Genomic DNA, 57671 nt, shown 5'->3' on the forward strand with positions numbered 1-57671 from the left:
TTTGTAAGGCTTTTAAATAGTAAGAAATTTTACATTTTCTCGTCAATAGTTCAGGATTTGGCTAGTCAAAATAAAGCCATGGTTTTTAACGTTTAAGCTTTAAATAAGTATTGATGAAGTTAGGTTTGTCCCCTTTGTGTGGGAGTTTGATGCATTGTTGAGTAAATTTATTTTTACAAATTGTCCGAAATTTATGAGACGAAATCGAATGCGAGCCATCTGCTTTTTGGACTTTAAGCTTTAAATAAGTATTGATGAAGTTAGGTTTAGCCCCATTGTATCGGCGTTTGTAAGGCTTTTAAATAGTAAGAAATTTTACATTTTCTCGTCAATAGTTCAGGATTTGGCTAGTCAAAATAAAGCCATGGTTTTTAACGTTTAAGCTTTAAATAAGTATTGATGAAGTTAGGTTTGTCCCCTTTGTGTGGGAGTTTGATGCATTGTTGAGTAAATTTATTTTTACAAATTGTCCGAAATTTATGGCAGGCGACCTGCACTAGAGTGCTGGAACGCCAGAGCCGAGCCTAGGTCTCGGCTCTTTATGGTATTAAGCGGGGATACCCCGCAACGCCCCGCAATATAGTAGCATCGCTAAAAGCGATGTGTAAATTTAAAAAGGGGGAAGAAAAAAGCATAATGTAACTTAAAAAATACTTAAATATTATGCTTGTATTTTGATTATTTTATTTTATAAGTTATTTTTTTACTACTGAATATTTTAATTATATAATATTTTATTATTTATAGTTTTATTATTTATTAAGTTTATTTTGGATATAATCTTATTATAAAAAGAAAGGATAAGAGATGAAAGCAAACAGCATAATTAACCTACTTAGTCAATACGGAAAGATAAATGGCGATGAAAAGCATATATCGATGCAAAGAAATGGTGTGGTATACGAAGCCATGTTAAACGACACGAACACAACGAACGTAGTTTATGTGACCTACAATAAAGGTGAAAAGACCGAGTTTACATCATTTTATGAGTCACTAAGAGCCATAAAAGATGTTATAGAGCAAAATATAAGAGAAAATAGATAAGGAGTAGAAGATGAGAGAGATATTTATGAGCTATTGCAGGCATGAAATGACGCTAAAGGCGTTAAAAGAATGCAAGTGGTTAGGGGATTTGGATGATGAAAGCGAAGAAGTCATAGCCGAATGTGCTAGGCTTCAAAAGTACATAATTGAGCTAGCAGACGAGTTTGGTTGCGAAATTACAAATAAAGAAGATGTAATTAAGAGCATAGAAGACGAAAAGTCAAATTTACTAGCAAACTTAAATAATTAAGGAGTCTAAAATGCAAAAATTTAAATCAAATGACAGAATAGTCCTAAAAAAGGACATGGATAGACCACTTGATAAAACCGAGTCTATCTATAGAGTAGTAAATTTTTATAAATCAAGAGATGGTGAATATTACTATGAGATGGAATTAGCCGAACCAGCAAGCGATTATCTCAATAACATGGCACTTAACCATGAGTATGTGGAAAAAAACTACATCAATATGGATGAAGTGTATTGGTATTTTGAGAAAAAAGATATTGAAGGTGGCTGGATCAAATATGATGATCGCAGACATACTTTCAAGGAAATAAGAGAAACCTTGGCTAAAAGTGGGTTTCTAGAAAATGTGTATCCGATTTATGCAATAGGTTTTAAATTACCATAAAAGGGACAAGCATGAATAGAGATTATAATAAATTTGAGAGAGCAAATGAAATAATGAATGAGTTAATTAAAGCTCCGCTCCCACTAGAGTCAAGAGAGCTTGCAAATATAAGTGATAGAGAGCTCTCATTTTTAAAAAGCAGTGTTAGGTTGATGGTTGAGTACTTAGACTCCCTTGGGTGCATGATATGGCACGACGACGAAGTAGTGTGTCAGATCGACGAAGAAGAGCAAAGAAGAGCCAGAGTATGATAAAGCTGGTCGAGAAACCAAATAGCCTTATAACGTAAAATTTTATACAATATGTTATAATTTTTCTTAAAAAAGGATTTACAATGAAAGTAAATAAGGTTTTGATAATTGCAGCAATAGCTGGGTTGTTTTTAAGCGGATGTGCAGAGTTTCAACTGCCAAAGGTACAAAAACAAAAGCACGAGTTGAGTGACGAAGAATGTGAAATCATTTTAAAGAAATACAGAAATACCGAACCAAGCACATCAGACGCATATAATAAATTGAAGTATGACGCATATGAATGTAATACTAGGTATAAATCACCTATAGTTATTCCAGACTTTGAAAAATAGAGAGCAAACACATGAAAACTATAACTATTACAGGCGAAAATTTAAACCAACAAATTATCCAAGCCATAAAAAACGCTGTCGCCAAAGCCAGCAATCCAACATATACGATAAAGTATATCAACACATCGAAAGATAAGATCGACAGCGAAGCCTTGCAAGACATTGAAGATGCAAAGCTTGGAGCAAAGCTTTATTCTGAATATTTGGCTAGCGGAAGCAAATCAACCTCATGGGCTGATATAAAGAAAGAAAATGGCTTATAAGATACGATTTAGCGATTATGCTAAAGAGAAGTTTAATGAACTTGACGGCTCGATCAAAAAACCAATTCAAAAGTTTCTTGATCGACTCGAGGAGAGTGATGATCCACGCAGTAGTGGAAAAGGATTAACTGAGAATTTGAGTGGATTATGGAGATATAGAGTAAAAAACTATCGTTTAATATGTTTTATACAAGACGAAGAGCTTATAGTGCTTTTTCTCGATATAAGTAAAAGAGACGAAGTTTATTCTGATAGGAATGTAAAAAGCATTCTAAAGAACGTGCCAACAAAATAACACATTTTTTTAATATTTACTATCTTAATTTTTATAAAAAATTACTTTATTTACTATTTTTAATTTTTATTAATTTTAATTATACGTAGTTTTATTATTGTATATTTTATTATTTTTTTAGCAAACTATCAAACAACAATCAAAGAAATTTTAAAATAGTAGATAATAGCATTTATCTACTACGATCGTTATTTTTTTCATTTTGAGTTTTATCGTACGAAGAGTAAGAATTTAAGCCCATAGCCTCACGCTCAGCTAAAACATCCTTATAAAGCCTACGCTCATTTTTAATCCTAACAAGTCGTTCGTTAGCAGTAGCCTCAAGCATGGATACGCCTTTAAAATACTCTTTTAAAAGAAAATCGTCCTTACTAATTTTTTCAGATTTTAATAGCTTATTTTCAATATATGCAAAGCGTTTTTTACATATATCGGATATAAAATCCTTATTATCATCTAGTCGCTTTTTAAATTCATTTTTCTCAGTATCGCCAAGCTCGGAGTGATGTAAAATATAAAGGCTTTGATCTAAAATTTCAAGTTTTTTATTAAGTTTAAAAAGACTTTCATTGCGACCCAAAAGACGTGTAGCAACTAAGCTATCATCAAAGTATTTTTTAGCATTATCATCACGCCCACGAAGCACAGCAATAGATCGTTTTACCTTTTTAGAAAATAACCAGTCGGCTTTACTAGAGCCTTTGCCGTGCGGATAAATTTTGTTAAAGTTATAACTAAAATTTTCAAGTAATTTAAGGGTATCAGATTGATCCTTGTAGTGAGCCAAATGCATATCATTAATCTGAGTAGCCTTATATGAAAGACTATCAAGCTTCTTAATCTCTTTTATTAAATCCTTGCGTTTTTGAAGTAATATTTTATTATTCTCCTTTAGCTCTTTACCCAGCCTAAAACGTTTTTTGCCCTTTTTCTGAACGTAGAGTAAAAATTGCCTAGTCAGCTCATCATTGGCTTTTTTTAGTAAATCAATCTCATCATTCATAGCCTTAATACGGCTGGAAGTTGCATTATATTCTATCTTATTTTTTTCTTGCATTTGCTCGTAAAATTCTAGTGTTTTATCCTTTGCCGTATAGCTATCCTGCTCAAGGTTGATACTAGATTTTATTTTAGAAAATTCTTTTTTTAAATCCTTATGCATAGCGTTTTTATTTTCGTATTTTAACCCTCTTGCACCAAGCGAATAGGCAAAATCAGTGCGAACTTCGTCGAAAAAATCTTTAATCTCGTCACGAGTATCAAAATGAATTTTGCGCCTAGTCATATCATTACGCTTGTTAAGAACTACATGCACATGTGGGTTGTTTTGATGTGTGTGAAGCACCAAAGCATACTTATGCCCCATAAAATTTCTACTTAAAATTTCACTAACACTATCAACTAAAGCGTTTAGTGTTTTTTCGTCATTGCATGGCTCATTGATTGAGAAAATAAGATGCCAAGCGTCTTTTGAATTTTTATTTGTGCCAAAATCCTTACTCCAATTTTTAATAATTTCGTCACTGCTTACTCTCTCCCCTTTTTCATTGATGGCAGAGCCATCAATTGAGTTATTGAGAGTGTAGTCAATACATCTTTTAATACTTTCACGTGGTAAATTTGAAATCATCTTCACAACAGATTGTTTTGTATTTTTTGAGAAAGAATTTTTAATCGATGAAATATGGCTCGAGCTAAAAGATATATTTTTGTGCTCATTTATTGAATTTTTTGTTCGCCCAGCTCTGATAGTTTTTAAAAATTCATCCCATTGTGCTTCTGTCCTAGCCAAAATAAAAACTCCAACTATTTAAAAGATTTGTAATGATGTTAGTGTAAGTAAAGTTAAAAAAATATAATGCGAGAAGATAGGCAGGATAACCCCTTTTGTATGTCGTTTTCTACACTAAATGCCGATATAATCGGCTTTATAGTGTGATTTTTATTCTTTTTTACAAAAGAATAAAAATAAAAAATAAAATTTCATTTTATTTTTTTAAATAAGAATAGTAATTAAAAAAAGTATTTGTAGAAAATATAAAATATGTAAAATAAAGATGATAAGAAAAATTATATTTATAAGAAAATAAATTAACATAAAATATATAAAATTAAAAATATATAGTCAAAGATACAAAAGATAATTAAAAATAAAAAAATATGGATTTTTTATAAAGCGAGATTTTGTAAAAGAAAAAAATTACAAAAAAAATAAATGAAGTGCCAAAAAAACGTTACTTTAGAAAAATTAAAAAGTAAATAAAAAATTAAAAAAATCTTATATCATATTTCAGAACTCCCATAAAAACATACATCTTAAAAATATTTATACAAAAAGTCCGTTTTTAAAAAATAATATAGTAACGGAAACAAAATAAAATACAAAGGAGTATGGAATGAAAAAAATTCTATCAAAAGCGAAAAAGCTTTTTTATCTGGCAATGTGCTCACCATTGTTTCTTTTTGGATCAGGTGGTGGACAAAATGTACTGAAAACACTTGAGCAAAATGTTAATACTCAAGTAACTGAAGCAGGAAGTAGTCTTGCAAGTGTTCTCAATACGATTATACTCGTTATTGGAATTCTCTGGATAATTGTCCTCATGCTTACAGCACTTTTTAACGTTGAACAAATTAAACAGCACATAAGGTTTGTAATTATCGCATCAATAATCCTAGGAGTTTGCTACGGACTAACTGCCGCAGCAATGTAGATTAAAGCGAGTATAAAATGGTTGTAACTGACTGCTATATGGATTTAACACGAAAAACAAAAATAATGGGGCTAACTACAACAAGCTTACTAATTATCTTTGTAATTGGATTTATCTCATGGTTTATCTTGATTTTGTATTCGTTGGCAGTCGTTGCAGTTTTATATTGCCTTTTTTTTATTTTGGAATTTTTCGATGAAGATATCTATGAGATCATCGGCTCAAATTTTAAAATTTCACAAAGAAAATTTTTTGCATAGGACTAAATAATGGCTCGTGGACTTATAGATGTTTTTAGAGATTGGAAACAAAACAAACAAGACAAGCAAGAGCTTGGAACTGAAACAAAAAAAGAAAAAAATAGCGATATCCGCTCAAAAATAAGTCAATTAAATAGAAAAGCTGACAAAATAATAATGCTTGGCGAACCTGAAATATACACAATGGCAAAAGAGAACAATATCGCATGCAAATACGGCGAAAATGCTATTGTAACAAAAGATGGCAACATAACAATTGCAGTGGAGCTAAAGGGGACAAGCTACGCAGGAATTAGTCTTGACGCTGAAATGGACTATCTTTTAAATCGAATTATGTTTTTTACAACGCTTAAAGATAGCGTAGAAACTAATTTAATTATCAAGAAAACTAAAATCAAGGCTAAAGACTACATCGAAAAAAATATAAATCAATATGCAAATGAAATAATTGAAAAATGGGAAAAAAATCAAGATATTTATTCAATCAAATATTTTTTATTCATATCAACTACAACTAAAAATATAACTGGATTTCTTGAAAGTTTTAAGACAAAAGTAACTAGCGAACAAGACGAAAGAAAAGAAAGCTCAAACTATAAGCAAAAAATGGAGTTGTTAAATAACACACTCTTAAATATTAAAAACCATTTGGCAACGTATCAGCCACGCCAGATGAGTAGTGATGAGATAATTAATTTTTATGCCACATACTCAAACGCACAGGAAACAAATTTAAAATACACAAACGAATTAATTACAGATAGCTATATTAGCTCTTATGTCGAATTTAAAAAAGATTATATCGAATTTTATCGAAATGATGGCACAACAAAATATGCGAGATTTATTAGCGTTAAGGCATACGAAACAGAGCAAATAAAGTCAATCATTACGTCAAATTTAATTAAGAGTGATCATGAGTTTATGACGATGATTTACTTTAAGGCGTATGAAAAACGCAAAGCGATCAAAAAAATAAAAGATACTAGAGTTTTCTCAGTTGAACTAGTCCAACAAGAACTGGATCATTTGATGGAGTTAATCCAAGCAGATAGAGAAAACCTAGTTGAAACGAGCTTTTCTATATATTGCCTAGCCGACAATCTAGCGGAACTGGATAATCGCACAAACGAACTAAAAAATATCCTTGAAAATCAAGGTTTAAATGTTGTTAGAGAAACCATAAACCAAAAGGCACTATATTTTAGCCTCTTCCCAAGTCGTGGAAATTTGAACGCAAGAAAGAAAACCCTAAACATAAGTAACCTAGCTACGATCGCAAATTTTGAAAACGAAGTAACTGGTTTCAACCAAAACGATTGGGGCGACGAAGCAGTTACGACCTTTAAACACTTAAATGGCACACCATTTTTGTTTAACTTTCACTGCCAGCCTGATGGAGATAGACCAGCAGGTCATACAATGATCATAGGCGGAACAGGAACTGGTAAAACAACAACAATTCAGTTCTTAATGACAAACCTCTTTAAATATCCTGTAAGTATTTTTGCAATGGACAAGCTAAGAGGTATGTATTGCTTTACGAACTACATGGACGGCGAATATCATGATAGCGAAAGCGATGGGTTTAAGCTCAATCCATTCAGCCTAGCCGATACAGCAGAGAATAGAGAATTTTTAGCGTCATGGCTAAGCTCAATGGCAGAGCTAAAGCCTGAAGAGCATGATGCAACAAAAGATATTAGAGAAACAATAAATAGGCTTTTTGATAATAAGCAAGCGGATCAAATATTGTCGTTAAGCGATTTTATAGACTCACTGCCAGCTGATAATGAAGCAAGATTAAAAACTAGATTTGGAAATTATAAGGGCTCAATTTTTGATAACAAGGAAGATGCCCTAAATTTCACAAAACAGCTATCAGTTCTAAATATGGATGGAATATTGCCAAACAAAAAGGTATCAGCTCTCACCGCAATGTATGTATTTCACAGACTGAAAAATCAGGCAAAAAATAGCGAAAATATACGTGGCTTTTTTTGTTTTATAGACGAGTTAAAGGACTATCTAAGAGACGAAGTAATGTCAGAGAAAATCCTTGAAGGTATTTTGGAGTGGAGAAAGATAGGCGGTGTTGGATGCTTTGGCTTTCAAAACATAAGCCTATTTAACGGAAATGAGCGTGGCTCATCATTTCTTGACAATATCGCAAATTTTCTTATCTTCCCAACAAACAATGAAGATACGCTAAATCAGCTAAGCGAGATAATAGGACTAACGCCTACGGAAGCTAAATTCTTAAAAGACACTCAATCAAATGCTAGGCAGGTGCTTTTAAACATGAAGCTACGAAACGAGAGCGCAAAACTAAATGTCAATTTGTCAAGCCTAGGAAATTATTTAAGAGTATTCTCGTCAAGCTCAGATAGCGTAAATTTGATAAAAAAATTAAAGACTGAAAGCCCAATACATTGGCGTAAATACTATATAGAACACAAAGAACAAAGGAGCTAAAAATGAAACTAGCAGTAATTGTAACAACGGCTTTAATGATATTTTTAAGCGGATGTGCTGATAAGCCAAGCAAAATAGAAAAAGTAAGCCCTTGCGCTTGCTACGACATCATACAAGTAGGTTAATATGGCATACGAAGACAAAAAAGTAGACCCAAATTTTATTTTTAAGGCGGAGCGAAACATAAAAGCGTATATGTTTTATGTGATCATTGCTTTAACAATAGTTAGCATAAGTTTATCCGTTGCGATAGCACTACTAACGCCTCTTAAAGAGACAAAGCCTGTATTGTTAAAATTTTCAGATGGCGACTCAAGGTTTGTGACAATAGACGATACCAGTCTAAACGTTAGAAACAATGAAGAGCTTTTAAAAAGCATACTTGCAGGATATGTGAAAAATAGAGAGCTAATTAATCGCATAGATGATGCCGAGCGTTACAACGAAATACGTACGCAAAGTAGTAGACAGGTATGGGAAGCGTTCGAAAATTTAGTTAGCGATCCTAATTCAATTTACACTACCAAAAACTACTATAGAGATATAAAAATTCTAAACGTAGCGATTTTAAGCCAAAATGTAGCTACGATAGATTTTCAAGCAGAAATTACAAATCCAACTCGCACTGAAGTTAGCTATAAAAAATATAGAAGTGCAATAGAGTATGACTTCCGTAACCAAACTAGTAATTATGCGGACACAATGAAAAACCCAACAGGCTTTATAGTGAACAAATATCAAGTAACGCAGATAATAGATGAAAAGGATAAGAAATGAAAAATTTAACTAGATTATCTTTAATAGCATTATTTGTTTTAAATTTAAATGCAGCACAAGACCAAGGCGGATTAAGCGAAGAACAAATGAATGAAGTCCGTGCAATTATGCGACAGACACAAGAGCTAGTTAATGAACAGCAAAAAAACGGCTCAATGGGCGAAGATATTTTTAATGACAAAAACAAGGATGTTAATAGCCAAGTTCAATCAAATTTTAAGGTAAAACCATTTGGTATGGGGCAGAACAATCATCCGCAACTAGCAAAATTTAATAATTCTCAACCACAAATGGCGCAAATGCCAGAGCAAGATGGAATGGGTGTGGAGCAATCACAAGATATAAGCAAAGAAGAGCTTGAGCTTATGCAAAATGCCATAAGAAATCAGGACTTAAAAGCACTACAAAACAAATTCCACACTAAAAATTATAGCGGATATGAAAATACACAAACAATAAAATACGTACCAAATAAGACGCATAAAATACGTACTCGCCAAGCAATGGCAACAACGCTTATATTTGATAATGATATAGATAATTTTGTATTGGGTGACCAAACAGGATTTAAAGTAGAGCAAATACCAAGCAAAGCAAATGCGATAGCAATAATCCCACAGCTTATAGGAATTGATACAAGTCTAACTATTTTTACAAGCGATGGAAAAATCCACACATTTTATTTATATTCGACAGATTACAAGAATACGAATGATCCAAGCTTTGTAATTCGCATACAAGACGATGAAGTACAAAAAGCAAAGCAAGCCAAAGCAAAAGATGAAAGCGATAAATATAAAATCATAAAAGATGGCATAGCAGAGCTAAAAGTGCTAAAGAGCGATATATATACTGGCTATACGCAAAAGGCGAAAAAAGAAAATGAATGGCTTTTGTCAGCAGAAATTTTTAGCGACAAGAAATTTACATATTTTAAATATGCCAAAGATGAAATGCCACAAATTCCTACAATTTTTGCGGTTATCGACAAGCAGGACAGCCCAGTAGAAACAAGAGTAATAGGAGATTACATTATAGCCGAAACCATAAATCCAAAATTTACTATTAAAAGTGGCGATAGCTATGTGTGCGTAGAGAGAAAAGAAACGCAAGAAGAAAGAGATAGAAAAGAAATAAGAAAAAACCTAAATACTGATAAAGAAGCAATAAGACAGCACCAAAAAGAAAACAGAAAAACAATAAATGAAGCTAAAGGAATTTAAAATGAAAAAGGGGAATAGACTATTTTTAAGCATAGTTACAATTAGCGTTATATCTGCCCCCCTTTTTGCCACCAATACAGCTACGGCTGAAATATTTGATGACGAAAATATAAGCAAAAAAGCAAAAGACGATAAGATCAGGAATCTGCAAAATCAAACAAATTTAAATCATCTATTCGAAAATTCAAAATTCCCAGTAGATGATTATATTTATAAAGCTGGCAAGAGAGAGCCAAATGAAGATCAGAATTTAACTGAGATTTTAAACAGACTCGAGAAGCTAGGCAACAAGCAACAAAATGCTTTAAATGCACAAAGAAATCAAAATTTGCAAGATCAGACGCCTGAGCAAGATATACAAGAGCAGGAGCAAATGGCACAGCGTGCAAGAGAACAACAAGCCAAGCTTCAAGCCAAACAAGAACAATTGCGACAAGAAATGGCAATAGACAACCAAAGAGCGTATAAAAAACGAATGCAGGAGCTAATGCGAGCGCAAATTTTAGCAAATCGCAATAATGAAGTAAAAAGCGTAAATCAAAACAGCTCAAAATATGGCGTTGATAGCTTTTCAAATCAAAAGCCAGTTGATATAAGCACAAATGAGCATAGGCTGTATCGCACAATTAGAGCTGGCAGACTAATCCCAGCCATATTAACTAGTGCAATAAGCTCGGATTTAAGCGGAATAGTTACGGCTCAAATAGAGCAAGATATATATGCCGCAATGGGGCGAGCCGTATTGATACCACGTGGAAGTAAAGCAATAGGATTTTATACCAACGACACCAAAATCGGAAACGAACGATTAGAAATTAGATGGCGAGAGATTATCACGCCACAAGGCATAAACATAATGCTAACAGATGCAATAGTGGCTGATAATATGGGTATGACAGGAGCAGTTGGAGCAGTCAATAACAAATATTGGGAAAGATACGGCATAGCATATTCAATCTCAACAATTACAAATGCTTTGCTTTTAGGCATAGCATCGAAAATTAATAGCGGAAACAATGCAAACAACACCTATGTAAATGAAATTTACTCTAATTCAAGAAGCGATGTAAGTAGTGTAGTTCAAGACATAATCCAACAACAAAGTCAAATTAAACCAACAATTGAAATTAAAAGCGGAAGCCGTATATTTTTAGTACCAACAAATCACATGTGGTTTGCAAAACCTAAAAATGGTGAAGTTTTAATGCAATATTTCAACGATTAAGGAGCAAGTGTGCAACTAGAAGATATTAAAGCGGAAATCAAAAACCAAAACGCTTATAACAAAATTTTGGAGCGTATAGCAAAACAGGTAAAGAAAACCGAGAAAGCTCAAGTGAATGCAGATAAAGAGAAACAAAAGCTTGAGATGTTGCTAGAAGAAAAAAGAAATTTAATGAGCCAAGCACCAGACCAAAAGCAAAACGAGCAAGATGAGTGAAAGTATAATTTTAAAAAACATTCTCAATGTTTTAAAGCCATATCTAAATCTAAACGCAAATGAGCTAATTTTTAACCAGCCTTGCGAAATTAATATAGATTATGGCGACCACTGGGAAGTGGTAAAAGACGAAAAACTAGATGCTAAATTTTTAAATAGTTTTTTAGTCGAGCTGGCAACTAGAAGAAATCAACGTTTTGATGAAAGCCATTGTCACTTGTCTTGTGAATTGCCAAGTCCATTTTTGCGATATCGTGTCCAAGCACAGCACAAATCAAGCCTATTTAATAGCGAAATAGCAATCTGCATAAGGATACCAAGCAAAGAAATTTATCCACTCGAAAGCTTTATCCTAAGTGAAAAATGCATAAATAACGGCTGGAGCTATGAAAAAATAAAAGACTTGATACACGAAAAAAAGAATGTGCTTTTAAGCGGTGGAACTGGAAGCGGAAAGACAAGTTTTTTAAACTCACTAATGGGGGAAATAGACCCAAGCGAGCGAGTAGTAACCATAGAAGATAGCCAAGAACTAAGAGTTGAAAACATAAATAAAACTCAACTTGCCGTCCCGAAAATAGCAACAGAAATTTATAGCTACCAAGTAGCGATCGACAATGCAATGCGTTTGCGACCTGATAGGCTTTTCTTAGGCGAGATAGATATCAGAAATACGTTTTCATTTTTAAGAGTAAATAATACAGGACACGCAGGCAACCTAAGCACACTACATGCGAACAACCCAAAAGATGCCATAAAAGCAATAAAAACAAACATTATATTAGGCGGTGGATTATCAAATGTAGACGAAAGTATGCTTGATAGCCTAATAATGACAGCAATTGACTATATCATTCAAATAGCAAGGGTAAAAAATAAAAGAGTAATTACAGATATCCTCAATTTGAAAGAGATAGATATTGCAAGGATGATCGCATGAAAAAAAATGAACGACATTCCATATATTTTACTTTGCCAGATTTAAAAAAATTAAATGAATTGGCAAATCAAAGACGAGAGAGTAAATCGGCAGTCGTTCGAAAATTAATTCATATTGAAAAATATATGCAAACCCTAAAACAAATTGAAATTAATAATGAAATTTTAGCTGATTTTTTGAAAGAATTTAAGCATCTCGGAAAAAATTTAAACCAAATAGCATATCACCTAAATGCTCACATTATAAAAAAAGAAGAAGCTAAAAGCGACCTAGAAAAGACTATGTATGAGTTTTTTGACGCAATAGAAAGACTAAGTAATAAGATCGGTAAGCTAAAAATAAAAATAGACGTAGAACGAACAAAGCAACCTAATAACAAAGAGATAAAAGGATTGCAAGGTGAATAGCAAAGAATTTACAGCTAAAAAGTGGATATTAATATACATAACATCCATAATAATGGGGATAATTGCATATTTGGTAGTTGTAAAACTTATTTTTAACCCTGACATAGTAAATGTACCAATTGTGGCATTTAAAATTTTACAAAATATTGGCACGCCAACGTTAAAAATGAAAGCCTATGTCGCGGTATTTGCACTAATAGCACCACTCTTGGTCGCTATAATTTGGTGGCTAATGCCATATCTAAGAGATAATGAAGATTATGGATCAGCAAGGTTTGCAACGCCAGCAGATTTTGAAAAGATGAAGATAAACTACAAAACAGGACTTGTGCTAGGATGTTTTGACATTGACAGCACAAGCCCAAAATTTATACGTGCAACGCAACCGCTCTCGACATTAGTAGTAGCACCTCCTGGAAGCGGAAAAACGGCTGGTATGATTATCCCAAATTTATTAAGTGTGCCAAATTCTTGCGTAGTATTGGATATTAAAGGGGAGCTTTACGTAAAAACAGCAGGCTATCGTCAAAAATATTTTAACAATGAAATCCAGCTATTCTCCCCTTTTAGCTGGGATAATACATTATTTTTTAATCCGTTTGATCATAGCCTAGTTAAAGATTTGCAATATCTTCATATAAAAAAATTAGCCGAGCAGATCGCCTCCACAATATTTGTAGGCGAAAAAGGTAGAGAAAACGATCACTGGATAATATCGGCAAAAACAATGTTTGTATTTTTTGCAGAGTATTTTATGCAAAAAGACAAGCACGCAACACTGGCACAATTGGCACAAGCACCAAAGGCTGATTATTTCGACTATCTTGATGAGAAATTTGGCGAAGAAGCCATGAAAGAGCCTGATGAAGACGATCCAACGAAACCAAGAGAACGAGATTATGATGTAGATACTTTCAAAATTTGGCTCAAACAGACTAGTTTTGACGAAACTATAGATGAGAATACAAGAAATCAAGCTAGAGCCTACTCAAAATCTGCCGACAATGAGTTTGCATCGATAAAATCGACATACGATACTTTTATGAAAGTTTTTACAAACCCACAAGTTGCTAGTGCCACCAGCAAAATGAGCTTCACATTTGAAGACCTAAGAGAAAAAAGAATATCGATGTACGTAGTCGTTCAAACCGAAGATATGGACATCCTAGCACCACTTATAAGAATTTTTGTAGAAACGCTATTTAAAAAGCTTATGAGCGGAAAAGAATGTAGTGATTTAAATAAATTTATTTACGCATTTTTAGACGAATTCGTTAGATTTGGAAAAATGCCATTCTTGCTAGAAGCACCAGCACTATGTAGGAGCTATGGCTTATTGCCTGTATTTGTGACCCAAAGCTATGAGCAAATCAAAAAATATTATGGCGAAGATGATATGAATATCGTTAAAAATAACAGCGGTTATCAAGTAATTTTTGGCATGAACAGCGACAAAGACGCTGAAGACACAAGTAAGCTAATAGGCGATTACACCAACATAAAAATAAGTAAATCGCAAGGCAATATGGATCTTTTTAAAAGCAATATCTCAAAAAGCAAAGAAGCAAAGAAGCTGGTCACAGCACAAGACCTAAAAAATCAGGATAGTAGCGATATTTTGATACTTGTTAAAGGATTTTTTAAAATGCCAATCAAGGCGAAAGTGCCGTATTGGTTCAAAATAGAGCAATTTAAAGGGGCAGATAAAGTAGAAGTAGTATCGACCCAAGAAATTATAGAAACAGCAGAAACAACTAAGACAATTACAAATCAAGAACAAACACAAGTAAAAGATGAAAGAAAAGAGCAAAGAGATGAATTATTAAAATCATTAAGAATAAAAATAGATAAAGAGTAGAAATTTTTTAAAAAAATTTATAAATATTACCAATAATTTTAAAGCAATAGTATTTATAAGCTTTAAATATTTTTACTTTTTAATATTTTATTGTTATATATTTTATTATTTATAAAGTTTTTAATCTAAAATTTAATAAAAAACCTAAATTTTAGATTAGAGCCTAAAAACTCTAAAAATCTGTCCTAAGGAGTAGAAAATGACCTATGCAGAAAAGCTAAAGCAAGAAGAAGCATATAAAGAGTATGAGATGTATCTTGCAAAGCAATTCGAAGAGAGCCAAGACGGCGAGTTTGAAATCAACGATGATGAAAGCAAGAAGTGGGATTACCTAAAAAAAGACCACCAAAGCCTCGAAATCATAGAAGAAGAAAATGAGCCTAACTCAAACCTATAGCCCAAAAGTTATAGGTTATTAACAGATGTAAAGGATAAAAAATGGCTGATTTTACAAAGTATATCAAGTCAGAACAACAAGAAAATGCCACTCAACAAGAGAGAAAAAGCTGGAATCAGATGGATAACGCTGAAAAGAAAGAGAGCTTTGATAAGTACATGAAATATAAGCTCTTTGAAGCCCACAAGACAGCAAAAGCAGACTGGCAAAAAGATATGAGTAAAGAAGAAGTCGATAGGACAATTCCATACAACGCAAAGACTGGAGCCACATACTCGAGAGAGACTAGTATGCTATTGAGAGCCGAAATGGCTATAAAAGGTTATGACAAGCCTCAATTTGTGACAATGGAGCAAGGTAACGCAATGGGCGGAATACTAAAGCTAAAACACGATGAGAAAACAGGCGAAATCCTAACCACTAAAAATGGCTTACAAGCTAGAGTCGATGGTGTTAAAATGCTCTATATTGCAGACCACGAGATTAGACCAAAACTAGACAGAGATGGTAAAGAAATCATGGCTGTTGTTAAAGACAAAGACGGCAATATAAAGTATGACAAAGAGACAGGGGAAGCAATGACCTATGTTGTAAAGGAAAAAATCCCAATTAATCCACGCCTAGAAACAAAAACTCTATATCACGTAAGTCAGTTTGATGGACTAGACGAGAGCAAGATCAAAGAAAGAGATCTAACAGCAATCCAGCACTATAGAGAGCAAGCGAAAAATCAAGATTTTGAAGTAAAAATAGATTACAACAAGACCTTGGGAATAAGCGGAAATTTAGAGAAACAGCTAAACAACCTAACGCTAGCTCAAATTAAAGGTGTAGATTATTTTAATCCAGCTAAAAAGATCGACATGACCAAAGAAAAAGCTCAAACCAAAGAGCAAAACAAGGGCATGGAGAGATAAATAGGTCATAAACGAAACTTAGGACAAATAGGGAGCAAAGCTCCCTATTGTTTGTAAAAAGGGAAAAAGATGTTAAGCGATTTTATAAATTTTTTAGGGCTGAGCGACAAAAAGAACAATAGCAAAATTCAAACAAATGTGGGCAACCCTACCACAAAAGAAAATACGGAAAATTTTATCATAGAAATGCAAAGTCCATACTTTGAAGAAGAAATCGCAACAGAAACAATTATAAAAAATAATAAAAAAATAGAAATAAAAAAAATAAAGACTAAAAATCCATTAGGTAATGGGAGAGCACTAATATCAATAAAAACATATATGAAAGAAATAACAAAGGCGTAAAATGGCACAGACAGAAGTAGCAAAAGATATATTAACCGATAGTAATTGGATTAATAAAGTACAAGCCGTTATGCAAGAAAACGTAATGAGCTTATTTGAAAAATTTTATAATGGATCGCATGATTTAGTATATTCAACTGCATCGGAAACTATAATAATTCTTATAGTGGTGTTTTGGCTATTAGGTAGAGTTAAAAATGGCTACCCAACAAGAGATGAGATCTTCGGAGCTATAAAATATTTAATATTGCTATGCTTCATATTTGCAACTCTTAGCTCCTTTAACGCCTATATGGGCGTTTTATACATTCTGACAATCCCAGAGAACGCAATAACCGCAATAGTTAGCTCAATTTTTGAAAATAAAGACTTTGGATCGATTGTGACAGAGTCAGCAAACAGGATCGATAATCTAAGAGAAATGATGTGGAGCTACGGAACAAAAGAGTATTTACAATCGCAAGAGTGGTCATTTTTAGGCATTAGCTTTAACGGCGTAATGGATTATTTATCGGCAGGTGTGATAACAGCAATTCGTATGATACCTTTTTGGATTTTTTATTTAGCATTTTTTATACTTTTGATAGGAATTACAATAGTGATTTTCTTTAGTAAATTTATGGCATTTCTAATACTTAGCACCTTGCCTTTAGTCATACCATTTTTAATAATGCCAAAATTTTTACCATATTTATGGAGCTGGTATAAGCTCTATTTATCATACGCAATTATTGCACCATTAGCGTTTATAGCCCTAAATTTAGCAATGAATCCAATTTTAGAACTAGAGAAATACCAAGATTATATAGGCGAACTATTTACTAAACAATTCGAATACCTAATTACAGGATCGATAACCTGCATAACAGCATTGTTTTTATTAAGGAAAATTCCAAGTTGGATCAACGCAGTGCTTGGTACGCAGATGGAAAATGGAAGTGGCGGTGTAACTGGCGGAATAGTGGCTGGTGCAGTAGCAGGCAAGACCATATTAAGCGGATTAGCTAGAAAAGCTGGTGGCGGAAGTTTTATAGGCGGAGCAGTAAGTGGATTTGGATCAGCTACAGGAGCTGGAGTAGCAGGACAAATAGCTAGTGCAAGTATAGGAGCAGGTGCAAATTTGATAAAAGATATCGGCGCAGGCTCAAAAGCAATAGGACAAGGCGTAGGAAAAGCATATGAAAAGTATAAAACATTTCGTGGCGGATATGTAGCACCATAAAAAGGAGTAAAACATGCAAAATACAATAATCATAATTGAAAGCCCAAACAAGGTCAATAAGATAGAGCAAATAACTGGAGCAAAAGTTTATGCTACAAAAGGGCATTTTAAAGAGCTTACAAATCAAATAGTAGTTGATTTTAAGGACTATGAGCCAATATTTGACTTCAAAGAAGATAGCAAAAGCCGAATAAATGCAATATTTAATGATTGCAAAGGAAAAGATGTCGTAATTGCGACAGACCCTGATAGAGAGGGATACGGAATAGGCTATATGGTTTATCAAACTATTAAAAATATAGCAAAAAGCGTTAAACGTGCAGAATTTCACGAGATCACAGAGAGTGGAATAAAAAAGGGGTTAGATAGTGCTGTGCCTTTCGCAAACTCAAATTTAAAAGAATTTGATAGCTTCAAGGCAAGAGCGGTAGGCGACAAGCTAGTGGGATTTATCATGTCGCCAACATACATCAATAAGCTAAATGATAAAAACAATAGCGTAGGCAGGGTGCAAACCCCAGCTCTTGCTCTAATTGTAAAGCGAGAATTGGAAATAAAAGAATTTCTAGAAAATAAGGCAAACGCAAAGATCGATTATAAAATAAAAGTAAAACTTAAAACAAAGGACGGCATAGAATTTAATGCGGTAAATGACAATATATTTACAGACAAAGATGAAGCAAACGCCAAAATATCTGAATTAGCTGGTAGCCTAGCAAAAGTATATAAAATTGATGTTAAGCAGGCACAACAAAAGCCTAAAGCACCTTTTAGAACATCGCAACTACAAGAGTACGCAAATAAAAGATTGGGCTTTAGCCCTGACAAGACGATGAGCCTTGCTCAAAAATTATTCGAAAAAGGCTTAATTACTTATCATAGAACCGATAGTAACAGCTTATCAAACGAATTTATAGATGAAGTAGGCGTTAAATTTGGCAATGAAGAATGGTATGAGAAAAAAGAATATAAAGCAGGAAGTCAAAGCCAAGCAGAAGCACATGAAGCAATACGTATCTCACACATACATGATTTTAACCAAATAGAAGAAATAGCAAAAAAAGAAAGCCTAACGGATGACGAAAAAAGCCTTTATGAGCTTATCTTTTTAAATTCGGTTCAAAGTCAAGCCAAAAATGCGATTAACGAAAATACTATATATGATATAGATATAAAGACGCTAAGCTTCAAGGCAAAAACGAGCAAATGTATCTATAAAGGATTTAAAAATGCTATCGTAGCCACAACTGAAGATGAAGACGACAAAGATAAAGAAATTCAAGAGATAACATTAAATCTAGCTCAAGGCGACGAGCTCCAAATATTAGAATTTAATCTACAGGAAGTAAAAAAGCAAGCGCCACAGCACTATAAAGAAAGTAATTTTATATCTCTTTTGGAAAAAGAAGGTATCGGACGTCCAAGCACGTATGCAACATTTCTGCCAACACTTATTAAAAGAGAGTACGTAAGCATCGAAACAAAAGGCAAAAATAGCAATATCATAGCAACGCCAAAGGGTATAAATTTTATTGAAACTATAAAAACAAACAACGATGAGTGGATCACACAAAGCGAATTTACGAAACAAATGGAAAGCGTGCTAGATGAAATTAGCAATGGAAAGGTTGACTATTTAGACTTTATAAGACCACTCCATGAGAAAATGGGCTTCAAAGAGCTAAACGATAGCATACAAAAGCCACCAAGCGAGAAACAACTCGAGTGGGCTAAAAATATAGCACATAGTTTAAATATTCAATTGCCAGACGGCATCGAAAAAGATTGGAAGATTTGCTCTAATTTTATTGACAAAAATAAGGACAAAGTCGTAGTGCCACCAAGCGAGAAACAAATAGAGTTGGCTAAAAAGCTATCTAAAGACAAAGGAATGGCACTGCCAAAAGATTACGAAAAAAATCTAAATATTTGTAAAGATTTTATAAACAAAGCAATAAAGAAAAAATAATAAAACAATAAAAAGGAGAAAACATGCACACATATGTATCAGTAATAGGAAATTTAACAAGGGATGTTGAGCTCAGATACACACCATCAGGGCTAGCCATAGGCAACACGGCTATCGCATCAACATACAAGTACACTATTAACAATGAGAAAAAAGAAGAAATCTGCTTTATAGATATCACTTTTATGGGTAAGACCGCAGAGATCGCAAATCAATATCTCAAAAAGGGGTCAAAAGTTTTCGTAGATGGTAGATTGAAATTCGACCAATGGACAGACAATAATGGACAAAATAGGAGCAAACATAGCATTGTCGTTGATAAAATGGTAATGCTTGACGGCAAAAAGCAAGAAAACAACGATAAGGAAACGCCGAACGAGCGAGAAGAACAAGCTGAAAAAACCGAGTATGTGCAAGGGGAATAAGCAGTAAATGCAAAATTTAACCCAAAGCGAAAGAGATCAAAGCTGGTTATCGGATAAAGATAAAAGAGCCAATATCTACTTCATGAGTGCAAAATATGACGTAGATGATGAGTTTTATACGAGTTTCGATGAGATAAGAGCCGAAATACAAGATTACAGAACACATTTTAAAGGCAAAGTGGTAGTATGCCCTTGCAACGATGGCAAGACAAGCAACTTTTATAGATACTTTGCCTTAAATTTTAAATCCCTAGAGCTAAAAAAGCTAATTACAACGACGTACAATATTAAAGACCCAAAATCAAAGGGGATGAAAATAGAGATCAGCGAGAGCGGAATAAATGAGACGATGTTGCAAGGAGACGGTGATTTTAGAAGCGAAGAAGTAAGACATATTATAGCAAGTGGCGATATAATAGTCACAAATCCACCTTTCTCCCTTTTTCGTGACCTAATAGAAATTGTAGAAGAACAAAACAAGAAATTTTTAATAGTTGGCGGAACCTACTCAATTACGTACAAAAAGATATTTGAGCTATACAAAAAGGGTAAAATTTGGCTAGGCAATCATCAAGTAAATATTTTCACACGACCAGACGGCAGTAAGAAGCGTTTTAGCAACATATCATGGTTTACAAATTTAAAAAGCATAAAACACCAAAATGGTATAAGGTTAACCCAAAAGTATAAGGGCAATGAAAATAAATACCCAGAGTACGATAATTATAAGATCATAGAAGTCAAAAATTACAAGGATATACCAATTGACTATGACGGAATAATTGGTATACCACTAACATTTTTTTTAAGGCACAACCCAGCGCAATTTAAAATTTTAGGCTGTGACTTTGAAATTAAAGACAAATACCCTGAACTAGTTAAACATACCTACAAAGAAAACAACACAAAATCAGCGGTTCTAAGAGGGCAAGAACTTTTTACAAGGATCATCATACAAAGAAAAGGCGGATTAAAGCCTAGAGCAAAAATATTAAATCAATTTTAAGGTAGCAAATGAAGAAGAAAAACAAGCTACAGCTTTTCAATACCCCAGCAAAGCGGTTTATGTGGGTTTTTTCATTTATAAATTTATTTGGGATCGGCATAAATGCTATTTTATATCTTCTAAAAAAACCAAATAAAATAGAGACCCTACTTAATGCAGATGCCTTTTTTATAGCTCTCGCTATTATGTGCTATATAATTTTTAACGTAATGCTATATTTTATTATTAAGATAAATTTTATTATTTCAGAAAGAAAAGAGTAATTTTTATAAAATACTATTGTTTTATTTATGAAAAAATATTCAAAACATAATTTTTATTTTTTAGATATTTATTTGAAATACTATTTAATAATTTAATATTTTATTATTTATTAAGTTTAAAAGTATATAATCATTTAAAAATCTAAGGCAAAGGAATAAAAATGATTGTTTCTATATGTAATGAAAAAGGCGGAAGCGGTAAAAGCACCCTAGCTACTAATATAGCGATAAACCAAGGTATTGTAAAAGGCGAACCACTATTATTGGTCGATACAGACCCACAGAAGTCAATAGCCACATTTTTAAATATACGAAACGAAGAAAATCACCCAAAAGCATTTGACTTTGCATATAAATACGGCGAAGAACTAAAAGTATTCCTGCAGGACAACAAAACAAAAAGGGATATAGTAATCGATACAGGCGGACGAGATAGTCGAGAAATGAGAATAGCGATAGCACTAAGCGATATTGTTATAATTCCGACAATACCAAGCCAGTTTGACGTCAGCGTCCTTGATAAAATGGTAAATATAATCAAGATGGCAAAGGAACAAAACACTAATCTGCAAACATATATTGTAATCAATAGAGCGTCCACAAATCCATTTTTAGCTAAAAAAGTAGAAAGTCTCAAAAATTTTATAAAAGAAATTCAAGAAGACTATATAAAACTAGCAGAAACAATTATATTTGAAAGAGAGCGATATAAAATTGCGACCCAACTGGGACTAAGTGTAGTTGAAATGAACGACGGCAACAAAACTGAGCAAGAAATCAAAAATTTATGCAGTGAGATATTTTAAAAAATGAAGATAATAGTAGCATCGCCAAAAGCGATGTGTAAATTTAAAAAGGGGAAAGAAGAAAAGCACTTTTTTATATTTTACTTATAATTTTTACTGAAAAAATATTTTTATATTATTTAAATTTTATATATTTTTTAATTATTTATTAGTTTATTTTTACTTATTTTATTATTTTTTAAGCAAATTTTCACTATAATAAACTAAATTCAATAAGAAAAGGATACAAAATGGAAAAAACAAGAGATGAGCTAATCAAGGTTGGAGCTTACATAGAATCTAAAAATGGTATAGAGTTCTATGTTAAAATCACTAAGGTAGAAGGCTCAAATGTAACCGTTAGTTGGAGAAATGATTACTACGAAGAAAACTCTCAGGTAATTCCTAAGTCTATCATTAAAGTAGATGGCGATGGCGAATTAAGTGTTCCAAATTGGACAATAAGAAGGTAGTCAGCGGATTGTTAAAATATAGCAAGAAGCAGATATGCGAAGAGATATTTTAAAAGGATAGTAAAATGAAAATAAATAAACTACTACTAATAGGAGCAGTTTGCGTGGGGTTACACGCTGAATCTATAACTAAACAGCAAGTATGCCATATGATAGACGCGTTATCTTATCAGCTTAATATAAAAGATTTGGGTAATAATGAGTTTACTATAAATTATAAAGACGGTGCATTATACAAGTACGATAACCTAGACGAATACAAAAAGTGGTTTATTGAGTGCTATGACAGGGACAGGCTTATTGCTAGAATAATAGATAAGGGCAAAATCATAGAGAGAATAGATTCGTCAATAGGCAACTATAAATGGGTAACGTTTGAGCTTGAAAACTGCACCCTGAAAACTCTTGGAAAAGGTAGCGACTATGCGCCGATCGGTGAACCAAAATGTAAAAAAGATAGCGACCGACAGGAGATAAAATGACGATAGAGACGATAAAAGAAATTTTGGGCTGGCTTGATCAACACAGCTGGTATATAATATCCATATTTATACCGATAGGCTTATTTTGTATATTTTATAGCTCCAAGCAAATAGAAAAGGCGAATAAAGAACTTATAGAAAATTTAAAGAAGCTACTTAATGACGAAGAGTTTAATTTTTTGATCGACGATAAAAACAGGACAAAGTACTTACGCAAATTTAACGACATAATCAAAACAGAGATGTCGATAACAGAAGATAAATATATAGCTATTTTGGCAGATTTTCGCGATACGATAAAGGTCGATTTTCAAGAAAAGCTAAGGCTTGACGAGATAAGGAAGCAAATATTATGAAGCCTTTAAGAGAATATAAAAATTTATAATTTTTATCGCTTTTTTGGTATAAATTTAGGAAATTTATTATTTTTAGTTTTATGAAAAATTAAAAATAATGCTATCTTAATTTTTAATATTTTATTTTTTATTAAGATTAAGAGATTAGAATTTTAAAAAAATAAAAGGGAAGAAAATGGACTTTAAAAGAGCAAGCAACTCTACGGACAAATTAGATGAATTTATAGCTGGAGCAGATAGTCAAAAGGAGCAATCTACAAAAAAAGGCAAGGTATCGGTTGGAACTAAATTTTCTAAAGAACTAGGCATAAAAATACGCAAGAAATATCCAACATATACGCTAGCAAAATTTATAGAATTAGCATTAACAACACCTATATCATATATAAAAGATGAAGTGCTTGTAACGATCTATGACCAAGCAAAATGGCACAATACGAGCATGAGCGAATTTGTAAGATTTAAAATGGGATTGATAGAAGCCCCACAGCCAAATGACGCAAAAGAGAAAGAGCATCAGCAAAACTATATAGTATTTGTAAGCGAAGCAAAAAAAGAAAAGATAAGACAAATCGCAGAAAGCCTAGAAATAAGTATTTTAACCTATTCAGACATTAAAATTCTAGCAACATACGAGCTAAAAGATATTTTCACATTTGATGAACTAATGCAATTTAAGGCGGAAGCGAACAACTTTGACCTAGATCTGGAAGAGTACATAGCCATGAGAATAAGAGGTTGATAAGCCAAGAAACAAAAATGATTAAAAAAATTAAAAACAACCTTATAAAAATCCATAAAATTTTAGTAAGAATGTTTAAAAATAAAAATAACGATGAGCATAGTAAAAGGCAAAATTTACATACCCCTAAAGCGGAGCAAATAAATTTTGACGTTCAAAAGCTAGAGCTAGATTATTAGGATAAGTAAGAGTGATCGTAGCTCTAAGCAAAATCAAGCATCCTCATTTAACATAAACCTAAAAGAGTAACCGATAATATTTTTCTTAGAGCCATCGGCTAATTTTTTTTCAAAAGTAAGCTTTTTAAAGTAATTTTTATCAAGCTCTTTGATTGATGGCTTAATTACAAAGCGATCTAAATCTGACGCATTATAAGTTGCAGGAGTGCTCATAAAATTTTCAAAATCAGTCCTGTTTAAATTAACACACTTACAACCATCTTTATCGGATCTTATGTTTTCATATTGAAGCAGGAGTCGGTAAAGGGTCTTGGCAAATTTACTTCGGATTGAAATAAAATCGTGTAAATTTATCCTCATAAATTTTAAAGTACCAAACAGAATATCAAGAGCTCTACTATTTAATCTAAACCTTAGCATTTGTTTATTTCTGTATGTATCAATATCAATAAAAAAAACCCCAACAGACGTGATCTCGTCGTCCCCAGTAGTCTCGACACTCCTATATATCGCCGCACCATTTTGCCCTAAAACTTTTAGTCTAAAATTTTGCATTTCTTCATTAAATCTAGTTTTATTTAAACCACTTGGGAAGAAATCGTAAAAGGCAGAATAGGGCATTTCTATAAAACCCTTATTCTCAGAATAGCCCAATTGCTTTGCATACCAGCAAATAGTAAAAAAGATATCATAATCCCTAGATGTAAAATTTACTGGAAATAATATCGAATTCATTTTGTTGCGAAAAACGAGCGTTCCATTGCTTTCTATACGAGCTACTCTAGTAGTTTTTAGCACGAAATTACCTTTCTCAAAATAGAAAGACATTTCACACATTTTTTTACCTCAAAGTTCAATTTTAGAATTTCGATAGTAAAATACGTTCAATTTATTACAGCTTAAAATTTATAAGGTAGAAATTAATGTATGACAACGAAGCTAAATTCTCTCTTTGGTGTGATTTTATAGAGAGAAATTTTTTACAAAGCGACTTTAACTCTTTATTAGAAAATAATGTTATAAACGGCGCTACAAGCAACCCAGCTATTTTTAAAACAGCATTTGCTTCACCTGCTTATAAAAAAATCATAGAAACTAGCAATAAACGCCACCCAAAAGATCTTTATGAAATTTTGGCTACTCAAGATATAAAAATCGCCGCATGTAAAATGTTAAGGAATTATGCAAACGGCGATGATGGCTTTGTAAGCATTGAGGTTGATCCAAATTTAAGTGACGATACCGCCGCAACGATAGAGGAAGGTATCAGGCTTTATAATCTAATATCAATGCCAAATGTTATGATAAAAATTCCAGCTACAAAAGATGGTTATGAAGCGATGAGCGCGCTTATGGCAAGAGGAATTAGTGTAAATGCTACGCTTATATTCTCACCAGATCAGGCTAAAAACTGCCTTGAAGCTTTTAAAGAAGGCAGTAAAGCTTATGCAAGTCGCTTTATAGATACTACTATGCCAAAAGGTGTGATAAGTGTTTTTGTAAGTAGATTTGATAGAAAGCTTGATGAGGTTATGGCTGCAAAGAGCTTGCCAACGGGACAAATTGGCATAATGAATGCTGCGAATATATACCACCTGATTGAAGATTTTGGACTAGAAAATGTAAGAACACTTTTTGCAAGCACAGGCGTAAAAGGCGGTAGTTTAAGAGAGGATTATTACGTTAGAGAGTTAATGTATAAAAATTCTATAAATACAGCACCAATAGAGACGATAAAAGAATTTATAAAAGAAAGAGCAGAGGCAAAAAATGTACCTAGTAAAGAAAATATCTCAAGCTTTTTCCAGATTATAAAAAATAATGAGATAGATATAAATGTCGTTTATAAAGATTTATTAAGCGATGGCTTAAAGCAGTTTGTATCAGCATTTGATGATATTATGAAATCACTTTAGACAAAGAAGCCCAAGCTAATACATAAACAGCAAAAGTGATTATTTTTAAACAAGCTTTATGTGAAATTTATAAAGCATTGGATAAAATCAGCACCTATTTTTTTATGAAAGGAAAACGATGTTAGAAGGAATCGTTAGAGAGAGTATCGGTAAGAAGTCTGCAAAGGCTTTGAGAAGAGATGGTTATCTAATCGCCAACATTTATGGCAAGGGATTAGAGAATGTTGCAGCTGCTTTTAAAGTAAATGACTTTATTAAAGAAGCACGCAAAAAAGAGAGCCTTGCTTTTGATGTAAAAGTAGGCGGAAAAGTTTATAATGTCGTTATTGTTGATTACCAAAGAGATGTTGTTACAAGCGATCTTAAACACGTAGATCTAAAAGTAGCACTTCCAGGCGTTTTATCAAAATATATGATCCCAGTTAAGCCAGTTGGAACACCTATTGGTCTTAAAAATAAGGGCGTTTTGATCCAATCAAAAAGACGTCTTTGCGTAAAATGTACAGCTGAAAATTTACCAAATTCATTTGACGTTGATGTAAGCAAACTTGACATCGACGATACTATTTTGGTTCGTGATATCACAGCTCCTAAAGGCGTTACTATTGTAGACGCTGACCGTGTTGCGGTACTTGGAGTTATTAAAGCTAAATAAAAAGGGCTTTTGTGACACTAATAGCGGGGCTGGGAAATCCTGGCTCCAAATATGAAAAAACTAGACATAATATAGGCTTTATGCTTATAGATCTCCTAAAAGACTCAAATTACAAAGATGTTAGCTCAGCTAAATTTCAAGGCGAAGTTTTTAAATTCAATGACATTATCTTGCTAAAACCAACAACCTTTATGAACCTCTCGGGACAAAGTGTAAAAGCGGTCAAAGATTTTTATAAACCAGATAGAATAATTGTAATACACGATGACCTTGATCTTAGTTTTGGTGCAGTTAAATTTAAAAAAGGCGGTAGTAGCGGCGGGCATAACGGTATAAAATCGATCGATGGACTAATAGGCAACGACTACGAAAGGGTGCGTGTTGGCATTGGACACCTTGGTGATGCTAAAAATTTTGTTCTTGGAGAGTTTAGTGATGAGGAGAAAAAGGCTTTAGATGAAATTTTGGCCTACACAAAAAATGCAGTTTGCGAGCTACTAAAGAGTGACATCAATGAAATCTCGCAAAAATTTACGATAAAAAAAGGTCTTATCAAATGAAATTATACGCCAGATACGTTGGCTGGGTCTATATAAAATCTTTTCTTATCGTATTTTTAGCGCTTGAACTATTTTATGTTGGTATCGATCTACTTACAAATTTAAAAGATCTGCCACCATCTGCAAACCTTCAGCTCCTTTATGTTGGGCTTACATCGCTTAGCGCTATTGGCTACGTTTTGCCACTTTCGCTTATTTTTGCACTCATTATTTTACATGTAAATATGGTCAGATCAAACGAGCTAATCAGTTTTTATGCGCTTGGCATTAGTAAAAATAGCTTAATTTTTCCACCATTTTTTATTGCACTTTTTGTAACTATTTTTTATGTTGGCTTAAATTTTACTCCATTTGCCTATGCGCACGACTATCAAAAAAGTATCGCTAAAAATACGGCTTTTTCGAAAAACACAAATGATTCGTTTTTAAAATTTGAAGGCAAATTTATCTACATAAAGGAGCTAAATTCTGTTAATCAAATAGCAAATGATGTTAGAATTTTTGAGATAAATGGCACAAATTTACTCTCAACTACATTTGCAAATCATGCTAATTTTAAAGACAATGAGTGGATTTTAAAAGATGTTAATCAAACTATTTTGCCGCAAATTTTAGAGCTTGGTGAAGCTGGTTTTAATAAAATACAAAGCGAGAACTTAGATGCACTAAAGGGCTTTAAGCCAAAGAGTATTGAAAGCGCTGTTAGCGTTGAAAACTCAAAATTTAATATCCCAGATGCGATAAATTTTATAAAGACATTTAAGAATGAAGGCATCGGCCTTGATAGCGCAAAAACAGCTTTTTACAACCTTGCTATCGCACCATTTTTTGCACCATTTTTGTTGCTCATTTTTTACTATCATTTGCCTGTAACTGGTAGATTTTTTAATCTTGCACTTTCGACTTTTATCTTTGTTGTGATAACTCTTGTCGTTTGGGGACTGCTCTTTATTCTTGCAAAATTTGCACAAACTTCTGTAATCTTGCCAGAGATTGGTATAGTTTTGCCAGTCATTTTACTTTTTGCATACGCCATTTATCTCATAAAATCGCATCGTTAAGCCAAATTTTGGCAAGCTTTTTGTAAAATCAAGCCATTTTAATAAAGGCTATTTTATGGATTTTAAAGAGCTTGCAAGTAGATACAAAACCCCACTTTATATTTATGATTTTAACCATATAAAAAATCGCTATGAAGCACTAAAGAATGCATTTTTTGCTAGAAAATCTCTCATTTGTTATGCGGTGAAAGCAAACTCAAATTTAAGTGTTTTGAAATTTCTAGCCGACCTTGGAGCCGGGTTTGACTGCGTGAGTATCGGCGAGGTTAAAAGAGCACTACTGGCGGGAGCTAAGAGATATCAGATCATTTTTAGTGGTGTTGGCAAGAGCGATGATGAGCTAAAAGAGGCTTTAAAAAAAGAAATTTTACTAATAAATGTCGAGAGTTTTGCTGAACTTTTAAGACTTGAAAAGATCGCAAAAGGGCTAAACTTAAAGGCAAGGATCAGCATCAGGGTAAATCCAGGTGTCGATGCAAAAACTCACCCATATATCTCGACAGGACTAAATGAAAATAAATTTGGCGTTGATGCTGAAACAGCCAAAAGAATGTACATCCACGCTAAAGCTTCAGACTCTCTTGAACCAACTGGTATACATTTTCATATCGGCTCTCAGCTAACATCACTTAGCCCGATAATCGATGCTGCAAATATCGTTAGCGAGCTTTTAAGAGAGCTAAGAGCACTTGAGATAGATATCAAATTTTTCGATGTTGGCGGCGGACTTGGCATCATTTATAACGATGAAAAAGAGATAAATTTATATGACTATGCACAAGGAATTTTGGGCGCACTAAAGGGTCAAGACGTAACTATCGTTTGCGAGCCAGGGCGCTTTATCGTAGGTAATGCTGGCTACTTTGTCGCAAGCGTTTTATATGAGAAATTTAACGGCAAAAAGAGATTTGTCATCACTGATGGTGCGATGAATGATCTTATTAGGCCAAGTCTTTATGGTGCTCATCATGAAATTTTTGTTTGTGGCAAGGATAAAAATTTAGGCACTTGTGACGTGGTCGGTCCAGTTTGTGAAAGTGGCGACTTTTTGGCAAAAGATATAGAGTTGCCAGAGTGTGAGAGTGGAGATATTATCGTGGTAAAAGGTGCTGGAGCTTATGGTTTTAGCATGAGCTCAAACTACAACACAAGAAACAGAGCTGCTGAAGTTTGCGTGCTTGATGGCAAAGATAGACTCATAAGAAGACGTGAGAGCTTTGAAGATGTCGTGGCACTTGAGAGAGAATTTTTGGAGAGCGCTGATGCAAGAGCTAAATGAGCTTAGAAAAGAGATCGATGCGATTGATGATCTCATCTTAAATAAACTAAATGAAAGGATGATTTTAGTTGAACAAATCGGCAAGCTAAAACAAACTAGCGGAACGCCTATATATCGTCCTGAGCGTGAGCGAGCTATCATAAACCGACTAACTAGTCTTAGCAAAGATAAAGCTTTAAATAAAGCTGCGATCGAGGCCATTTATCTTGAAATTTTTGCTGTTAGTAGAAATTTAGAAATGCCTCAAAAGATCGTCTATCTAGGACCTGAAGGCACTTACACGCATCAGGCAGCCCAGAGTAGATTTGGTGCGATGAGTTCATATTTGCCACTTGCGACCATCGAGGCGGTTTTTACAAAACTAGCTCAAAAAGAGGCAAAATACGGCGTTGTGCCTATTGAAAATAATACCGAAGGCGCTGTTGGCGCTACGCTTGATTGTTTGAGTAAATTTAGCGATATAAAAATAGTTGCTGAGCTTTATGTGGATATCCATCACAGCTTTGTTAGCATAAATGAAAATTTAAAAGAGATAAAGCGAATTTATTCACATCCGCAAGGATATAATCAATGCCGTAAATTTCTAGAAGATCATATGCTGAATGAAATTGAATTTGTCCCAGCAAAATCAACTGCCGCAGCCGCATATATGGCATCAATGGATAGAAACTCAGCCGCCATTTGCTCAAAAATCGCAGCTAAAATTTACAATGTGCCGATCGTTTATGAGACGATTGAAGACAATATGGCAAATAGAACGAGATTTTTGATTTTAAGCGATTTTAAAAATGCAAGAGTTGAAAACTCAAAAACTTCGATCCTTGCAAAGACTGATCACAGTCCAGGACGCCTTGCTGATCTGCTTTCTATCTTTAAAAATGAAAATATCAATATCACTAAACTTGAGTCACGCCCTATTAAGCAACGCGAGTTTAAATCGATGTTTTATCTTGATTTTGAAGGGCATATCGACGATGAGAAGGTGCAAAATGCCTTTGAACTCGCAAAAGAGAGTGGTGCTGAGATAAGCTGGTTGGGGAGTTATTTAAACGGAGAAGAGTAATGAAGTTTAATGATTTTTTAGATGATTTAGTTAATTATGAGGCTGGAAAGCCGATTGAGCTTGTAGTTAGAGAGTTTGGCATCGAGGCAAAAGATGTGATAAAGCTAGCTAGCAATGAAAACCCTTTTGGCACGAGCAAACGCGTAGAAGAGGCTCTAAAAGAGGTTGCTAAAAAAGCGCATCTCTATCCGGACGATAGCTACTTTGAGCTAAAAGAAGGACTGGCTAAAAAATTTGGCGTAACTAGTAAAAATTTAATCATTGGCTCTGGAAGTGACCAGATCATAGAATACGCACTTCACGCAAAGGCAAACAAGCAAAGTGGCGTTTTGATGGCTGGCGTGACATTTGCGATGTATGAAATTTATGCAAAACAAACTGGAGCTAAAATTTATCGCACAAAGAGCGTAGAGCATAATTTGAGCGAGTTTTTAGAAATTTATAATGCACATAAAGATGAAATTTCTGTCATCTTTCTTTGCTTGCCAAATAACCCATTAGGTGAGTGTTTGGACGCAGATGAGGTCTTTAAATTTATAAAAAGCGTTGATGAAAATACGCTTGTTGTGCTTGATTGTGCCTACAATGAATTTGCAAAATTTAAAGATAGCAAAAAAGAGATAAAGCCAAGCGAGGTGGTGAAATTTAAAAATGCCATCTATCTTGGCACTTTCTCAAAAGCCTACGCACTTGGCGGCATGCGCGTTGGATACGGCGTGGCAAATGAAGAGATCATAGGCGCTCTCTCAAAACTAAGAGCTCCGTTTAACATCACAACTCCAAGCTTAAGAGCTGCGATAGTAGCACTTGGAGATGATGAGTTTGTGCAGCAAACCATGCAAAATAACTTCGAGCAAATGAGGAGATATGAAGAATTTGCAAAGCAAAATGGTATAGAATTTATCCCAAGCTATACAAATTTCATAACTTTTAAATTTAACGAGCCAAAATCAAGCCAGATATGCGAAAAGATGCTAAAAAAGGGTATAATTTTGCGAGATCTAAAAAGCTATGCCTTAAATGCGGTGAGAATCACCATCGGTCAGGCATGGCAAAATGATAGGGTTTTTGAAGAATTAAAGCAAATTTTAAAGTAGGGATATGGATTTTAAGGCATTACTTCATCAAATAAGTCAAATTTATCAAAAGCTTTCATTAAAGCAAAAAATAGTTGCAGCTAGCTCTATCATCTTGGTCGTGGCATTTTTAGTATTTTTAACACTTTATAAAAGCAAAAATGAAAATTTTGCAGGTTATAGCGTCCTTTTTGAAAACATTAGCCCAAACGATTCTGCCTTAATACTTGATCAGCTAAACAAAGATGGCATTAAATATAAATTAGCAAACGAAGGCACTATTCTTGTGCCAACGAGCGATGTCTATAAAGAGCGTATCGCTGTTGCAACGCTTGGAATACCAAAAGAGAGCAAAATCGGCTTTGAAATTTTTGATAAGCAAGAATTTGGTGCGACTGATGCTGAGCAGAGAGTAAAATTTCAAAGAGCGCTTGAGGGCGAACTAGCCAGAACGATCGAGAGCCTCTCATCTATCCAAAAAGCAACCGTAAGAATAGCCATACCAAAAGAGAGTGTTTTCACTGAAAGACAAGCGCTTCCAACAGCGTCTATCGTAGTCGAGCTAAAGCCAGGCGTTAGCCTAAATGCAAAGCAAATTTTTGGTATTAAAAACCTTGTCGCTGCCTCTGTTACAAACTTGAGCACGGAAAATGTAAAAATCGTAAATCAAGACGGAGTCGCACTTGGCGATGAAGATGGTGAGTTTGATAGTGACGCTATAGCTCAGCAGATCCGCTATAAGCGCGAGTTTGAAAATAATTACGAGCAAAAGATCGTAAATGTGCTAGCTCCTATCGTGGGCGGTGCGGACAAGGTCGTAGCAAAGGTAAATATCGACTTTGACTTTGATAAAAAAGATACAAAAAGCGAGGTTTATGACCCAAATAACGTCGTAAGAAGTGAGAGCAATATCGAAGAAAAGCGCCAAGGCTCAGCTCCAAATGAAGTGGGCGGCGTACCAGGTGCGGTTAGCAACATAGGCCCTGTTCAAGGGCTAGATGACAGCACTTTAAAAGAGCAGTACAACAAAAGCTCGCAGCAGACAAACTACGAAATTTCAAAGAAAGTAACAAATGTTAAAGGGCAGTTTGCTAGCATAAACAGAGTAAGTGCAGCTGTCGTTATAGACGGACTTTATCAGAGCAAAAAAGATAAAGACGGCAAGCCAACTGGCGAGCTTGAATTTGCCCCACTTACCAAAGAGCAAAGAGAGTCAATCACAAATTTGATCAAGCAATCAATCGGCTACAATCAAAATAGAGGCGATGAAGTAAGCTTAGATAACTTTGAGTTTAAAACTGGCAAAGATATAAGCGCTAGTGAGAAAATGGATGGCTTTGTGAATAACTATGTAGTGCCATTTATGCCGCTATTAAAATATATTTTTGCAGCATTGTTGCTCTATATCTTCTATAAAAAAGTCATTGTGCCATTTATGCAAAAGATGCTTGAAGAGACAAAAGAAGAAGAGGAACAAGTTCAAGATGGCCTTGAAGATATTGAGGTAGATGCTGAAGATACACTTGAGAAATTTAAAGCTGCTCGCAAAAAGGTCGAAGAACAACTAGGACTTAGTGGCGAGTTTAATGAAGATGAACTAAAATACGATGTTTTACTTGAGAAAATGAGAGCGGTCATCACAGAGAGAAATGAAGAAATAGCAATGCTACTTCAAGATATGGTAAAAAATGACAGCGACTTTAATATGCGTAAGGAAATTTGATGTCAATAAAGCTAAATGACAAGCAAAAAATGATTTATGATGATCTATCGATGCCTGAAAAGATTGCTATTTTGCTGATTCAGCTTGGCGAAGAGGCAACTGCTCTTATATTTTCTCACATGGATGTTGATGTCATCACTGAAATTTCAGGCTATATCGCAACCGCAAAAAATATAGACAAACAAGTCGCAAGTGCTGTTCTAGAAGAATTTTACGCATTAATGCAGTCAAATCAATATATGAGAAGTGGTGGTTTAGAGTACGCAAAAGAAATTTTATACCGCACATTTGGTCCAGAGGCTGCTCAGAAAATTTTAGACAAGCTTGCAAAAAGCATGGAAAACTCAAAAAGTTTTGGCTATCTTGATAAGATAAAACCACAACAGCTTGCAGACTTTATCATAAAAGAGCACCCTCAAACCATCGCGCTAATACTAGCTCACATGGACTCAACGAGTGCTGCTGAAACGCTTAGCTTTTTCTCAGATGAGCTAAGAAGCGAAGTCGTTATTAGAATGGCAAATCTTGGTGATATTAGCCCATCGGTAATTAAGCGTGTTTCAACCGTGCTTGAGGGTAAGCTTGAAAGTCTTACATCGTACAAAGTCGAAGTTGGCGGTCCAAGAGCTGTGGCAGAAGTGCTTAATAGACTTGGGCAAAAAGCCAGCAAAAGTACGATCGAACGCATCGAACAAAGCGATGATAAGCTTGCAACAACGATTAAAGAGCTTATGTTTACATTTGAAGATATTATCAACCTTAACGCAACTGCGATTAGAGAAATTCTTAAAAATGTCGATAAAAAAGACCTTATGGTCGCATTTAAAGGCTCAAGCGATGGCATAAAGGATAAATTTTTATCAAATATGTCTCAGCGTGCAGCAGAAGCCTTCAAAGAGGAGATGCAATATCTTGGTGCGGTGCGTGTAAAAGATGTTGAAGAGGCTCAAAGACGCATAGTAGAGACAGTACAAACTCTAGCTGATCAAGGTGTGTTCCAAGTCGGCGAAGCAGATGAGATGATAGAATGAAAAGCAGCGTAATAACCAGTGAAACTTCTCCAGCTCACTTTATAGAAAATTACAGATTTAAAGTACTTGGAATTGGAGAGCGAGCTGCAGATAGTGCTCCTGTATTGATAGAAGAAAATAATCTTAGTGAAGAGTTAAGCGAGCAAAATTTTGGGCAAAATGGTGAAAATTTCATTCCTCAAGCTAGCCACCAAACGCAGACAAACTCACAAAACCACTTTGCTTCTCAGGCTCAAAGTCCACAGATACAGCAAGCAGGCGAGTCAAGCTTTGTCGAAGAATTGCTTAAAAAAACAGATGAGTTAAGTAGCAACATCATCAAACTTCAAATGCAAATAGAAAATCAAGAGAGCGAATTTGCTAAACGCCTTGAGGCTGAAATTTCTCGTGCAAAAGAAGATGGTAAAAATGAGGGTATCGCCCAGGCAAATGCAGCAAATGAAGCAAGGATAAATGAGTTAGAGGCTAGATTTAGCGCTTCAGCTGCAAAGCTAGATGAGCAGTATGTTAAATTTGATGAGTTTTTAAAGAAGATCGAAGAAGAGCTTGGGCAAACTGCTATAAAAATCGCAAAAGAAGTAATCGATAAAGAAATTTCAACCTCTTCAAATCAGATCGCTCATCATCTAGCAAGCTCGCTTATAAAAGAGCTAAGTAATGTCAAAAATATAGAAATTCGCGTAAATCCCGAAGATAGCGAATATATAAAAGAGCAATTTAGCAAGAATGAGCACGTCAAAATAAGCGCCGATGATGCTATAAGCAAAGGTGGTGTGGTTATTATAAGCGATGGTGGCAATATCGATGCGACTATGCAAACAAGGCTAGAAAAACTAAAAATGCTGGTAAATAATGAATAAAGACGTTAAAAGTTTAGATGTTGATGAACTAAACGCACTTTGTCATGACATCAGGGATAAAATTTTAGCTACCGTTAGTAAAAATGGCGGTCACCTTAGCTCAAATATCGGTGCAGTTGAGATCATTGTAGCAATGCATAAAATTTTTGATGTGACAAAAGATCCATTTATCTTCGATGTAAGCCACCAAAGCTACGCACACAAGCTACTAACTGGACGCTGGGAGAGCTTTGATACGCTTAGAAAATTTAACGGCATCAGTGGCTATACAAAGCCAAGCGAAAGTAAATTTGACTACTTTGTAGCAGGACATAGCTCGACATCTATATCGCTTGCAGTTGGTGCTGCAAAGGCGATAAAACTTAAAAACGAAGATCGTATCCCAGTAGCTGTTATAGGCGATGGCTCACTAAGTGGCGGCATGGCGTACGAGGCGCTAAATGAGCTAGGCGATAGAAAATATCCTTGCGTCATCATCCTAAACGACAACGAGATGAGCATAAGCAAGCCAATAGGCGCACTTAGCAAGTATCTAAGCCAAATGATGGCAGGGCAGTTTTATCAAAAATTTAAGGGTAGGGTTGAGAAATTTCTAAGCTATATGCCAGATTCGGCTGCATATATGGCTAGACGTATCGAAGAGGGCATTAGACTCATCACTCCTGGTATGTTTTTTGAAGAGCTTGGACTTGAGTACATTGGGCCAGTTGATGGACACGACTTAGCCGCGATTCTTAGCACATTTGAAACTGCCAAAAACATGAAAAAGCCAGTCATCGTTCATGTACAGACGTTAAAGGGCAAAGGGTATGAATTTGCAGAGGGTTACTATGAAAATTGGCACGGAGTCGGGCCATTTGATCTAAAAAGTGGCGAATTTATCAAAAGGCAGTCAAATAAGTCAGCCACGGCGATCTTTAGTGAGCAGCTATTAAAAATGGCAAGAGAGCACAGCGATATCGTTGGTGTGACGGCCGCGATGCCAACAGGCACTGGTATGGACGCTTTGATACAAGAATTTCCAGATCGTTTTTGGGACGTGGCGATAGCTGAGCAGCATGCAGTTACATCGATGTCAGCCATGGCAAAAGAGGGGTTTAAACCATTTGTTGCAATATACTCGACATTCATGCAAAGAGCCTACGATCAGGTCATTCACGATGCTTCTATTTTAAATTTAAACATCACGTTTGCGATGGATAGGGCTGGTATCGTAGGTGAGGACGGCGAAACACATCAGGGTGCTTTTGATATTAGCTTTTTAAATGCTGTGCCAAACATGGTTCTTTTTGCCCCAAGATGCGAAGAGAGTATGAAAAATGTTATGGAATTTGCCTACTCTTGCAAGGGTGTTAGCGCATTTAGATATCCGCGCGGAGCGTTTATCTTAAGAGATGAGTTTGAAGCTCAGCCACTTGAGTTTGGCAAGGGTGAAATTTTAGCTGACGCAAAGAGTGATATTGTATTTTTAGGCTACGGTAACGGCGTTGGAAGAGCAAATTTGGTCAAAAATTTACTAGCTGACAAGCTTGATGTGATATTGGTTGATCTTATCTTTGTAAAGCCGCTTGATAGTGAGCTTTTATTAGATCTTGCAAAACGCACTAAAAAGTGGTACATCTTTAGCGATAGTGCCAAAAAAGGCGGTATTGGCGAGATAGTAAGTGCATTTTTACAAGAAAATAAAATTTCAAATATAAGCGTCATCAGCTTTGAGTATGAAGATAAATTTATCCCTCATGGTTCAACCGCTGAGGTTGAAAAACATCTTGGTATAAGTGCCGAGCAGATTACCAAAAATTTACTAGAAAATAATTAATATCATTTAATAAAGTAACGTTTAATATTATTTTTGCTAGCATAAGCCAAAATAAAAGTAAGGAAAAGCACTATGCAATACGTATCATTATTAAAGCAATCTGGGCTAAAAGTCACGCCACAACGCCTTAGCGTTTTAAGAATTCTTGATCGCCACACGCATCCAACGATTGATGAGCTTTATGATGAAATTTTAAAAGAGAGCCCATCGGTTTCTCTAGCAACGGTTTATAAAAATTTAAATACTTTAAAAGACGAAGGTCTTGTAGTTGAAGTAAATATCGTCAATCAAAAGGCTAGATATGACATCTACGAATATCCACATATTCATGTAGTTTGCGAAAGCTGTGGAAGCGTCGAGGATGTGAGCTACGATGATGCTGAGCTTGGCAAATACCAAGAAGCACTAGAAAAGAAGATCGGAAATATAATAGAACGTCTAAATATCGTAGCTAGCGTAAAAAGCTGTAAACACTGTAAATAAATTTATGTTGCTATTTAGCAACATAAATTCCATCTTTTTTCTTATAAAAATACTTTTAAAATAAGCCTAAATTTAGCATTTTTCTCATTGTTTTAAGCACTAACTTGCTAAAATGAACAAAAAATTTTGGAGAAAAATGTGAGTTTGGAGATAGAGCGTAAATTTTTACTCAAAAATTCTCAAATTCTAGATTTTTTAAAAGAAGCTGGAGTAGTCTTTAAGCATCTTGAAATTTCTCAGTTTTATACCAAGATAACGCAAAATGAAGAGATCCGCTTTCGAAGTGAAGAGGATAAATTTATAAAAACTGTAAAGATCGGCAAAGGTCTAATCAGAGAAGAAAATGAAGAATTTTGCGAAAAAGCGGAGTTTAAAAAGGCTCTTAAGAACCGCATCGGTAGCGTCATCTTAAAAGATAGATATATTTTTAAACTAAATAACAATCCTTGCAATATTGATATTTTTAAAAATGAACTAAACGGGCTTTGTACATTTGAAATCGAATTTAGCGATGAAAATGAGGCCGTCTTTTTCAAGCTACCACCGTTTTTAGAAAATTTTTGCCTAAGTGACGTAACTTGCGATAAAAGATATAAAAATAAATTTCTTGCCATCCATGCTAATGAAAATGAACAAATCGACTACAAAAGAGCCTATAAGATCATAAAAGAAAAAGAAATTCTGCCAAATTTTGCTGCAAATCTAAAAAGTGGAGAGGCGCTAAGAGTCCTTTTTGTTAGTATTTTTAAAGTAATAAAAAGGCTAAAAAGCCAGTATTTGATAGATAAAGATGAAGAAGTTTTGCATGAGCTTCGCGTAAATTTAAGAAAGGTTAGATCGATCCTTAAAATTTTTAGTGGCGTTTTTGATGAGAAAGTGACACTTTTTTTTGGTGAGAATTTTAAAATGCTTGCAAACTCGACAAACAAAAAGCGAGATTTGGATGTATTTTTGAGCTTTTTAAACGAGCAAAAACATGCAAATGAACCTATTTATTTTGTAAAAAAGGCTCTAGATTTAGAGTATGAAAATGTAAAAAGCTACCTTGGCGACGAAGAAAATTACGCATTTTTAAAAGAGTGGGAGATATTTTTAAACGAGGGTGAATTTTATAAGTCAAAACTCTTTGATGTAAGCCTTTCGCGCCTTGGTTCGTTTAAGCTTAGAACGCTTTTGGTTTTAGCTCAAAAAAGGCTAAAAGGCTTAAATCAAGACTGCCCAAATGAGAGCTTTCATGATCTTAGGATAGAGCTTAAGAAGATGAGATATACATACGAGTTTTTATGTGAAATTTTTTATTTTGAAGGGCTTAAAAAGTATGAAGAGAAGCTAAAGCAGATGCAAGAAAATTTTGGTAATCTTCAAGACTATGACGTCTGGCTCGGTATCCTTAAAAGACTTCCAGAAATGCCAGATAAAGAGAGGCTTGAGAGTAAAATTTACAAGCAAATTTATAAAAGTAGAGAAGAGATACTAAAAAAGCGTCTTAAATTTATAAAAGCAACTCGCAAAATTTCAAGAAATTTAAAAATTTACTACATATAAAAGGGCAAATTTATGCAAAAACAAGAAAAAATCGTTGATATGTTTAATCAGATCGCTCCGACTTATGACGTCGCAAACAGAGTGCTAAGCCTTGGTGTGGATGTGAGCTGGAGGAAATTTGCCTGCAGATATATGCTAGAAATTTTTAAAGGAAGAAGCATAAATATCGTAGATGTAGCTTGTGGCACTGGCGATATGATGGGGCTTTGGAGTGAAATTTCAAAAGAATTTGGCGTGCAGATAAAAAGCCTTACTGGTATCGATCCCTCAAGCGGCATGCTAAAAGAGGCTAGGGCAAAATTTCCAAATTTTAAATTTATAGAGGCCTACGCTGATAATACAACGCTTGCAAGCGGAGAGGCTCAAATTTTAAGCATAAGCTATGGCATTAGAAATGTGGTCGAGCGAAAGGCTGCGCTTAAGGAGTTTAATAGAGTGCTTGCTCTAAATGGCTATGTAGTCGTACTTGAATTTACAAAACGCCAGAAAAATGGGCTTATAACCTCGCTAAGAGATTTTTACCTAAGTAAAATTTTGCCAAAGATTGGCGGCTTTATCTCAAAAAATAAAGAGGCATACGAGTATCTGCCAAGCTCGATCGAAAATTTCTTGGACGCAAAGAGCTTTTGCGACGAGCTAGTCGAAGCTGGCTTTGAGATAGAGCTTTGCAAAGGCTTTAGCATGGATATTTCGACACTATTTATTGCTAAAAAGGTAAGAGAAGTCAATGCTTAGCGTATCTGAGCTAAACGAAAAAGCAAAGGCACTGCTTGAAGCAACCCTTGACTATGTCGAGGTAAGCGGAGAAATTTCGCGCCTTACTAAGCACGCTTCTGGGCACTGGTACTTCACGCTAAAGGATGAAAAGTCAAGCATCTCAGCTGTGATGTATCGCATGAATAACCAAAAGGTGAAATTCCTGCCAAAAGATGGGTTAAAAGTAAAAATTTATGGCAAAGTGACCATTTACTCGCCAAGCGGGTCGTATCAGCTAGTGGCTAGTGCGATGCTGCCTGATGGCGAAGGTGAGCTTGAGCTCGCGTTTAGGCAGCTTAAAGAAAAGCTCGAAAATGAGGGACTTTTTGACATCACTGCAAAAAAAGAGATACCAAATTTACCTAAAAAAATAGCCCTTGTCACAAGCGCTACTTCAGCGGCGCTTCAGGATATGCTAAAGGTCGTGACGAGCCGCTGGAAATTAAGCGAAATTTATATTTTTGATGCTTTAACTCAAGGTGAAAATGCCCCAAACTCGCTCATAAAGGCTTTACGAAGAGCTGATAGATACGGCGTTGATGTGATTGTTTTGGCTCGCGGAGGTGGTAGCAAAGAGGATCTTTGGTGCTTTAATGACGAGGACTTGGCACGTGAAATTTACGCCACCAAAACGCCAGTCATAAGTGCTATCGGACACGAGATCGACTACGTTATAAGCGACTTTGTAGCAGACCGCAGGTCGCTTACGCCAAGTGCAGCTATGCTTGATCTTTTGCCTGATGAAGAGGCTTTTTTTCAGTATCTTGACAGGCTCAGCGATGATCTTGATAGCGCTTTAAGCTTAAAAATCACCAAAAAGCAAAATTTACTAAATGTCCTTCTTTCTAAATTTTCATCAAATGCCCTAAAAGCTAGGATCGAGCTAAAATTTAGCGAGGTAGCAAACAAGCAAAACGCCATAGCAAACGCCGTGCAAAGAAAGATATTGCTTCTAGGCTCAGCCCTTAGCTCGCTAGAGAAAGCTTATGAGATGAGAGAGCTCTTTTTTGAGAGCACGAAGGGGCTTATCGAGGTTAGAAAAGATGGCAAGAGAGCCGATCTTAGGGATTTAAAAATAGACGATGAGATAGAGCTTATTTCGCAAAATACACATAAAAAAGCAATAATCAAGGAGTAAAAATGAGTAGAAAAATAAACTTTAGCGCAGGCCCAAGCGCGATACCATTAGATGTTTTAGAGCACGCAAAGGCCGAATTTACCGACTACAGAGGCGAAGGCTACTCGATCATGGAGATCAGTCACAGAAGCAAGACCTTTGAGGAGATCCACTTTGGCGCGATGGATAAGATAAGAAAGCTCTACGGCATCGGTGATGAGTATGAAATTTTATTCTTGCAAGGTGGCGCACACTTGCAATTTAGCATGATACCGATGAATTTATATCAAGGTGGCAGGGCTGAGTATGCAAACACCGGCGTTTGGACAAATAAAGCGATCAAAGAGGCAAAAGTGCTTGGCGTAAATGTAGATGTCGTCGCAAGTAGCGAAGATGAAAATTTCTCTTACATCCCTGATGTGAAATTTAGTGATAACGCCGACTACGCCTACATCTGCTCAAACAATACGATTTATGGCACGCAGTATAAGGCTATGCCAAAGACAAAATCTCCCCTAGTTGTCGATGCTTCAAGCGACTTTTTCGCTAGACCGCTTGATTTTAGCAGTATCGGCTTGCTTTATGGCGGCGCTCAGAAAAATGCAGGCCCAAGCGGCGTGACTATCGTCATTTTAAGAAAAGACCTAGTTGATCGCGTGAGCAGCCAAAACGTCCCTATGTTTTTGCGCTACAAAACGCACGTAGAGGCAAACTCGCTTTACAACACACCGCCAACTTTTGGAATTTATCTTTTAAATTTAACCATGCAGCACCTACTAGATCTTGGCGGGCTTGCCGAGGTTGAGAAGATAAATGCCAAAAAAGCAAGCACGCTTTATAGCATCATAGACAGCTCAAATGGCTTTTACGTGGGGCACGCTAAAAAATCAAGTAGGTCAGATATGAACGTGAGCTTTACGATACCAAAAGATCATGCGCTTGAGCCAGTTTTTGTCGAAGAAGCGCTAAAAGAGGGCATGCTAGGACTAAAAGGTCACAGACATCTTGGCGGCATAAGAGCTTCTATCTACAACGCCGTTAGCCAAAGCGATGTTGAAAAACTTGGCGAGTTCATGAGAGAATTTGCTAGAAAGCACGGCTGATGAACAAGGCAAAAAAAGCTTACGACGAAATTCCTTATTTCTCGGCCGCATTTAGCGACTGCTCACCTGTTAGGATAGAGGCGGTTGCTAAATTTCTGGGGCTTAAAGCAGCTAGCTTAAAAGAGGCTAGGGTGCTTGAGCTTGGCTCATCATATGGCGGTAATATCTTGCCATTTGCCATTTCGCATAAAAACGCAAAAGTCGTTGGTATCGACATCTCAAGCCATCAAGTGGCTGAAGGTAACAAAGTAGCAAAGCAGATAGGTTTAGAAAATTTTACTCTGCTTGAGCGAAATTTTTTGCACATGAATGAAAGCGATATAAAAGAGCTTGGAAAATTTGACTATATTATCGCTCATGGTGTTTATAGCTGGGTGAGCCCAAACGTGAGAGACGCGCTACTTGCAACGATTAAGGCACTACTTAGCAAGGATGGCATCGCTTATGTTTCGTATAATACCTATCCTGGCTGGAAGAGCCTTGATATTTTAAGAGATTTTATGCTTTTTGTAAGCTCAGGCAACGACAGCAAAGAAGCACTTGCTCGCGTAAAAAGCGAGTTAAATTTCTTGCAGGATTATTTGAAATTTAGCTTGCAAAGCCAAAGCGACGTCGTATACAAAGATAGTATGAAGCTTCTTTTAACACAGCTAAATTTCTTACAAAGCATTATCGCAAAGGGTAATGATTATTATATATTACATGATTTTTTAGAGGCAAGTAACGAGCCAATCTACTTTCATAAATTTGCTAAACATATCGATAAACACGGACTTTGCTACGTAATAGATGCTTCACTAAATGACATCTTTGCAAGCTCAACTGGGATTTACCGCTTTGACGCACATATCGAGCAAAATTACGACTCTCGCATCAAAAAAGAGCAGCTAAATGACTTTTTGTTTAATAGATCATTTAGAAAAAGCCTCATCGCTCACAAAGAGAGACTTGGCGGTGCTGAGGACTTTGACGCGGTGCTTGGAGAGAGCGAGCTTGATAAGATTTATTTTGCATATTTTAGCGAGCAGCCAAGGACAAAAACGCAAGAAATTTTAAGCAAAAGCTATCCACAAAGCTTAAATTTAAGCGAAGTAAAGGCGGCACTTGGCGAGAATGCAAATGAAGCTTTTGTGGGACTGCTTGAAATTTTAAACGATCAAAACACTAAAATTTCTTCTTCAAAACTCAAAGCACTAATCTATGAGCCTGGTAAAACTAAACTAAAGCCTAGAACTGCTGCGTATCTTGAGTATTTTTTAAATGCTAGCTCACCAGTTATCTCTTTGGCAAATGAGCTAAATGGCAAGCTAAACTTAAGCCATGAAGAGATCAAGGCCGCTTTAAAATTTGATGGCAAAGCTAGTTTAGAAGATATCGCAAAGAGCGTAAATTTAAGTAAAGATGAACTAGATAAGCTTGCTTTTAAATTAAGCGAAGCCTACTTTTTTGAAGAAATTTAAGACTAGCTAGCCTAGCCTTAAATTTTTGATTTAGCCAAATATCATATCTTTTAAGATTAGAATGATCATTGCTATATAAAAGAGTAAAAACCACTTTTTAAGTGCTTTTTTATCCATAGCTTGTGTCTTTTTGGTGCCAAAGTATGCGCCTATTAGCGAGCCAAGCCCTAGGAATGTACCCTCCAAATAAGAGATGTGGCCGTTTAAAGATAGTGAGATAAAGCCAGAGAAAGCTGCAAACATCACAAAAAATACTCCCATTGAAACGGCTTTTTTCATATCATAGCGCAAAAAGCCAACTAAAATAGGAGCTATAAAAACCCCACCGCCTATGCCTATACTAATGGCAAGTGCACCTATACAAAAACCAACTAGAAATAGTAAAAATACGGAGTTGTTCGCATTTGTACCGTCGCTATTTGGTGTGAAGTATAGTTTTATGAGTGAAAAGATAAAAGTTGCAAGCAAGAGTAGTTCGAGTAAGAGCTCAGGCGTGTGAGATACGATTATGCCACTAAAGCTAGCTCCGACCAATCCTCCAAGACCTAAAAATACGCCACGATTTAGCTTTAAAAGTCCAGCTTTGTAGTTTAGATACGAGCCAAACGTCGCGCTAAAGATCATCTGCATGACGCTTATGCCAATAGCTGTTTTCACGTCATATCCAAAGGCGACCATTATAGGAACAACGACTGTGCCGCCACCGATGCCAAAAAAGCCAGCGATGTATCCAACGCCGATACCGATTATAAAAAGTTCAACAAAAAGCATAAATTTCCTTTTATGAGTGCCAAATTTTAGCCAAGCGGTGTTAAAAAAATAGTAAAAAGGTGAAATTTGGGCATAAATTTAGAAATTTGATAAAAATTTTAAAAACTAAAAGCGAACTTTTTTTATAATCATCAAAAATTTAAAGGAAAAAAATGCTCTTAGAACAACCACTGTTTTATTATGAAGTGATCAGAGAAAAATTTAAAAATAGCTACTTGGCCGAGGATAAGACGCAAACGATTATAGGCATTGATTGCGATTATATCGATGAAAAGGATATGGATTTTTATGGGCTTAGAAGTTATTTTGATACAAATCGTAATAAATCTTTAGCTCCATTTGCGGGTCTCTTTGGTGTTTTTGCTTATGATGGTGTGAGATATTTTGAATATATCGGAGAAGAGAAAGCTAAAAAGTACGAATTTCCAAAATTTATCTATGCTGATGCAAAGGCTTATCTGCACTTTGACAAGATGAGTAAAATTTATACATTCTATGGAGATAAGAATAAATATTATGACTTTTTGCTTGATGCAAAAGTTGAATGCAAAAGTAAAGAGCAGAGTAAATTTAGTATAAAAACTGATCTTGGTAAAGAAAATAAACACTTTGAGGATATGGTTGAGTTAGCAAAAGAGTATATAAGAAGTGGCGATGTCTTTCAGGTGGTGCTTGGTGAATTGCTTGAAATTTCAACGAATATGAGCAGTTTGGAATTTTATAAAAAGCTCTCACTTACAAATCCAAGCCCATATATGTTTCATTTTCCTACACCTTATGGCGATGTGGTTGGCTCTTCGCCAGAGCTTGTTTTTGAGATGAAAAGTGAGCAAATTTTTGTGGCACCAATTGCGGGCACAAGGCCTAGAGGAAGTGATGCAAATGCTGATGCGGCACTTGAAAATGAGCTTTTAAGTGACGAAAAGGAGCTGGCTGAACATAAAATGCTAATCGATCTTGCCAGAAATGACATCGGCAGGGTTTCGGAACCAAAAAGTGTATCCGTAAAAAATGCGATGCATATCCAAAAATATGAAAAAGTAATTCATATCGTAAGCGATGTCTATGGTAAGTGCGCCAAGGGACTTGATCTTTTTGATGTCTTAGCTAGTATTTTTCCAGCTGGCACGCTAAGCGGAGCCCCAAAAATAAGAGCTATGCAAATAATTAATGAGCTTGAAATTTCTGAGCGAAATATCTATGGCGGCGGCATTGGATTTTTGCATTTTAATGGCGATGCTCAAGTTGCTATTCTTATTCGCTCAGCCATCTTTGTGCCAGGTGAAAATGGATTTAGTGATGTATTTGTGGGGGCTGGAGCTGGTATAGTTTATGACTCAAAAAGCGAAAGAGAATACGCTGAAATTTGCCATAAGCGAGCAAGCGTGCTAAATGTATTTAAAAATAACGCAAAAGAGTTTTAGGCGTTAAACTTAATAAATTCATAAGAGCTTTTAGCGTAGCTAGTACCCATAGAATCGATTTGCTCTCTTACGGTAGCTGAAAGCTCTGCTTTTGTGATATTTTTAGCTAGCACTTTTACAAAAGGAAATTCACTTCTTTCTTGTGCGCCAAATATCAGCACTCTTGTATCAACCTTTTTGCTTTGCCTTATCTTATCAACAACTCTTGTTAGCTCTTCGTAGTTGAAGTCTTTTACATTTTCATCTATAAGAACGATGCCATAAGTTTTGGTTTTTATCTTTGTTAATAGCTCATCAAAGCTATTTGTGGTTTCAAGTGTGTTGTAAAATTCTCCTAAAGCTGAGCTAAATATTTTATTTTCCATTGGCGATTTCTTAAATAAAATAATATTTTCACTTTTTGCTAGATAGCTTTCGTCTATTGCAATCTCGCCAAAATTTGGCAAAAATTTTCTAAAAATTTGAGCCAGTTCGTCGCTATTTATTGGCGTTTTTATATAGGCATTGAAGTATTCTTTGACACTCTCTCCATCTATATTTGAAGTGTTTGAAAGCATTAGTATAATTGGAATTTTTGCATTTTGTATGGCTGTTTTTATAAGATCAAGATTTTTTTGAATGCTATTTTTTTCAGCTTCGAAAAATTTCGAGCCAACAAAGATAAGGTCAAAATCGCCTTGCTTTATGGCTTGTTTTAAATCTTTTTTATTACAAACTCCCACAACTTCGCAGTTAAATTTACTAAAGCCACTTGCTGTTATATCTATGTAAATTTCATTAGTATCGCAGATCAAAATTTTTGGTTTATCGTTTAAATTTTTATTCATAATATCAGCTTCACCCAAGCAAAGTAGTCTTGTGATACTTAATGGAGTTAGCGGATCTTTTAAAATGAGCGGATTTTTAATATCTTGACCTTGCTTATTGGTGTTTCTTAAAAATATAGCATCATAATTTTTTGTAATAGATGGACTAGTGCTTGTTAGCATATCCACTTTGAGCCCAAGGTCTTTTGTGGTCTGCTCAAAAGCTTCGTTGTAAGCTACATTTGCGTCTTGTAAGAATGCTAGTTTATGATCGCATTTTATATCAAAGTCTTTATAGTTTGATGTTGTTTTAAAGATGACTACAAATTTAAACTCATTGCCAATACTTGGAAACGAATTAATCTCCAGCTTGCTTTCTAAATTTTTTAAATAAATTTGAGCGATTTTTAGATAAAACTCGCTCTCATCATTATTTAAGCTATTCTCATCATCTGAAAATATATCTGAAATTTGCTTTTCACTCATGGCGGTTGAGCTATTTTTTATGCTAAAGCTTACAGAACAAAGTCCGCTTCTATCAAACTCTTTTTGAATTTTTTTGATAGTGATGATAATGTTTTGGTATCTTAAAGACATCGATAAAGACGCCAAAAAGATAGAGTTAAATGCGGTTTTTAATGAATTTAGATTTCCTTCTAGTTCATTTGTAAGGCTTGGATCAAGGTAACTTATAAAATTTATCTTTTTGCTTTGCGAATAGACGATATTTGCTTGCAAAATTTCTTCGAAGCTTTTTTGAGGATCAAATATCTCGGTTTTATTGCATTCGCTATATTTTTTAACATTTGAGATATTTTTAGCATTGCTATAAAGCGAGGTCATGATGTTTGCATTTTTTTCTATCGTGTCTATAAATACTTGCTTTTTGCCATTATTTGTTTCTATTTTTAAAGCCGCAGTCGATGTAAAAATTTCTTTATTAATAGACTCTAGTTTCTTGCTCACTGATAAAATATATCTATCTTTTATCTGAAAAAAGCTGCTATCTTTTATATAGGTTTCTTTTAGATCTTCATAAGCTTTTACAAGCTTTGATATCGCATTATCCGCACTTGTCTCTTTTGATGATAGGATATAGTTTGATATGTATTTTGACTTATCGATAAGCATCTTTAAAAATTTCAACCTAGCAGAAATACTAAGTAAAGATAAAATGAGCAAGCCACAAAGCAAAAACTCAAAAAAGGTCTTTATGCCAAAGCTTATTTTCTCGCTCTCGGTAAGTTCTAGTAGCTCATTTTTTATGTTTATGGCACTATCTAATAAAAGTATAAATTTATCATCTTCATACTGTTTGATTAAGATAATATCTTCGATATTTAGCTTTTCAGAGAATGCGATCTTGGCTTTAACTTCTCTTATTTTTCTGGCTTGATAGTTGGCTTCAAACTGGTTAAAGTCTTTGTAAATATTCTCTTTTAGCTCACTTTTTGGAAGCATATCAAGATTTGGCGTGTTGTCCTTTACGGAATATATATTTTCTCTCACATTACTGTTTATTGAAAATAAAGGGCCATTTATAAAGATATTTTTTACGTAGTATTTGGTGTTGTTTGCTAAAGAGAGTTGATTGTAAATTTTACTTAAAGTTGCGGCATAGGCTTTTATTATAAGCGGAAAGTCTCGGTCTAAATCTTGTTTAAAATCGCTATCTATTTCTCCATTTATATTTTGGAAAAATTCGTAAAATAGTTCATCAAATTTATCATTTTGGTTTAGACTTGCTAGTAATTCTTTTAATTTATTTACATTTCGTATCTCGATGCGATCGTCTTTTCTTATAGAATTTATAAATTTTTGTGTATTTTTTAAAGTGTTATCCCGCAACCTTCTTATATCTTCTTGGCTTTTGCCTATTAGCGTATCGTGCTCTTGTATTGCGGATTTTATAGTTTGAAATACTAAGGATTGTTTATATAGTTTTTCATTTAGATCTTTTAGATCTGTAAATTTTTTATAGCTTTCATTTCCGCTATATGCGAAAAAGATAGCTGAAATTATTATTGGCGCTAACAATATATAAAATTTACTATTTTTCATGGATACTCTTTTTGCTATATTTTTTGACGATATTTTCTATCTCAATTAGTCTTTTGGTAAAAAGAGACATCTCTTTCATTTTTCCATTTTGATTGTTATCTAAAAGAGCGTTAAGCTCATTTGCAAGGTTATTAAGCTTTAAATTTAATGCAGCTTCCCTTATCTCATCTACATATTTTTTGAGCATTATCTCGTCTTTTGCGATTATGGCTGATTGGATTTGTATAAGAATTTCTCTTGCGTTATGCAAAAAGATATTTAAGTAGGATGCAAAATCTTTTTTATTTAAATTTAGTATTTTAAGCGATGTTTCAAACCAGGAATCATCGATAAGTGATTGTGTCTGCGTGTCAAAAAGATACCATGCGTTTAGTTTAAAAACAGGCAGTCTTAATGTAGGTTTTACTTTTACTGCTGCTATTAGATTTTGGTTGTTTATTATGTCTTGCTTCTCTAAAAGAACGATAAAAAATTTCTCGCCATTTTTTAAAATAGCATTTTGCAATCTCGCTTCTAGTAAGATCGCACCACCATCTTTTCTTTTTAAATTTACTCTAGCGCTATTATCTTTCGTATTTTGTAAAAATTCCAAGAAGCTGTAGTTTGTACTTTCCTGGCTTGTTATGACTAGCTCACTTATATCTTTGTATCGCAACAAAAAGTCATCTAAACTATCAAAACCTAATAGCTCAAGTGAATCTTGCGTTATCGCAGATATTTTTAAATTTTCATCATATATTATCACTTCAAATTTCCTTCTTTGAGCACTGCAAGCTTTTCTGCTACGCTTTTATTTGTTATTTTTGCCACTTCGTCTAAATTCGCTTCGCTAATTTTATCAAAACTTCCGTAAAAGCTGATTAATTTCGCGATACTACCCTCAGATACGCCAGCTTGCTTTAGGATTGATCTTTGCATATCGTTTTTCTGCCTTGTTTTTCTGTGAAAGCTGATGACAAATCTATGGCTTTCATCGCGCATTTTTTGGAAAAACTGAAGCTTTTTATCGCTCGTACTTAGGCTAAAGCTACCATTTTTTGTGTAAATTTTATCCTTTGCCTCACCTTTTGCGCGGTGAGCTTTGGCATCTATTTTTTCTTTTGAGATAGCGATCACATCGACATTTGCGCCACTACTTGCTAAAATTTCACAGGCTAAGTTTAAAAGCACTTCGCCTCCGTCAATAACCCAAAGATCAGGTGGGCTAAGCTTGTCAAATCTAAGTGCTCTGGCTGTCAAACTCTCTTTCATCTGATCGTAGTCGTTTTTAGAGCTTAGGTGCATGTGACGGTAGTTTTGCTTTGCCCACTCGCCATGCTCATAGCGCACCATCGCTCCGACACTTGCCTCGCCAAAAAGGTGCGAGTTATCGTAGGCTTCAACCACGTAAGGCGTGTGAGCTAGGTCAAAGTACTCTTTTATTTCGTTTAGTAGCTCGTTATCATGCGTTTTTAGATATTTTTCGATGCTAACTTCAGCGTTTTTTGTAGCGATCTCACAAATTTTACGCTTATCGCCTATTTTTGGGCATGTGATGCTAAATTTACGTCCAAATCTCTCGTTTAAAATTTCCTCCACCAGCTCACTATCTTCAAAGCTCTCATGCACATAAATTTTGGTGCTAATTATCGGCTGTCCAGCTATGAAGCTTTTTAAAATAGCCTGCTTATAAGCTTCGTTTATCTCATCTTTTTGGGCGTTTTTGGCCTGTGTGATGTCAGTTTTTACGCCAGTTATCTTGCCACTTTGCACGCTAAATCTCACCGCACAGATCATATCATGCACACAAGCGACCGAGTAGGCCTCAAAGTCCTCAAGCTTAGCAAGATCAACTTCAACCTTTGTTTGCATATTTTTAAGTGTTTGTATCTTATCTCTAGTTGCGGCTGCTTGCTCGTAGTCTTCGGCCTTGGCGTAGTTTAGCATGAGCTCTTCAAGGCGAGTTATAAGTAAATTTGGATTTTGTAAGGCCATGATAGCCTCACTTACGATCTTAGCGTAGCTCTCTTTTGAAATTTTGCCTTCACACGGGGCATAGCAGCGTTTTAGCTGATAAAAAAGGCAGGCTTTTTTGCCTTTGATGCAGGATTTTTTCTGAACGAGATTAAAATTTAGATAAAGCGCCTCAAGTAGCTCGCCAGCTCCGCTAAAATATGGCCCAAAATAGCGGATATTCGAGCCTTTTACTACTTTTCTAGTGATCTCAAATCTTGGAAAATCATCATTTAAATTTATAAAGATATAAGGATATGTCTTGTCATCACGAAGCAAGATATTGTATTTTGGTTTTAGTTGCTTGATGAATGAATTTTCAAGTATGAGCGCGTCTGCCTCGCTTGGTGTGACAATGTATTCAAGATGCACAGCTTCGCTTATCATCTTTGAAATTCTTGGACTTAGCTTTTCGGCTGGAGCTAGACTTGGGGTAAACTTAAAGTAGCTTTTGACCCTATTTTTTAAAATTTTGGCCTTGCCGACATATAAAAGTCTATTTTGCGCGTCAAAATACTGGTATACGCCAGGCTCGTTTGGAAGCGTTCTTATCTCGTCTATTAGCATCTTGCCTGCTCATTTTTCTTGAGCAAAATTTCTCTTAGATCTTCAAATTTTTGGTGTATTTGCTCGTCTTTTGCTAAATTTTTAAACTCACCCTTGCTTGCTGGTATTATGAAATTTGACCTTTGCGTAGGTTGTGGTGTGAAAAATTTTAAAAACTTGCTCACGACAAATCTTATATTTTCTTCTTTTTTGTTCTTTGTATAGTTGATTTCGTTAATAGGTTTTGGAGTAAGAATGCTGTTAAAAACGCTATTTTTATTAAAATTGCAAAAGGTTTTTAATAACCTTTTTATATCATTTATACTACTATCACGCCTAAGCTCTAAAAGCCCAGTGGGATGAGTAAGAACAAAGGTCAAAACACCTTCTCTAACGTAGCAAAAAGCTATATAAAATCGTTTTGCTTTCCCCATAAGCTCTAAAAGCTGTTGGCACTCATTTGCCATGCTTAATTTTTCTTTATACAAAGGATTTTCGTGAATAGTATTTATCAAAAATTTAGCGTTTTTCATGGGCTTATCTTATCATCTTTTATTTTAATTTTTACTCTTTTTGTATTTAGCGGTTGTGGATATAAAGATGATCCATTTTATGGAAATGCTCCCGTAAAAGAAAAGAAAACTGACAAGATAAACAAAATCTAGTAAAATTTTCGTATTTAAATAAAAATGTAATATAAGCTTAATAATTTTAACTAACCTAATTTTTAGGCTCATTTAAGTAATATACCAAGATTTTTTATTCTACAAGGAGAGTATAATGAGGTTTTTTGGACTTCTAGGCTTGTTTTTCGCGATGGCTTTTGGTGCTGATGGAGAAACCGCAGCTATTGACTTAACTACTACATGGGCAGGAATTTTATCGCTTATCATTTTTGTTGTTGGATATTTTTTCATAGCAGCAGAAGAAAATTTCCATATTGATAAAGCAAAACCTGCTATCTTTATCGGTACGTTTATGTTCCTACTTATCGGCGTTTATATGCTTATAAATGGCATGGATGTGCATTCGCTTGAACATGAGGTAAATCACCTGATTTTAGAGATCGCTCAGATCGTATTTTTCTTGATGGTGGCGATGACATTTATCGAAGCACTTATAGAAAGAGACGTATTTAATGCACTTAAATATAATCTCGTATCAAAAGGTTATACTTATAGAAAACTATTTTGGCTAACTGGTGTTTTGGCATTTTTCATAAGCCCAGTAGCTGACAACCTAACAACAGCACTTATTCTTTCAACTGTTCTTCTAACAATAGATAGGAATAATACAAATTTCTTAGTTGCTGGTGCGATAAATATCGTTGTTGCAGCAAATGCGGGTGGAGCATGGAGTCCATTTGGCGATATCACTACGCTTATGGCTTGGGCTGCTGGAAAAGCACCATTTGTCGACTTTTTCGCACTTTTCCCAGCATCTATCATAGGTTGGTTTGTAACGGCATTTTTACTTTCTCGTGTAGTGCCAAGTACTGCACCACATTTTGATGTGGCAAATGAGCCAAAAGTGGTTATGAAAAAGGGCGGCAAAGCAGTTATCTTTATAGGCGCATTTACTATATTTTGTGCTGTTATGATGCACCAGCTTTTCCACTTACCAGCGATGTGGGGCATGATGTTTGGCTTCTCACTACTTAGTCTTTATACTTACTACTTCAAAAAAGCTCACAAAAATGAAGAACCAATGCATGTATTTCACTATATGTCAAAGATTGAAAACAACACACTATTTTTCTTCTTTGGAATTTTAGCTGCGGTTGGCGCTCTTCATTTTGCTGGATTTTTAAATTACGCTGTATCACTTTATGATAAATTTGGCTCAACTGCTGTAAATATCGGCGTTGGATTCCTTTCAGCGATCGTTGATAACGTCCCTGTTATGTCAGCTGTTTTAAAAGCAAATCCAGCAATGGGAGCTGATGCAGGTGAGGCAATGAGTCAGTGGCTATTAGTGACACTAACTGCTGGTATCGGCGGTTCGATGATCAGCTTTGGTTCAGCAGCTGGTGTTGGAGTAATGGGTAAATTAAAAGGAATTTATACCTTTGGTGCACATATGAAATACGCTTGGATGGTGGTTCTAGGATATATCGTATCGATCATTGTTTGGTATGTGCAGTTTGAAATTTTTCATATCTATTTTTAAAAGGTTATAAATGAACAATACGATTATAGTTTTGGATTTTGGTTCGCAATACACTCAGCTAATAGCCAGAAGGCTAAGAGAAGAGGGCGTCTACACTGAAATTTTGCCATTTAATGCAAAGCTTAGTGAGATAAAGGCGAAAGAGCCAAAAGGTATCATTTTAAGTGGCGGTCCAGCTAGTGTTTATGCTAAAGATGCTTATTTTTGCGATAATGGCGTCTTTGAGTTAAACATCCCTATACTTGGCGTTTGCTACGGTATGCAGCTACTTGCTCACACACATGGGGCTGAGGTTTTAGCAGCTGATCAAAAAGAGTATGGCAAGGCTGAGCTTAACGTTATTAAAGAGCATGAGCTATTTAAAGATACACCTTCAAAACAAATCGTATGGATGAGTCATAGCGACTATGTAAAGGACTTGCCAGAGGGCTTTGAAGTGATCGCTGTTAGTGAAAATTCACCTTATTGTGCTTTTGGCGATGATAAACGAAAATTTTATGCGATCCAGTTTCACGCAGAGGTGCAACACAGCGAATATGGCACGCAAATTTTAAAGAATTTCGCTAAATATATCTGTGGCTGCGAGAGCACATGGAACATGGGAAGCTTCGCTAAAAATAAGATAGAAGAGATAAGAAAAACAGTAGGCACTCACAAGGTACTTTGCGCAGTTAGTGGCGGCGTGGATAGCTCTGTAACTGCGGCACTTTTGGCGGCTGCTGTGCCAGAAAATTTGATCCTTGTCTTTGTTGATAACGGACTTCTTAGAACAAACGAAAGAGAGCAAGTTGAAGCTACATTTAGAACAAAGCTTGGCGTTGAGCTAGTTAGTATAGATGCGAGCGAGATCTTCCTTGGCCGCTTAGCTGGTGTGGTTGATCCTGAGAAAAAACGCAAGATCATAGGTGAGACATTTATAGAAATTTTTGAGCAAGAGGCTAAAAAGCACGGCGATGTGAAATTTCTAGCTCAGGGTACTCTTTATACTGATATTATCGAAAGCTCCGTAGTTGGCTCAAGCAAAACGATAAAGAGCCACCACAATGTTGGAGGTTTGCCTGATTGGATGACATTTGAGCTAATAGAGCCGCTAAGAGAAATTTTTAAAGATGAGGTTAGAAAGCTTGGTCTTGAGCTTGGACTAAGCCGTGATTTAGTATTCCGTCATCCTTTCCCAGGACCAGGCCTTGCTATCCGCATAATGGGCGAGGTAAATAAACCAAGCCTTGAATTGCTTCGCAAAGCTGATGTGATCTTACGTGATGAGCTAAAGAGCACTGGCTGGTACAACAAAACTTGGCAGGCATTCTGCGTGCTTTTAAATGTAAATTCTGTTGGTGTTATGGGTGATAACCGCACTTATGAAAACGCTGTTTGCGTACGTGTGGTTGATGCGAGCGATGGCATGACTGCGAGCTTTTCAAGACTCCCTTATGATTTACTTGAAAATGTAAGTCGCCGCATTATAAACGAGGTAAACGGCATAAACCGCGTAGTTTACGATATCTCAAGCAAGCCACCTGCAACTATTGAGTGGGAATAGAGTAAAAAATATTTTTGCTGTAAAATCGTTGAAGATACAATATTGCAACGGTTTACGGAAGCAAAAAGCTCTTTTGATACTAAAAATGAGAAAAAGTAGGTTTAAAAGAGAGTTTTAAATTTAGATAAATTGTTTAGAGAGCCTCCCATTATTTTGCTGGGAGGCTTTTGTGGAAAAAGCGGTTAATAAATTTGAATAGGTTATAGTAATAAAAATTATTTGTATCTGAGCCCACTTTAACATACTAATAATGCAGGATATTCATTTATACCTTACCTAAACAAAAATTTAAATGCTATTAATAAATGCTTAAATGGTGATACATTGTATGGGATTTGTTTTGGTTTGATTTTTTTGAAAGAAGCGTCAACATGAGACACAAAGATACAAGAATAGAATGTGAAGAGTTATGGGCAAAAAATAAATATTTTGTACTAAGCAAATCGCATAAAGCATATTTGGAGATAAGGGCGTATTTGAGGGAAAAAGAACCGGATGTTGTATGGCTAAATGAAAAAATACAGGAAACAAGAGATATGAAGGAGAGCAAAAAAGATTTTAGTAATGCCATTCTTCATATATGGGGATATTTTAAAAAAGACGCAAGTACGATTGAAAAACAGGTATTATTTGATATATTAAATGGATATATGGAAGGGGAAAATAGTCAGAAGGTTGTAATTGAATACATTAACACTTTACTAAAGAAATACCCTAATGAATATTTAGAAAAATCAACCTTGTTAACAGGAGAAAAATATGAGACTATGGCATGAAAAACTTATCCACTTATTGCCCAAAAGTCAGCTTCTTGGGCAACATAGGGAATGTTGTGCTCTGAGGGGCAATGGATGGAAAAAGAAACATAAAACTGTGGACTATGTGTTTTCATATTCTCCGTATCATCTTTTTATTTACCATGTATTGGTTATGGAGGAGATGGAAAAAAGAGGATATAAAGTTTCTGCGGAATGGAAAGATAAAAATTATAGAGGAAGCACAGCAGTAAAGTATGATAATCTTAAAGAGGAAATTATAGGCAGTCCAATTTACAAAGAGCACAATATCGAATATCTAGCTGATTGCATAGAAAATTTAAGAAACAAAGGTATACATTTAAAAGTATAGAAGTTGTGGAAGAGTAAATTGATATAAAAATAAAAGAAGTTGAAGATAAACTGGAAAAAGAAAGTGCATCAAAAGAAATATTATATGACCTTTCAGAATGGTTTGGAATACCATAAAGCACAGAAGAGTATATTCGTGATTCACGGTAAAAGCTTTTTCTCGCTTGCCATATGAATGATGAGTCAGTTGGTTTTGTTGTATTAAATGCAACCGACAAGGATTGTACAGATATTTTTGTAATTGGTATAAAAAAATTCCATCAAATGGGTATTGGATCAGTACTTAACGAAGCTTACAAAACTACGGCAAGGAAGCCGGGTTACGCATATTAAAAATAGAAACTAAAAAGATACTGTTATAGAATAAAAGAAACAAATATGATATGGTAATTATTGAGTGGCCAAATTCCTTTATGGAATTTTTTGTAAAGGGAACTTCTTGATATGCACTAGTTTTAATTAGGATATTTTTTCTCTTTTTATTAACATTGGTCAATGAAATTTAGCTCTTAACCTTTTATAATTTTGCAAAAAAAGGATATAAAATGAGTCAAATTTATAGTCTAGACAAAGATACAAAAATAGTTGAAAAAAGTGTCGTTAGCAAAAGGCTCTTTCAAAACAAAAACGCAAGCGTCGATATATACGCATTTGACGAAGGTGAGGAGCTAGACCACGAGATGCTTTTTATAGATAGCCTTGCCTGGGTGATAGACGGCGAAGCGCAGCTCGTGTATGGCAAAAAGCAGATGAAGCTTGGGTACGATGAAGCCTGCCTTATCGAGGCAAAAACCTGGCGAAAACTCAAATTTACAAAGAAAACAAAATATTTACTAATAGATTTTAAGGAGAATGTTATGATAGATCATTTACCTAAGGCAGCTATTTTTAGCTTAGTTGATGCAGTGGAATACGAAAAAGGCAAGATAGTTAGCAAGACGCTTGTTAAAAATGAGAATGGCTCGATGTCGCTGCTTAGTTTTGACACAGACCAAGAGCTCTCAACTCACGCAGCTCCAGGCGATGCACTACTTATCGCACTTGATGGTGAGATGAAGCTAACTATTGGTGATGAACATTTTGATATCAAAAAAGGCGATACCATCGTGCTACCAGGCAAAATACCACATGGATTAAAGATAAAAGATAAATTTAAAATGCTCTTAATCGTCACTAAAGACAAAATGTAATACTAAGCCCTATTTCTAGGGCTTATTCTTTATAATAACAATAGTAAATTTAT

The 57671-nt window shown here is 35.0% G+C and carries 63 protein-coding genes; 56 read left to right on the plus strand and 7 right to left on the minus strand.

Going from position 1 to position 57671, the window contains the following annotated elements:
• Nucleotides 1–807 precede the first annotated feature (807 nt).
• The 7 genes from G6W45_RS05600 to G6W45_RS05630 all read left to right on the plus strand — a co-directional run bounded on the left by G6W45_RS05600 (nt 808) and on the right by G6W45_RS05630 (nt 2826).
• Nucleotides 808–1047, plus strand: a complete 240-nt coding sequence (locus G6W45_RS05600; protein WP_021091982.1) for a P-loop NTPase family protein — start codon at nt 808–810, stop codon at nt 1045–1047.
• A 10-nt stretch (nt 1048–1057) separates the two neighbouring features.
• Nucleotides 1058–1297, plus strand: coding sequence for a hypothetical protein (locus G6W45_RS05605; protein WP_021091986.1), 240 nt, complete (start codon nt 1058–1060; stop codon nt 1295–1297).
• Nucleotides 1298–1307: 10 nt separating this feature from the next.
• Nucleotides 1308–1682 (plus strand): hypothetical protein, encoded by a 375-nt coding sequence (locus tag G6W45_RS05610; protein WP_194167808.1) that lies wholly within the window; start codon nt 1308–1310, stop codon nt 1680–1682.
• An 11-nt stretch (nt 1683–1693) separates the two neighbouring features.
• The gene (locus tag G6W45_RS05615) at nt 1694–1933 is read left to right on the plus strand and encodes a hypothetical protein (protein ID WP_103560449.1); all 240 of its coding nucleotides are present in this window, start codon (nt 1694–1696) and stop codon (nt 1931–1933) included.
• Nucleotides 1934–2016: 83 nt separating this feature from the next.
• On the plus strand, nt 2017–2268 hold the full coding sequence (locus tag G6W45_RS05620; protein WP_103585942.1) for a hypothetical protein: 252 nt from the start codon (nt 2017–2019) through the stop codon (nt 2266–2268).
• Nucleotides 2269–2279: 11 nt separating this feature from the next.
• Nucleotides 2280–2531: a hypothetical protein gene (locus G6W45_RS05625; protein WP_021091971.1), complete on the plus strand. Its 252-nt coding sequence runs from the start codon at nt 2280–2282 to the stop codon at nt 2529–2531.
• Nucleotides 2521–2826, plus strand: coding sequence for a type II toxin-antitoxin system RelE family toxin (locus G6W45_RS05630; protein ID WP_103575001.1), 306 nt, complete (start codon nt 2521–2523; stop codon nt 2824–2826). The genes G6W45_RS05625 and G6W45_RS05630 overlap by 11 nt, the downstream gene beginning before the upstream one ends.
• A 172-nt stretch (nt 2827–2998) precedes the next feature.
• Here G6W45_RS05630 and G6W45_RS05635 read toward each other — a convergent pair whose 3' ends face one another.
• The gene (locus tag G6W45_RS05635) at nt 2999–4618 is read right to left on the minus strand and encodes a relaxase/mobilization nuclease domain-containing protein (RefSeq protein WP_194167809.1); all 1620 of its coding nucleotides are present in this window, start codon (nt 4616–4618) and stop codon (nt 2999–3001) included.
• A gap of 604 nt (nt 4619–5222) precedes the next feature.
• On the opposite strand from G6W45_RS05635, the gene G6W45_RS05640 reads away from it, so the two are divergent.
• From G6W45_RS05640 to G6W45_RS05755, 25 genes are all read left to right on the plus strand, one after another.
• A complete protein-coding gene (locus G6W45_RS05640; RefSeq protein ID WP_103617579.1) occupies nt 5223–5540 on the plus strand; it encodes a hypothetical protein in 318 nt (105 codons plus the stop codon).
• Nucleotides 5541–5557: 17 nt separating this feature from the next.
• The gene (locus G6W45_RS05645; protein WP_103587016.1) at nt 5558–5800 is read left to right on the plus strand and encodes a hypothetical protein; all 243 of its coding nucleotides are present in this window, start codon (nt 5558–5560) and stop codon (nt 5798–5800) included.
• A gap of 9 nt (nt 5801–5809) precedes the next feature.
• Entirely contained in the window at nt 5810–8275 is a 2466-nt protein-coding gene (locus G6W45_RS05650; protein WP_194167810.1) for a VirB4 family type IV secretion/conjugal transfer ATPase, read from the plus strand.
• Nucleotides 8276–8277: 2 nt separating this feature from the next.
• Nucleotides 8278–8400: a hypothetical protein gene (locus G6W45_RS09955; protein ID WP_021092012.1), complete on the plus strand. Its 123-nt coding sequence runs from the start codon at nt 8278–8280 to the stop codon at nt 8398–8400.
• Between the two features lies 1 nt (nt 8401).
• On the plus strand, nt 8402–9052 hold the full coding sequence (locus G6W45_RS05655; RefSeq protein WP_021091981.1) for a VirB8 family type IV secretion system protein: 651 nt from the start codon (nt 8402–8404) through the stop codon (nt 9050–9052).
• On the plus strand, nt 9049–10275 hold the full coding sequence (locus tag G6W45_RS05660) for a TrbG/VirB9 family P-type conjugative transfer protein (protein WP_103617581.1): 1227 nt from the start codon (nt 9049–9051) through the stop codon (nt 10273–10275). Before G6W45_RS05655 ends, G6W45_RS05660 begins: the two co-directional genes overlap by 4 nt.
• A gap of 1 nt (nt 10276) precedes the next feature.
• Nucleotides 10277–11500 carry a DNA type IV secretion system protein ComB10 gene (locus tag G6W45_RS05665; protein ID WP_103574917.1) on the plus strand — a complete coding sequence of 408 codons (1224 nt, stop codon included), beginning with the start codon at nt 10277–10279 and terminating at the stop codon, nt 11498–11500.
• Between the two features lie 9 nt (nt 11501–11509).
• Nucleotides 11510–11716 (plus strand): hypothetical protein, encoded by a 207-nt coding sequence (locus tag G6W45_RS05670; RefSeq protein ID WP_103574918.1) that lies wholly within the window; start codon nt 11510–11512, stop codon nt 11714–11716.
• A complete protein-coding gene (locus tag G6W45_RS05675; RefSeq protein ID WP_103587021.1) occupies nt 11709–12656 on the plus strand; it encodes an ATPase, T2SS/T4P/T4SS family in 948 nt (315 codons plus the stop codon). Before G6W45_RS05670 ends, G6W45_RS05675 begins: the two co-directional genes overlap by 8 nt.
• A complete protein-coding gene (locus G6W45_RS05680) occupies nt 12653–13063 on the plus strand; it encodes a plasmid mobilization relaxosome protein MobC (RefSeq protein ID WP_194167811.1) in 411 nt (136 codons plus the stop codon). Before G6W45_RS05675 ends, G6W45_RS05680 begins: the two co-directional genes overlap by 4 nt.
• Before the next feature lie 52 nt (nt 13064–13115).
• The gene (locus tag G6W45_RS05685; protein WP_194167931.1) at nt 13116–14921 is read left to right on the plus strand and encodes a type IV secretory system conjugative DNA transfer family protein; all 1806 of its coding nucleotides are present in this window, start codon (nt 13116–13118) and stop codon (nt 14919–14921) included.
• A 199-nt stretch (nt 14922–15120) separates the two neighbouring features.
• Entirely contained in the window at nt 15121–15318 is a 198-nt protein-coding gene (locus G6W45_RS05690) for a hypothetical protein (protein ID WP_021092004.1), read from the plus strand.
• A gap of 41 nt (nt 15319–15359) precedes the next feature.
• Nucleotides 15360–16235: an ArdC-like ssDNA-binding domain-containing protein gene (locus G6W45_RS05695; RefSeq protein ID WP_103620028.1), complete on the plus strand. Its 876-nt coding sequence runs from the start codon at nt 15360–15362 to the stop codon at nt 16233–16235.
• Between the two features lie 69 nt (nt 16236–16304).
• Nucleotides 16305–16580: a hypothetical protein gene (locus G6W45_RS05700; protein WP_021091977.1), complete on the plus strand. Its 276-nt coding sequence runs from the start codon at nt 16305–16307 to the stop codon at nt 16578–16580.
• Between the two features lies 1 nt (nt 16581).
• On the plus strand, nt 16582–17802 hold the full coding sequence (locus G6W45_RS05705; protein WP_021091994.1) for a type IV secretion system protein: 1221 nt from the start codon (nt 16582–16584) through the stop codon (nt 17800–17802).
• Between the two features lie 13 nt (nt 17803–17815).
• Nucleotides 17816–19771, plus strand: coding sequence for a type IA DNA topoisomerase (locus G6W45_RS05710; RefSeq protein WP_194167812.1), 1956 nt, complete (start codon nt 17816–17818; stop codon nt 19769–19771).
• Between the two features lie 23 nt (nt 19772–19794).
• Entirely contained in the window at nt 19795–20196 is a 402-nt protein-coding gene (gene ssb, locus G6W45_RS05715; protein WP_194167813.1) for a single-stranded DNA-binding protein, read from the plus strand.
• A gap of 7 nt (nt 20197–20203) precedes the next feature.
• Nucleotides 20204–21202, plus strand: a complete 999-nt coding sequence (locus tag G6W45_RS05720; protein ID WP_194167814.1) for an adenine-specific methyltransferase EcoRI family protein — start codon at nt 20204–20206, stop codon at nt 21200–21202.
• 8 nt (nt 21203–21210) lie between these two features.
• Entirely contained in the window at nt 21211–21465 is a 255-nt protein-coding gene (locus tag G6W45_RS05725; protein WP_242039078.1) for a hypothetical protein, read from the plus strand.
• Nucleotides 21466–21626: 161 nt separating this feature from the next.
• On the plus strand, nt 21627–22271 hold the full coding sequence (locus G6W45_RS05730; RefSeq protein ID WP_021092016.1) for an AAA family ATPase: 645 nt from the start codon (nt 21627–21629) through the stop codon (nt 22269–22271).
• A gap of 230 nt (nt 22272–22501) precedes the next feature.
• Nucleotides 22502–22723: a hypothetical protein gene (locus G6W45_RS05735; protein ID WP_103620035.1), complete on the plus strand. Its 222-nt coding sequence runs from the start codon at nt 22502–22504 to the stop codon at nt 22721–22723.
• 65 nt (nt 22724–22788) lie between these two features.
• Nucleotides 22789–23205: a hypothetical protein gene (locus G6W45_RS05740; RefSeq protein ID WP_194167815.1), complete on the plus strand. Its 417-nt coding sequence runs from the start codon at nt 22789–22791 to the stop codon at nt 23203–23205.
• The gene (locus G6W45_RS05745; protein WP_021092013.1) at nt 23202–23561 is read left to right on the plus strand and encodes a hypothetical protein; all 360 of its coding nucleotides are present in this window, start codon (nt 23202–23204) and stop codon (nt 23559–23561) included. The genes G6W45_RS05740 and G6W45_RS05745 overlap by 4 nt, the downstream gene beginning before the upstream one ends.
• Nucleotides 23562–23736: 175 nt before the next feature.
• Nucleotides 23737–24303 carry a hypothetical protein gene (locus G6W45_RS05750; protein ID WP_194167816.1) on the plus strand — a complete coding sequence of 189 codons (567 nt, stop codon included), beginning with the start codon at nt 23737–23739 and terminating at the stop codon, nt 24301–24303.
• Between the two features lie 17 nt (nt 24304–24320).
• On the plus strand, nt 24321–24482 hold the full coding sequence (locus G6W45_RS05755) for a hypothetical protein (protein WP_194167817.1): 162 nt from the start codon (nt 24321–24323) through the stop codon (nt 24480–24482).
• Between the two features lie 33 nt (nt 24483–24515).
• On the opposite strand, the gene G6W45_RS05760 is transcribed toward G6W45_RS05755, so the two are convergent.
• Entirely contained in the window at nt 24516–25280 is a 765-nt protein-coding gene (locus tag G6W45_RS05760; protein ID WP_234402919.1) for a replication initiation protein, read from the minus strand.
• A 125-nt stretch (nt 25281–25405) separates the two neighbouring features.
• Between G6W45_RS05760 and G6W45_RS05765 the strand changes: the two genes are divergently transcribed.
• The 17 genes from G6W45_RS05765 (at nt 25406) to G6W45_RS05845 (ending at nt 43989) form a co-directional block, all read left to right on the plus strand.
• Nucleotides 25406–26398 (plus strand): transaldolase, encoded by a 993-nt coding sequence (locus G6W45_RS05765; protein ID WP_194167818.1) that lies wholly within the window; start codon nt 25406–25408, stop codon nt 26396–26398.
• A 118-nt stretch (nt 26399–26516) separates the two neighbouring features.
• Entirely contained in the window at nt 26517–27053 is a 537-nt protein-coding gene (locus G6W45_RS05770; RefSeq protein ID WP_021091684.1) for a 50S ribosomal protein L25/general stress protein Ctc, read from the plus strand.
• An 11-nt stretch (nt 27054–27064) separates the two neighbouring features.
• Nucleotides 27065–27613, plus strand: a complete 549-nt coding sequence (pth, locus tag G6W45_RS05775) for an aminoacyl-tRNA hydrolase (RefSeq protein ID WP_194167819.1) — start codon at nt 27065–27067, stop codon at nt 27611–27613.
• Complete coding sequence (locus tag G6W45_RS05780; protein ID WP_194167820.1) at nt 27610–28674, plus strand: LptF/LptG family permease; 1065 nt, start codon at nt 27610–27612, stop codon at nt 28672–28674. Before pth ends, G6W45_RS05780 begins: the two co-directional genes overlap by 4 nt.
• A gap of 55 nt (nt 28675–28729) precedes the next feature.
• A complete protein-coding gene (lysA, locus tag G6W45_RS05785) occupies nt 28730–29953 on the plus strand; it encodes a diaminopimelate decarboxylase (protein ID WP_194167821.1) in 1224 nt (407 codons plus the stop codon).
• On the plus strand, nt 29937–31016 hold the full coding sequence (gene pheA, locus G6W45_RS05790) for a prephenate dehydratase (RefSeq protein WP_084042224.1): 1080 nt from the start codon (nt 29937–29939) through the stop codon (nt 31014–31016). Before lysA ends, pheA begins: the two co-directional genes overlap by 17 nt.
• Nucleotides 31016–32113: a histidinol-phosphate transaminase gene (gene hisC / locus G6W45_RS05795; RefSeq protein ID WP_194167822.1), complete on the plus strand. Its 1098-nt coding sequence runs from the start codon at nt 31016–31018 to the stop codon at nt 32111–32113. Before pheA ends, hisC begins: the two co-directional genes overlap by 1 nt.
• A gap of 4 nt (nt 32114–32117) precedes the next feature.
• Complete coding sequence (gene fliF, locus G6W45_RS05800) at nt 32118–33815, plus strand: flagellar basal-body MS-ring/collar protein FliF (RefSeq protein WP_194167823.1); 1698 nt, start codon at nt 32118–32120, stop codon at nt 33813–33815.
• Nucleotides 33815–34846 (plus strand): flagellar motor switch protein FliG, encoded by a 1032-nt coding sequence (fliG, locus tag G6W45_RS05805; RefSeq protein ID WP_021091747.1) that lies wholly within the window; start codon nt 33815–33817, stop codon nt 34844–34846. Before fliF ends, fliG begins: the two co-directional genes overlap by 1 nt.
• Nucleotides 34843–35706 (plus strand): flagellar assembly protein FliH, encoded by an 864-nt coding sequence (fliH, locus tag G6W45_RS05810; RefSeq protein WP_194167824.1) that lies wholly within the window; start codon nt 34843–34845, stop codon nt 35704–35706. The genes fliG and fliH overlap by 4 nt, the downstream gene beginning before the upstream one ends.
• On the plus strand, nt 35699–37525 hold the full coding sequence (gene dxs, locus G6W45_RS05815; RefSeq protein ID WP_194167825.1) for a 1-deoxy-D-xylulose-5-phosphate synthase: 1827 nt from the start codon (nt 35699–35701) through the stop codon (nt 37523–37525). The genes fliH and dxs overlap by 8 nt, the downstream gene beginning before the upstream one ends.
• A 72-nt stretch (nt 37526–37597) precedes the next feature.
• The gene (locus G6W45_RS05820) at nt 37598–38008 is read left to right on the plus strand and encodes a Fur family transcriptional regulator (RefSeq protein WP_054197019.1); all 411 of its coding nucleotides are present in this window, start codon (nt 37598–37600) and stop codon (nt 38006–38008) included.
• A 138-nt stretch (nt 38009–38146) separates the two neighbouring features.
• Nucleotides 38147–39553, plus strand: coding sequence for a CYTH and CHAD domain-containing protein (locus G6W45_RS05825; protein ID WP_346265365.1), 1407 nt, complete (start codon nt 38147–38149; stop codon nt 39551–39553).
• Between the two features lie 12 nt (nt 39554–39565).
• On the plus strand, nt 39566–40288 hold the full coding sequence (gene ubiE, locus G6W45_RS05830; protein ID WP_194167826.1) for a bifunctional demethylmenaquinone methyltransferase/2-methoxy-6-polyprenyl-1,4-benzoquinol methylase UbiE: 723 nt from the start codon (nt 39566–39568) through the stop codon (nt 40286–40288).
• Nucleotides 40281–41447, plus strand: a complete 1167-nt coding sequence (gene xseA, locus G6W45_RS05835) for an exodeoxyribonuclease VII large subunit (protein WP_194167827.1) — start codon at nt 40281–40283, stop codon at nt 41445–41447. Before ubiE ends, xseA begins: the two co-directional genes overlap by 8 nt.
• Nucleotides 41448–41449: 2 nt before the next feature.
• Nucleotides 41450–42529, plus strand: coding sequence for a phosphoserine transaminase (serC, locus tag G6W45_RS05840; protein WP_194167828.1), 1080 nt, complete (start codon nt 41450–41452; stop codon nt 42527–42529).
• Nucleotides 42529–43989, plus strand: a complete 1461-nt coding sequence (locus G6W45_RS05845) for a methyltransferase regulatory domain-containing protein (RefSeq protein WP_194167829.1) — start codon at nt 42529–42531, stop codon at nt 43987–43989. The genes serC and G6W45_RS05845 overlap by 1 nt, the downstream gene beginning before the upstream one ends.
• Before the next feature lie 30 nt (nt 43990–44019).
• On the opposite strand, the gene G6W45_RS05850 is transcribed toward G6W45_RS05845, so the two are convergent.
• Complete coding sequence (locus G6W45_RS05850) at nt 44020–44760, minus strand: sulfite exporter TauE/SafE family protein (RefSeq protein ID WP_194167830.1); 741 nt, start codon at nt 44758–44760, stop codon at nt 44020–44022.
• A gap of 152 nt (nt 44761–44912) precedes the next feature.
• Here G6W45_RS05850 and G6W45_RS05855 point away from each other — a divergent pair, with 152 nt between their 5' ends.
• A complete protein-coding gene (locus G6W45_RS05855; RefSeq protein WP_194167831.1) occupies nt 44913–46184 on the plus strand; it encodes an anthranilate synthase component I family protein in 1272 nt (423 codons plus the stop codon).
• Here G6W45_RS05855 and G6W45_RS05860 read toward each other — a convergent pair.
• The 4 genes from G6W45_RS05860 to G6W45_RS05875 are packed head-to-tail and all read right to left on the minus strand — an operon-like array spanning nt 46181 to nt 52056.
• On the minus strand, nt 46181–49051 hold the full coding sequence (locus G6W45_RS05860) for a response regulator (protein ID WP_194167832.1): 2871 nt from the start codon (nt 49049–49051) through the stop codon (nt 46181–46183). The two genes, G6W45_RS05855 and G6W45_RS05860, sit on opposite strands and share 4 nt — an antisense overlap.
• Nucleotides 49041–49796 carry a hypothetical protein gene (locus G6W45_RS05865; protein WP_194167833.1) on the minus strand — a complete coding sequence of 252 codons (756 nt, stop codon included), beginning with the start codon at nt 49794–49796 and terminating at the stop codon, nt 49041–49043. The genes G6W45_RS05860 and G6W45_RS05865 overlap by 11 nt, the downstream gene beginning before the upstream one ends.
• Nucleotides 49793–51610, minus strand: a complete 1818-nt coding sequence (gene uvrC, locus G6W45_RS05870; RefSeq protein WP_194167834.1) for an excinuclease ABC subunit UvrC — start codon at nt 51608–51610, stop codon at nt 49793–49795. The genes G6W45_RS05865 and uvrC overlap by 4 nt, the downstream gene beginning before the upstream one ends.
• Nucleotides 51604–52056 carry a hypothetical protein gene (locus G6W45_RS05875; RefSeq protein WP_194167835.1) on the minus strand — a complete coding sequence of 151 codons (453 nt, stop codon included), beginning with the start codon at nt 52054–52056 and terminating at the stop codon, nt 51604–51606. The genes uvrC and G6W45_RS05875 overlap by 7 nt, the downstream gene beginning before the upstream one ends.
• A 30-nt stretch (nt 52057–52086) precedes the next feature.
• On the opposite strand from G6W45_RS05875, the gene G6W45_RS05880 reads away from it, so the two are divergent.
• The 6 genes from G6W45_RS05880 (at nt 52087) to G6W45_RS05905 (ending at nt 57618) form a co-directional block, all read left to right on the plus strand.
• Nucleotides 52087–52254 carry a hypothetical protein gene (locus G6W45_RS05880; RefSeq protein ID WP_194167836.1) on the plus strand — a complete coding sequence of 56 codons (168 nt, stop codon included), beginning with the start codon at nt 52087–52089 and terminating at the stop codon, nt 52252–52254.
• A 115-nt stretch (nt 52255–52369) separates the two neighbouring features.
• Nucleotides 52370–53758 carry a sodium:proton antiporter NhaD gene (gene nhaD, locus G6W45_RS05885; protein WP_087586234.1) on the plus strand — a complete coding sequence of 463 codons (1389 nt, stop codon included), beginning with the start codon at nt 52370–52372 and terminating at the stop codon, nt 53756–53758.
• Nucleotides 53759–53768: 10 nt separating this feature from the next.
• Complete coding sequence (guaA, locus tag G6W45_RS05890; protein WP_194167837.1) at nt 53769–55301, plus strand: glutamine-hydrolyzing GMP synthase; 1533 nt, start codon at nt 53769–53771, stop codon at nt 55299–55301.
• 371 nt (nt 55302–55672) lie between these two features.
• The gene (locus tag G6W45_RS05895; RefSeq protein ID WP_194167838.1) at nt 55673–56077 is read left to right on the plus strand and encodes a YbgA family protein; all 405 of its coding nucleotides are present in this window, start codon (nt 55673–55675) and stop codon (nt 56075–56077) included.
• Nucleotides 56061–56429, plus strand: coding sequence for a TIGR02328 family protein (locus G6W45_RS05900; protein WP_103593529.1), 369 nt, complete (start codon nt 56061–56063; stop codon nt 56427–56429). The genes G6W45_RS05895 and G6W45_RS05900 overlap by 17 nt, the downstream gene beginning before the upstream one ends.
• A 544-nt stretch (nt 56430–56973) precedes the next feature.
• Nucleotides 56974–57618 carry a cupin domain-containing protein gene (locus G6W45_RS05905; protein ID WP_194167839.1) on the plus strand — a complete coding sequence of 215 codons (645 nt, stop codon included), beginning with the start codon at nt 56974–56976 and terminating at the stop codon, nt 57616–57618.
• Nucleotides 57619–57671: the final 53 nt, after the last annotated feature.

Origin of the sequence: Campylobacter concisus (assembly GCF_015229955.1) — a bacterium.
GTDB classification, from domain to species: domain Bacteria; phylum Campylobacterota; class Campylobacteria; order Campylobacterales; family Campylobacteraceae; genus Campylobacter_A; species Campylobacter_A concisus_AT.

Coding starts and splice junctions, on each gene's coding strand:
- G6W45_RS05600 (WP_021091982.1), top strand. CDS start 808: ATGAAAGCAAACAGCATAATTAACCTACTTAGTCAATACGGAAAGATA.
- G6W45_RS05605 (WP_021091986.1), top strand. CDS start 1,058: ATGAGAGAGATATTTATGAGCTATTGCAGGCATGAAATGACGCTAAAG.
- G6W45_RS05610 (WP_194167808.1), top strand. CDS start 1,308: ATGCAAAAATTTAAATCAAATGACAGAATAGTCCTAAAAAAGGACATG.
- G6W45_RS05615 (WP_103560449.1), top strand. CDS start 1,694: ATGAATAGAGATTATAATAAATTTGAGAGAGCAAATGAAATAATGAAT.
- G6W45_RS05620 (WP_103585942.1), top strand. CDS start 2,017: ATGAAAGTAAATAAGGTTTTGATAATTGCAGCAATAGCTGGGTTGTTT.
- G6W45_RS05625 (WP_021091971.1), top strand. CDS start 2,280: ATGAAAACTATAACTATTACAGGCGAAAATTTAAACCAACAAATTATC.
- G6W45_RS05630 (WP_103575001.1), top strand. CDS start 2,521: ATGGCTTATAAGATACGATTTAGCGATTATGCTAAAGAGAAGTTTAAT.
- G6W45_RS05640 (WP_103617579.1), top strand. CDS start 5,223: ATGAAAAAAATTCTATCAAAAGCGAAAAAGCTTTTTTATCTGGCAATG.
- G6W45_RS05645 (WP_103587016.1), top strand. CDS start 5,558: ATGGTTGTAACTGACTGCTATATGGATTTAACACGAAAAACAAAAATA.
- G6W45_RS05650 (WP_194167810.1), top strand. CDS start 5,810: ATGGCTCGTGGACTTATAGATGTTTTTAGAGATTGGAAACAAAACAAA.
- G6W45_RS09955 (WP_021092012.1), top strand. CDS start 8,278: ATGAAACTAGCAGTAATTGTAACAACGGCTTTAATGATATTTTTAAGC.
- G6W45_RS05655 (WP_021091981.1), top strand. CDS start 8,402: ATGGCATACGAAGACAAAAAAGTAGACCCAAATTTTATTTTTAAGGCG.
- G6W45_RS05660 (WP_103617581.1), top strand. CDS start 9,049: ATGAAAAATTTAACTAGATTATCTTTAATAGCATTATTTGTTTTAAAT.
- G6W45_RS05665 (WP_103574917.1), top strand. CDS start 10,277: ATGAAAAAGGGGAATAGACTATTTTTAAGCATAGTTACAATTAGCGTT.
- G6W45_RS05675 (WP_103587021.1), top strand. CDS start 11,709: ATGAGTGAAAGTATAATTTTAAAAAACATTCTCAATGTTTTAAAGCCA.
- G6W45_RS05680 (WP_194167811.1), top strand. CDS start 12,653: ATGAAAAAAAATGAACGACATTCCATATATTTTACTTTGCCAGATTTA.
- G6W45_RS05685 (WP_194167931.1), top strand. CDS start 13,116: ATGGGGATAATTGCATATTTGGTAGTTGTAAAACTTATTTTTAACCCT.
- G6W45_RS05690 (WP_021092004.1), top strand. CDS start 15,121: ATGACCTATGCAGAAAAGCTAAAGCAAGAAGAAGCATATAAAGAGTAT.
- G6W45_RS05695 (WP_103620028.1), top strand. CDS start 15,360: ATGGCTGATTTTACAAAGTATATCAAGTCAGAACAACAAGAAAATGCC.
- G6W45_RS05700 (WP_021091977.1), top strand. CDS start 16,305: ATGTTAAGCGATTTTATAAATTTTTTAGGGCTGAGCGACAAAAAGAAC.
- G6W45_RS05705 (WP_021091994.1), top strand. CDS start 16,582: ATGGCACAGACAGAAGTAGCAAAAGATATATTAACCGATAGTAATTGG.
- G6W45_RS05710 (WP_194167812.1), top strand. CDS start 17,816: ATGCAAAATACAATAATCATAATTGAAAGCCCAAACAAGGTCAATAAG.
- ssb (WP_194167813.1), top strand. CDS start 19,795: ATGCACACATATGTATCAGTAATAGGAAATTTAACAAGGGATGTTGAG.
- G6W45_RS05720 (WP_194167814.1), top strand. CDS start 20,204: ATGCAAAATTTAACCCAAAGCGAAAGAGATCAAAGCTGGTTATCGGAT.
- G6W45_RS05725 (WP_242039078.1), top strand. CDS start 21,211: ATGAAGAAGAAAAACAAGCTACAGCTTTTCAATACCCCAGCAAAGCGG.
- G6W45_RS05730 (WP_021092016.1), top strand. CDS start 21,627: ATGATTGTTTCTATATGTAATGAAAAAGGCGGAAGCGGTAAAAGCACC.
- G6W45_RS05735 (WP_103620035.1), top strand. CDS start 22,502: ATGGAAAAAACAAGAGATGAGCTAATCAAGGTTGGAGCTTACATAGAA.
- G6W45_RS05740 (WP_194167815.1), top strand. CDS start 22,789: ATGAAAATAAATAAACTACTACTAATAGGAGCAGTTTGCGTGGGGTTA.
- G6W45_RS05745 (WP_021092013.1), top strand. CDS start 23,202: ATGACGATAGAGACGATAAAAGAAATTTTGGGCTGGCTTGATCAACAC.
- G6W45_RS05750 (WP_194167816.1), top strand. CDS start 23,737: ATGGACTTTAAAAGAGCAAGCAACTCTACGGACAAATTAGATGAATTT.
- G6W45_RS05755 (WP_194167817.1), top strand. CDS start 24,321: ATGATTAAAAAAATTAAAAACAACCTTATAAAAATCCATAAAATTTTA.
- G6W45_RS05765 (WP_194167818.1), top strand. CDS start 25,406: ATGTATGACAACGAAGCTAAATTCTCTCTTTGGTGTGATTTTATAGAG.
- G6W45_RS05770 (WP_021091684.1), top strand. CDS start 26,517: ATGTTAGAAGGAATCGTTAGAGAGAGTATCGGTAAGAAGTCTGCAAAG.
- G6W45_RS05780 (WP_194167820.1), top strand. CDS start 27,610: ATGAAATTATACGCCAGATACGTTGGCTGGGTCTATATAAAATCTTTT.
- lysA (WP_194167821.1), top strand. CDS start 28,730: ATGGATTTTAAAGAGCTTGCAAGTAGATACAAAACCCCACTTTATATT.
- pheA (WP_084042224.1), top strand. CDS start 29,937: ATGCAAGAGCTAAATGAGCTTAGAAAAGAGATCGATGCGATTGATGAT.
- hisC (WP_194167822.1), top strand. CDS start 31,016: ATGAAGTTTAATGATTTTTTAGATGATTTAGTTAATTATGAGGCTGGA.
- fliF (WP_194167823.1), top strand. CDS start 32,118: ATGGATTTTAAGGCATTACTTCATCAAATAAGTCAAATTTATCAAAAG.
- fliG (WP_021091747.1), top strand. CDS start 33,815: ATGTCAATAAAGCTAAATGACAAGCAAAAAATGATTTATGATGATCTA.
- fliH (WP_194167824.1), top strand. CDS start 34,843: ATGAAAAGCAGCGTAATAACCAGTGAAACTTCTCCAGCTCACTTTATA.
- dxs (WP_194167825.1), top strand. CDS start 35,699: ATGAATAAAGACGTTAAAAGTTTAGATGTTGATGAACTAAACGCACTT.
- G6W45_RS05820 (WP_054197019.1), top strand. CDS start 37,598: ATGCAATACGTATCATTATTAAAGCAATCTGGGCTAAAAGTCACGCCA.
- ubiE (WP_194167826.1), top strand. CDS start 39,566: ATGCAAAAACAAGAAAAAATCGTTGATATGTTTAATCAGATCGCTCCG.
- xseA (WP_194167827.1), top strand. CDS start 40,281: ATGCTTAGCGTATCTGAGCTAAACGAAAAAGCAAAGGCACTGCTTGAA.
- serC (WP_194167828.1), top strand. CDS start 41,450: ATGAGTAGAAAAATAAACTTTAGCGCAGGCCCAAGCGCGATACCATTA.
- G6W45_RS05845 (WP_194167829.1), top strand. CDS start 42,529: ATGAACAAGGCAAAAAAAGCTTACGACGAAATTCCTTATTTCTCGGCC.
- G6W45_RS05850 (WP_194167830.1), bottom strand. CDS start 44,760: ATGCTTTTTGTTGAACTTTTTATAATCGGTATCGGCGTTGGATACATC.
- G6W45_RS05855 (WP_194167831.1), top strand. CDS start 44,913: ATGCTCTTAGAACAACCACTGTTTTATTATGAAGTGATCAGAGAAAAA.
- G6W45_RS05860 (WP_194167832.1), bottom strand. CDS start 49,051: ATGAAAAATAGTAAATTTTATATATTGTTAGCGCCAATAATAATTTCA.
- uvrC (WP_194167834.1), bottom strand. CDS start 51,610: ATGCTAATAGACGAGATAAGAACGCTTCCAAACGAGCCTGGCGTATAC.
- G6W45_RS05875 (WP_194167835.1), bottom strand. CDS start 52,056: ATGGCAAATGAGTGCCAACAGCTTTTAGAGCTTATGGGGAAAGCAAAA.
- nhaD (WP_087586234.1), top strand. CDS start 52,370: ATGAGGTTTTTTGGACTTCTAGGCTTGTTTTTCGCGATGGCTTTTGGT.
- guaA (WP_194167837.1), top strand. CDS start 53,769: ATGAACAATACGATTATAGTTTTGGATTTTGGTTCGCAATACACTCAG.
- G6W45_RS05895 (WP_194167838.1), top strand. CDS start 55,673: ATGAGACACAAAGATACAAGAATAGAATGTGAAGAGTTATGGGCAAAA.
- G6W45_RS05900 (WP_103593529.1), top strand. CDS start 56,061: ATGAGACTATGGCATGAAAAACTTATCCACTTATTGCCCAAAAGTCAG.
- G6W45_RS05905 (WP_194167839.1), top strand. CDS start 56,974: ATGAGTCAAATTTATAGTCTAGACAAAGATACAAAAATAGTTGAAAAA.